The organism is Streptomyces sp. NRRL WC-3605 (assembly GCF_001509795.1).
GTDB lineage: Bacteria > Actinomycetota > Actinomycetes > Streptomycetales > Streptomycetaceae > Streptomyces > Streptomyces viridochromogenes.
The window spans coordinates 57672-115342 of record NZ_LLZN01000035.1; the positions used below are offsets into that span (position 1 = coordinate 57672).

The 57671-nt window shown below is 70.9% G+C and carries 49 protein-coding genes (2 of these 49 cut by a window edge); 35 read left to right on the top strand and 14 right to left on the bottom strand.

Translation table 11 applies throughout. The features are described from left to right. From ADL34_RS05895 to hflX, 3 genes are all read left to right on the top strand, one after another. Positions 1-245, top strand: the final stretch of a protein-coding gene (locus ADL34_RS05895) for a RelA/SpoT family protein (RefSeq protein ID WP_062673337.1). The gene continues 1939 nt to the left of window position 1, outside the view; the window shows 245 of its 2184 coding nt (coding positions 1940-2184); its start codon lies off the left edge, out of view; its stop codon occupies positions 243-245. 96 nt (positions 246-341) lie between these two features. Further along, entirely contained in the window at positions 342-1928 is a 1587-nt protein-coding gene (locus ADL34_RS05900; protein WP_062673300.1) for a M1 family metallopeptidase, read from the top strand. A gap of 188 nt (positions 1929-2116) precedes the next feature. Next, positions 2117-3610, top strand: a complete 1494-nt coding sequence (gene hflX, locus ADL34_RS05905; protein WP_062673298.1) for a GTPase HflX — start codon at positions 2117-2119, stop codon at positions 3608-3610. A gap of 66 nt (positions 3611-3676) precedes the next feature. Here hflX and ADL34_RS05910 read toward each other — a convergent pair whose 3' ends face one another. Next, entirely contained in the window at positions 3677-4900 is a 1224-nt protein-coding gene (locus ADL34_RS05910) for a trypsin-like serine peptidase (protein WP_062673296.1), read from the bottom strand. A gap of 483 nt (positions 4901-5383) precedes the next feature. On the opposite strand from ADL34_RS05910, the gene ADL34_RS05915 reads away from it, so the two are divergent. From ADL34_RS05915 to ADL34_RS05930, 4 genes are all read left to right on the top strand, one after another. Next, complete coding sequence (locus tag ADL34_RS05915) at positions 5384-6859, top strand: diaminobutyrate--2-oxoglutarate transaminase family protein (protein WP_062673294.1); 1476 nt, start codon at positions 5384-5386, stop codon at positions 6857-6859. 93 nt (positions 6860-6952) lie between these two features. After that, a complete protein-coding gene (locus tag ADL34_RS05920) occupies positions 6953-8926 on the top strand; it encodes an IucA/IucC family protein (RefSeq protein WP_079034428.1) in 1974 nt (657 codons plus the stop codon). Positions 8927-8964: 38 nt separating this feature from the next. Next, on the top strand, positions 8965-9720 hold the full coding sequence (locus ADL34_RS05925) for a GNAT family N-acetyltransferase (protein WP_062673293.1): 756 nt from the start codon (positions 8965-8967) through the stop codon (positions 9718-9720). 207 nt (positions 9721-9927) lie between these two features. Then, the gene (locus ADL34_RS05930; RefSeq protein WP_062673291.1) at positions 9928-11961 is read left to right on the top strand and encodes an ATP-dependent DNA helicase; all 2034 of its coding nucleotides are present in this window, start codon (positions 9928-9930) and stop codon (positions 11959-11961) included. A 162-nt stretch (positions 11962-12123) separates the two neighbouring features. On the opposite strand, the gene lexA is transcribed toward ADL34_RS05930, so the two are convergent. Continuing rightward, positions 12124-12903 (bottom strand): transcriptional repressor LexA, encoded by a 780-nt coding sequence (lexA, locus tag ADL34_RS05935; RefSeq protein ID WP_062673289.1) that lies wholly within the window; start codon positions 12901-12903, stop codon positions 12124-12126. 590 nt (positions 12904-13493) lie between these two features. On the opposite strand from lexA, the gene nrdR reads away from it, so the two are divergent. Then, on the top strand, positions 13494-14060 hold the full coding sequence (nrdR, locus tag ADL34_RS05940; RefSeq protein WP_062673287.1) for a transcriptional regulator NrdR: 567 nt from the start codon (positions 13494-13496) through the stop codon (positions 14058-14060). A 163-nt stretch (positions 14061-14223) separates the two neighbouring features. Continuing rightward, positions 14224-17124, top strand: coding sequence for a vitamin B12-dependent ribonucleotide reductase (locus ADL34_RS05945; protein ID WP_062673284.1), 2901 nt, complete (start codon positions 14224-14226; stop codon positions 17122-17124). Between the two features lie 79 nt (positions 17125-17203). On the opposite strand, the gene ADL34_RS05950 is transcribed toward ADL34_RS05945, so the two are convergent. Next, positions 17204-17734 carry a TerD family protein gene (locus ADL34_RS05950; RefSeq protein ID WP_062673283.1) on the bottom strand — a complete coding sequence of 177 codons (531 nt, stop codon included), beginning with the start codon at positions 17732-17734 and terminating at the stop codon, positions 17204-17206. A gap of 155 nt (positions 17735-17889) precedes the next feature. On the opposite strand from ADL34_RS05950, the gene ADL34_RS05955 reads away from it, so the two are divergent. The 3 genes from ADL34_RS05955 to ADL34_RS05965 all read left to right on the top strand — a co-directional run bounded on the left by ADL34_RS05955 (position 17890) and on the right by ADL34_RS05965 (position 20186). After that, complete coding sequence (locus ADL34_RS05955) at positions 17890-18495, top strand: YdbC family protein (protein ID WP_062739771.1); 606 nt, start codon at positions 17890-17892, stop codon at positions 18493-18495. 113 nt (positions 18496-18608) lie between these two features. Next, a complete protein-coding gene (locus ADL34_RS05960) occupies positions 18609-19268 on the top strand; it encodes a histidine phosphatase family protein (protein ID WP_062671479.1) in 660 nt (219 codons plus the stop codon). Between the two features lie 12 nt (positions 19269-19280). Then, positions 19281-20186, top strand: coding sequence for an ADP-ribosylglycohydrolase family protein (locus ADL34_RS05965; protein ID WP_062671477.1), 906 nt, complete (start codon positions 19281-19283; stop codon positions 20184-20186). A gap of 182 nt (positions 20187-20368) precedes the next feature. Here the strand turns inward: ADL34_RS05965 and ADL34_RS05970 are convergent, their stop codons facing one another. Beyond that, entirely contained in the window at positions 20369-21913 is a 1545-nt protein-coding gene (locus ADL34_RS05970; RefSeq protein ID WP_267891516.1) for an MFS transporter, read from the bottom strand. Between the two features lie 339 nt (positions 21914-22252). Between ADL34_RS05970 and ADL34_RS05975 the strand changes: the two genes are divergently transcribed. The 3 genes from ADL34_RS05975 to ADL34_RS05985 all read left to right on the top strand — a co-directional run bounded on the left by ADL34_RS05975 (position 22253) and on the right by ADL34_RS05985 (position 24369). After that, complete coding sequence (locus ADL34_RS05975; RefSeq protein WP_062671473.1) at positions 22253-22876, top strand: TetR/AcrR family transcriptional regulator; 624 nt, start codon at positions 22253-22255, stop codon at positions 22874-22876. A gap of 81 nt (positions 22877-22957) precedes the next feature. After that, a complete protein-coding gene (locus ADL34_RS05980) occupies positions 22958-23659 on the top strand; it encodes a ribonuclease HII (RefSeq protein WP_062671471.1) in 702 nt (233 codons plus the stop codon). A gap of 68 nt (positions 23660-23727) precedes the next feature. Beyond that, complete coding sequence (locus ADL34_RS05985; RefSeq protein WP_079034347.1) at positions 23728-24369, top strand: hypothetical protein; 642 nt, start codon at positions 23728-23730, stop codon at positions 24367-24369. A 258-nt stretch (positions 24370-24627) separates the two neighbouring features. Here the strand turns inward: ADL34_RS05985 and ADL34_RS05990 are convergent, their stop codons facing one another. Then, positions 24628-25263 (bottom strand): hypothetical protein, encoded by a 636-nt coding sequence (locus tag ADL34_RS05990; protein WP_062671467.1) that lies wholly within the window; start codon positions 25261-25263, stop codon positions 24628-24630. 338 nt (positions 25264-25601) lie between these two features. On the opposite strand from ADL34_RS05990, the gene ADL34_RS05995 reads away from it, so the two are divergent. The 12 genes from ADL34_RS05995 (at position 25602) to ADL34_RS06045 (ending at position 41069) form a co-directional block, all read left to right on the top strand. After that, the gene (locus ADL34_RS05995; protein ID WP_062671465.1) at positions 25602-27755 is read left to right on the top strand and encodes a RecQ family ATP-dependent DNA helicase; all 2154 of its coding nucleotides are present in this window, start codon (positions 25602-25604) and stop codon (positions 27753-27755) included. A gap of 100 nt (positions 27756-27855) precedes the next feature. Next, positions 27856-29508 (top strand): DUF4192 domain-containing protein, encoded by a 1653-nt coding sequence (locus ADL34_RS06000; protein ID WP_107115705.1) that lies wholly within the window; start codon positions 27856-27858, stop codon positions 29506-29508. 131 nt (positions 29509-29639) lie between these two features. Next, on the top strand, positions 29640-30398 hold the full coding sequence (locus tag ADL34_RS06005; protein WP_062671463.1) for an NUDIX hydrolase: 759 nt from the start codon (positions 29640-29642) through the stop codon (positions 30396-30398). 151 nt (positions 30399-30549) lie between these two features. Further along, entirely contained in the window at positions 30550-32598 is a 2049-nt protein-coding gene (locus ADL34_RS06010; RefSeq protein WP_062671488.1) for an ATP-binding cassette domain-containing protein, read from the top strand. A 163-nt stretch (positions 32599-32761) separates the two neighbouring features. After that, on the top strand, positions 32762-33649 hold the full coding sequence (locus ADL34_RS06015) for a FadR/GntR family transcriptional regulator (protein WP_079034346.1): 888 nt from the start codon (positions 32762-32764) through the stop codon (positions 33647-33649). 428 nt (positions 33650-34077) lie between these two features. After that, positions 34078-35613: an RNA polymerase sigma factor gene (locus ADL34_RS06020; protein ID WP_062671485.1), complete on the top strand. Its 1536-nt coding sequence runs from the start codon at positions 34078-34080 to the stop codon at positions 35611-35613. 115 nt (positions 35614-35728) lie between these two features. Next, positions 35729-36622, top strand: a complete 894-nt coding sequence (locus ADL34_RS06025) for a tyrosine-type recombinase/integrase (RefSeq protein ID WP_079034345.1) — start codon at positions 35729-35731, stop codon at positions 36620-36622. A 593-nt stretch (positions 36623-37215) separates the two neighbouring features. Further along, positions 37216-37410 (top strand): helix-turn-helix transcriptional regulator, encoded by a 195-nt coding sequence (locus ADL34_RS06030; protein WP_079034343.1) that lies wholly within the window; start codon positions 37216-37218, stop codon positions 37408-37410. A gap of 45 nt (positions 37411-37455) precedes the next feature. Beyond that, on the top strand, positions 37456-37644 hold the full coding sequence (locus tag ADL34_RS36015) for a hypothetical protein (protein ID WP_159038892.1): 189 nt from the start codon (positions 37456-37458) through the stop codon (positions 37642-37644). Between the two features lie 92 nt (positions 37645-37736). Continuing rightward, on the top strand, positions 37737-38981 hold the full coding sequence (locus ADL34_RS06035; protein ID WP_062739772.1) for an AAA family ATPase: 1245 nt from the start codon (positions 37737-37739) through the stop codon (positions 38979-38981). Between the two features lie 309 nt (positions 38982-39290). Further along, positions 39291-39602 carry a hypothetical protein gene (locus ADL34_RS06040; protein ID WP_062671455.1) on the top strand — a complete coding sequence of 104 codons (312 nt, stop codon included), beginning with the start codon at positions 39291-39293 and terminating at the stop codon, positions 39600-39602. A gap of 297 nt (positions 39603-39899) precedes the next feature. Next, entirely contained in the window at positions 39900-41069 is a 1170-nt protein-coding gene (locus tag ADL34_RS06045; RefSeq protein WP_062671453.1) for a phage major capsid protein, read from the top strand. 1277 nt (positions 41070-42346) lie between these two features. On the opposite strand, the gene ADL34_RS06050 is transcribed toward ADL34_RS06045, so the two are convergent. Genes ADL34_RS06050 through ADL34_RS06060 form a run of 3 tightly spaced genes read right to left on the bottom strand, consistent with a single transcriptional unit; the run spans position 42347 to position 43951 of the window. Then, positions 42347-43198 carry a helix-turn-helix domain-containing protein gene (locus ADL34_RS06050; RefSeq protein ID WP_062739773.1) on the bottom strand — a complete coding sequence of 284 codons (852 nt, stop codon included), beginning with the start codon at positions 43196-43198 and terminating at the stop codon, positions 42347-42349. An 11-nt stretch (positions 43199-43209) separates the two neighbouring features. Then, complete coding sequence (locus ADL34_RS06055) at positions 43210-43737, bottom strand: DUF6879 family protein (RefSeq protein ID WP_062671448.1); 528 nt, start codon at positions 43735-43737, stop codon at positions 43210-43212. Continuing rightward, on the bottom strand, positions 43718-43951 hold the full coding sequence (locus tag ADL34_RS06060) for a hypothetical protein (protein WP_062671446.1): 234 nt from the start codon (positions 43949-43951) through the stop codon (positions 43718-43720). Before ADL34_RS06060 ends, ADL34_RS06055 begins: the two co-directional genes overlap by 20 nt. Positions 43952-44130: 179 nt before the next feature. Here ADL34_RS06060 and ADL34_RS06065 point away from each other — a divergent pair, with 179 nt between their 5' ends. The 3 genes from ADL34_RS06065 (at position 44131) to ADL34_RS06075 (ending at position 45441) form a co-directional block, all read left to right on the top strand. Beyond that, entirely contained in the window at positions 44131-44337 is a 207-nt protein-coding gene (locus ADL34_RS06065; protein ID WP_062671445.1) for a hypothetical protein, read from the top strand. A gap of 8 nt (positions 44338-44345) precedes the next feature. Then, positions 44346-44552: a hypothetical protein gene (locus ADL34_RS06070; protein ID WP_234374947.1), complete on the top strand. Its 207-nt coding sequence runs from the start codon at positions 44346-44348 to the stop codon at positions 44550-44552. A 64-nt stretch (positions 44553-44616) separates the two neighbouring features. Beyond that, positions 44617-45441, top strand: a complete 825-nt coding sequence (locus tag ADL34_RS06075; protein ID WP_062671441.1) for a hypothetical protein — start codon at positions 44617-44619, stop codon at positions 45439-45441. Here the strand turns inward: ADL34_RS06075 and ADL34_RS06080 are convergent. Next, positions 45428-45616 carry a hypothetical protein gene (locus ADL34_RS06080; RefSeq protein ID WP_062739774.1) on the bottom strand — a complete coding sequence of 63 codons (189 nt, stop codon included), beginning with the start codon at positions 45614-45616 and terminating at the stop codon, positions 45428-45430. The two genes, ADL34_RS06075 and ADL34_RS06080, sit on opposite strands and share 14 nt — an antisense overlap. A 428-nt stretch (positions 45617-46044) precedes the next feature. Between ADL34_RS06080 and ADL34_RS06085 the strand changes: the two genes are divergently transcribed. Further along, positions 46045-46902 (top strand): serine protease, encoded by an 858-nt coding sequence (locus tag ADL34_RS06085; protein ID WP_062671437.1) that lies wholly within the window; start codon positions 46045-46047, stop codon positions 46900-46902. A gap of 102 nt (positions 46903-47004) precedes the next feature. Here ADL34_RS06085 and ADL34_RS06090 read toward each other — a convergent pair whose 3' ends face one another. Beyond that, on the bottom strand, positions 47005-47235 hold the full coding sequence (locus ADL34_RS06090; RefSeq protein ID WP_062671436.1) for a DUF7455 domain-containing protein: 231 nt from the start codon (positions 47233-47235) through the stop codon (positions 47005-47007). Positions 47236-47679: 444 nt separating this feature from the next. On the opposite strand from ADL34_RS06090, the gene ADL34_RS06095 reads away from it, so the two are divergent. The 3 genes from ADL34_RS06095 to ADL34_RS06105 all read left to right on the top strand — a co-directional run bounded on the left by ADL34_RS06095 (position 47680) and on the right by ADL34_RS06105 (position 52047). Next, positions 47680-49803 (top strand): DNA gyrase/topoisomerase IV subunit B, encoded by a 2124-nt coding sequence (locus tag ADL34_RS06095; RefSeq protein WP_062671434.1) that lies wholly within the window; start codon positions 47680-47682, stop codon positions 49801-49803. Positions 49804-49996: 193 nt separating this feature from the next. Continuing rightward, a complete protein-coding gene (locus ADL34_RS06100) occupies positions 49997-50458 on the top strand; it encodes a DUF485 domain-containing protein (protein ID WP_062671432.1) in 462 nt (153 codons plus the stop codon). Then, entirely contained in the window at positions 50455-52047 is a 1593-nt protein-coding gene (locus tag ADL34_RS06105) for a cation acetate symporter (protein ID WP_062671430.1), read from the top strand. The genes ADL34_RS06100 and ADL34_RS06105 overlap by 4 nt, the downstream gene beginning before the upstream one ends. Positions 52048-52138: 91 nt before the next feature. Here the strand turns inward: ADL34_RS06105 and ADL34_RS06110 are convergent, their stop codons facing one another. The 4 genes from ADL34_RS06110 to ADL34_RS06125 all read right to left on the bottom strand — a co-directional run bounded on the left by ADL34_RS06110 (position 52139) and on the right by ADL34_RS06125 (position 56832). Then, positions 52139-52819 (bottom strand): DUF7342 family protein, encoded by a 681-nt coding sequence (locus tag ADL34_RS06110; RefSeq protein ID WP_062671428.1) that lies wholly within the window; start codon positions 52817-52819, stop codon positions 52139-52141. Further along, complete coding sequence (locus tag ADL34_RS06115; RefSeq protein ID WP_062671427.1) at positions 52816-54486, bottom strand: ATP-binding protein; 1671 nt, start codon at positions 54484-54486, stop codon at positions 52816-52818. The genes ADL34_RS06110 and ADL34_RS06115 overlap by 4 nt, the downstream gene beginning before the upstream one ends. A 74-nt stretch (positions 54487-54560) precedes the next feature. Continuing rightward, positions 54561-55505 (bottom strand): sucrase ferredoxin, encoded by a 945-nt coding sequence (locus tag ADL34_RS06120; RefSeq protein ID WP_062671425.1) that lies wholly within the window; start codon positions 55503-55505, stop codon positions 54561-54563. A 76-nt stretch (positions 55506-55581) separates the two neighbouring features. Further along, on the bottom strand, positions 55582-56832 hold the full coding sequence (locus tag ADL34_RS06125; RefSeq protein ID WP_062671424.1) for a citrate synthase: 1251 nt from the start codon (positions 56830-56832) through the stop codon (positions 55582-55584). 109 nt (positions 56833-56941) lie between these two features. Between ADL34_RS06125 and ADL34_RS06130 the strand changes: the two genes are divergently transcribed. Beyond that, positions 56942-57671, top strand: partial view of a citrate synthase/methylcitrate synthase gene (locus ADL34_RS06130; protein WP_062671422.1) — the 5' portion only. 446 nt of this gene lie beyond the right edge of the window; only the first 730 of its 1176 coding nucleotides appear in the window; its start codon is at positions 56942-56944; its stop codon lies off the right edge, out of view.

Here is a 57671-nt window from a genome sequence, read left to right on the forward strand (position 1 = left end):
TCACCCTGGTCGCCGAATCGTTCGTCCGTCCACATCTGCTGGCGGACCTGACCGAGGCGATGGCGCAGGAGGGCGCGGAGATCGTCTCGGCGACCGTGGAGCCTCCGACCCAGCAGCGCGTCCGCCACACCTACACCGTCGAGCTGCCCGACGCCGGCCGGCTCCCCGGCCTGATGCGCGCCATGCGGGACGTCGCGGGCGTGTACGACGTCAGCCGCGCGCACGCCCCGGCCCAGCGGACCTGAGGAGCGGCGGGCCTGAGGAGACCGCGGGCCACCCGTTCGGGTGGGGCGATCGCGCGCCGTCCACGTCCCGTCGCCGCGCGCTGATAGCCGTGGTCCATGCTGCACTCCTCCCGCAGCGAGGCTCAGCGACCGGCCCCTGGCGCTCCTCGCACCCGTTCCGGACCCCGTCGGCGCCTGAAGGTGCCCGCCCTGCTCATCCCCGTCGTCTCCCTCTGCCTGCTCGCCGCCAGCGCCCCCGCCACCCCGCTCGGCGTCGGCGACCGGCTCTACCCCCACCTGGGCAACCCCGGCTACGACGTGGCCTCGTACGACCTCTCCTTCACCTACTCCGGCGCCAACGACAAGCCCCTCAAGGCCGTCACCACGATCGACGCCTGGACGACCGACGACCTGAAGCGCGTCAACCTGGACTTCGCGCACGGCAAGGTCGACTCGGTCGTCGTCGACGGCGAGCCCGCGACCTTCCGGAGCGCGGGCGAGGACCTCGTGGTCACCCCCGCCGAGGAGGTGCCCGAGGGCAGCTGGATGCGCATCACCGTGCGGCACAGCAGCGACCCCGTGTACGGGCAGAAGCGCGAGGGCGGCTGGGTGCGCACCGCCGACGGCCTCGCCATGGCCAACCAGGCCGACGCCGCGCACGTCGTCTTCCCGTGCAACGACCACCCCTCCGACAAGGCGATCTTCACCATCCGGATCACCGCGCCCACCGGCTACACCGCCGTGGCCAACGGCCTGCGGACCGACGTCGACCGGGCGGGGAAGTCCACCACGTGGACGTACCGCACCCGGCACCCCATGGCCACCGAGCTCGCCCAGGTGTCCATCGGCCGTTCCAAGGTCCTGCACCGCACCGGCCCGCACGGCCTGCCCGTCCGGGACGTCGTGCCCGCCAAGGACGCGAAGCTGCTCGAACCCTGGCTGAAGAAGACCCCGGGCCAGATCGCCTGGCTGGAGGGCAAGGTCGGCCGCTACCCGTTCGAGACGTACGGCCTGCTCATGGCGCACGCCACCACCGGTTTCGAACTGGAGACACAGACGCTCTCCCTGTTCGAACGGGACCTGTTCACCCAGCCCGCCTTCCCGAAGTGGTACGTCGAGTCGATCATGGTGCACGAGCTGGCGCACCAGTGGTTCGGCGACAGCGTCAGCCCGCGGACCTGGTCCGACCTGTGGCTCAGCGAGGGCCATGCCACCTGGTACGAGGCCCTGTACGCGGCCGAGAAGGCGGACCGCCCCATGGAGGCGCGGATGAAGGCCGCCTACGCGGCCTCCGACCGCTGGCGCGCGGCGGGCGGACCGCCCGCGGCCCCGAAGGCACCCGACCCGGGCAAGAAGATCAGCATCTTCCGCCCCAACGTGTACGACGGCGCGGCCCTCGTCCTGTACGCCCTGCGCGAGGAGATCGGCGCCCCCGCGTTCGACCGGCTGGAGCGCGCCTGGGTGAGCCGCAACCGCGACGGTTCCGCCTCGACCGCGGACTTCGTCGCCCTCGCCGAGGACGTCTCCGGACGGCACCTGGACGGCTTCCTGCACGCCTGGCTGTACGGCGAGAAGACCCCGCCGATGCCCGGCCGGCCCGACTGGAAGAGCGCCGACCCCGCCAAGCCGGCGGCCAAGGGCAAGCGGGCTCCCGAACAGCGGGCGGGCGTCCACGCGAAGGCCGGGAAGCCGGGCGTGCGATAAGCCGGTGACGAGACGGCCCGTGCCGTGCGACCATCGTCCGGTCGGCGCGACACGGGCCACGGGAATCTCCCGGGGTACCCGTACGTTGTGACCAGTGACGGAACAGCTCTCCGACGCACCACCGAGCGTGACGTCCAGGCCGCTGCCTCGTCGCCGCACCACGGAATCCCCAACGACGTAAGGACCCAATGACCTCCTCTTCTTCCTTTTCCCAGGACTCGAAGCGCCTCGCGCACACTCACCCCGACGGTCTTCGGGCCGATGCCCTGATGGAAGAGGACGTCGCCTGGAGCCACGAGATCGACGGAGACCGGGACGGCGACCAGTTCGACCGCTCCGACCGCGCGGCCCTGCGGCGCGTCGCGGGCCTCTCCACCGAGCTCGAGGACGTCACCGAGGTCGAGTACCGCCAGCTCCGTCTGGAGCGGGTCGTCCTCGTGGGCGTCTGGACCTCGGGGACCGTGCAGGACGCGGAGAACTCCCTCGCGGAGCTCGCCGCCCTCGCGGAGACCGCGGGCGCCCTCGTGCTCGACGGCGTGATCCAGCGCCGCGACAAGCCCGACGCGGCCACCTACATCGGCTCCGGCAAGGCGCAGGAGCTGCGGGACATCGTGCTGGACACCGGCGCCGACACCGTCATCTGCGATGGTGAACTCAGCCCGGGCCAGCTCATCCACCTCGAGGACGTCGTCAAGGTCAAGGTCATCGACCGTACGGCCCTGATCCTCGACATCTTCGCCCAGCACGCCAAGTCCCGGGAGGGCAAGGCACAGGTCGCGCTCGCGCAGATGCAGTACATGCTGCCGCGGCTGCGCGGCTGGGGTCAGTCGCTGTCCCGGCAGATGGGCGGCGGCAAGGGCGGCGGCCTCGCCACCCGTGGTCCCGGTGAGACCAAGATCGAGACCGACCGGCGGCGGATCCGCGAGAAGATGGCGAAGATGCGCCGGGAGATCGCGGAGATGAAGACCGGCCGCGACATCCAGCGCCAGTCCCGCCGACGCAACAAGGTGCCCTCGGTCGCGATCGCGGGCTACACCAACGCCGGCAAGTCCTCCCTGCTCAACCGCCTCACCGGCGCGGGCGTCCTGGTCGAGAACGCCCTGTTCGCGACCCTGGACCCGACCGTGCGCCGGGCCGAGACCCCGAGCGGGCGGCTGTACACGCTGGCCGACACGGTCGGCTTCGTACGCCACCTGCCGCACCACCTGGTCGAGGCGTTCCGCTCCACGATGGAGGAGGTCGGTGACTCCGACCTGATCCTGCACGTGGTCGACGGCTCGCATCCGAACCCGGAGGAGCAGCTGGCCGCCGTGCGCGAGGTGATCCGGGACGTCGGCGCCACCGGCGTGCCCGAGATCGTCGTGATCAACAAGGCGGACGCGGCCGACCCGCTGACACTCCAGCGGTTGCTGCGGATCGAGAAGCGCTCCATCGCCGTCTCGGCCCGCACCGGCCAGGGCATCGCCGAGCTGCTCGCCCTGATCGACAACGAGCTGCCGCGCCCGTCCGTCGAGGTCGAGGCACTCGTGCCGTACACCCACGGCAAGCTCGTCGCCCGCGCCCACACCGAGGGCGAGGTGATCTCCGAGGAGCACACCCCGGAGGGCACGCTGCTCAAGGTGCGCGTGCACGAGGAGCTGGCGGCGGATCTCGCGCCGTACATGCCGACACCGGCCGGCTGAGCCGTCCGGCACCGGACAGACGGAAGGCCCGCTCCCCTCGGGGAAGCGGGCCCTTTCGCGTGCCGGTCAGCGCCCGGCGAACTTGTCGCTGACCCCGTCGAAGACGGTCTTGGCCTCCTTGCCCAGCCGCGGGCCGGCGAGCCAGCCCGACTCGACCGGGCCGATGGAGGTGTTGGACACCAGCGCCGGCTTGCCGTCGTTGCCGGTGGCGACCCAGCCACCGCCCGACGAGCCGCCCGTCATGGTGCAGCCGATGCGGTACATCGTCGGGTCCGAGGCCCGCAGCGACAGCCGGCCCGGACGGTCCTGGCACTGGTACAGCTTCTGCCCGTCGTACGGAGCGGCGGCCGGGTAGCCGATCGCCTTGATGCTCTTCACCTTCGGCACCGCCGGCGCGGCGAACTCGACCGGCAGGGCCGAACCGACCGTCTCCTCCAGTGACTTGCCGCCCCCGTTCTCCGGCTTCACATGCAGCACGGCGAAGTCGTACGGGGCGCCGTCACCGCCGGTCGCGCCGCCCTGCGCGATCCACTGGTCCGAGGTCTGCGCCCAGTCGGCCCACCAGACGCCGTAGGGAACGACCTCCTCCTTGGGGACCCCCCGCAACTCGGCCTCGGTGCGGCCCGCGTCGTTGTACGACGGCACGAACGCGATGTTCCGGTACCAGCCGCCGCTCTTGCCCGCGTGCACACAGTGGCCCGCCGTCCACACCATGTTGGACTTCCCGGGGTGCGCGGGGTCCTTCACGACGGTCGCCGAGCACACCATCGTGCCCTCGGGGGAGTCGAAGAAGACCTTGCCCGCCTCGGGCACGCTCGCGTGGTAGCGGGGCGCCACGGCCTGCGCGTCCACCGGGTCCGGCGTCGGGTCGGTCACGCCCTGGTCACCGGACAGGTCGTTCTCGTCGACCCCCCGGTCCGGGTCCTCGGCGTCCCGCATACGGTCCGGGTCCCAGAGGTCCTCGATGATCGGATTGACGTAGTCCTTGGCCTCGCGCAGCCAGTCGTCCCGGTCCCAGTTCTTCCAGTCGCCGTCCCGCCACTTGTCGATGTCGATCCCGTGCTCGCGGAGCTTGTCCTTGATGTCGTCCGGGATCGTGATCCTGCCTTCGCCGCCGGCCCCGGCCGCCGCGGACGCGGTCGCGGCGCCCCCGGCATCGGCGTCCCCGGACTCACAGGCGGTGGCCGTGAGGGCCAGGGCGGCGGCGAGCGCCACCACCGGCAGCGGGGGGACACCGCGGCGCGCGCTCCTCTCCCTGCGGGCGGTGAACGACGGCCGTATGGATCGCATGGTGTGACTCCCCCTGAGGTGACGGTACTTGTGCCGCTCTCGCATACGTGCGCCGGCCGCTGTCCGATCAACTCGTCCGGCCAGCGGGCCGATCGTCCGCCACACGGCGTGCGCGTACGGCTCGCGGCTCGGTGGAACGGCACCACACACTATGCGGTCGCTGTGGGCGAGTTCTGACGGAACGGCAACGGTTCAGCCACAGCCCGCGGAGCCGGGCAGGTCACGGCGCCGGGACGGCGTCCGGCCGTCACCGCCGGTCGCCGGTAGCGCCCCTTCGGGGCTACGCCGGACGGAGATTGTGCGGCAACCCGTAACCCGGTGCGTGTCCCGCTCTTTTTAGCGGTGGGGGCCGGCCGTGCGTGCGCGGTCCCCGGTCCCCGGTTCCCCGCAGTTTCGAGTGGACGCTCGCGGGGCTGCGTATGTCGGGACGGGCGAGGACACGTAAGACCCGCTCGCCCCTGGACAGCGGGAGGACAGGGAGCCATGGCCGTAACCGAATCCGTGCGCGGGGGATCACCCGGGACCGAAGACGCGCGCACCGCGCACGAGGGGATCCTGCGACGGCAGTCGGCCCGCGAGTCCGCGGCCCGCACGTACGCCCGCGCCCTGCCGATCGTGCCGGTCCGGGCCAGGGGCATGACCATCGAGGGCGCGGACGGCCGCCGTTACCTCGACTGCCTCTCCGGCGCCGGCACCCTCGCCCTCGGCCACAACCACCCCGTGGTCCTCGAGGCCATCCGCGGCGTCCTGGACTCGGGGGCACCCCTGCACGTCCTCGACCTCGCCACCCCGGTCAAGGACGCCTTCGTCACCGAGCTGTTCCACACGCTGCCGCCCGGACTCGCGGGCCGCGCGCGCGTGCAGTTCTGCGGACCGGCCGGCACCGACGCGGTCGAAGCCGCCTTCACCCTCGTCCGGGCCGCCACCGGACGCCGCGGCATCCTCGCCTTCAGCGGCGCCTACCACGGGATGACCACCGGGGCGCTCGCCGCCTCCGGGGGCGCCCCCGACGTACGGGTCGCGCGCCTGCCGTTCCCGCAGGACTACCGCTGCCCCTTCGGCGTCGGTGGGGAACACGGCGCCGAACTCGCCGCCCGCTGGACCGAGTCCGTCCTCGACGACCCCAAGTCGGGCGTGCCCGACCCGGCCGGGATGATCCTCGAACCCGTCCAGGGAGAGGGCGGCGTGCTGCCCGCGCCGGACGCCTGGCTGCGGCGCATGCGGCGGATCACCGCCGACCGTTCCATCCCGCTGATCGCCGACGAGGTGCAGACCGGCGTCGGACGCACCGGCGCCTTCTGGGCCGTGGAGCACAGCGGTGTCACCCCCGACGTCATGGTCCTGTCCAAGGCCATCGGCGGCAGCCTGCCCCTCGCGGTGATCGTCTACCGCGACGAGCTCGACGCCTGGCAGCCGGGCGCCCACGCCGGCACCTTCCGCGGCAACCAGCTCGCCATGGCCGCCGGCACGGCGACCCTCGCATACGTCCGGGAGAACCGGCTCGCCGAACGGGCCGCCGACCTCGGCGCGCACATGCTGCGTCAGCTGCGCCGGCTCGCGGGGGAGCACGCGTGCGTCGGGGACGTGCGCGGGAGGGGGCTGATGATGGGCGTCGAGGTGGTGGATCCGCAGGCCCCGCCGCTGAGCGGTGACGAGCGCGGCGTCACCCTGGGGGCGACCGCACGCTCGCCGGAGGAGCAGCCCCGGCCCGCCGCTCCCGCTCTCGCCGCCGCCGTCCAGCGGGAGTGCCTGCGCCGTGGGCTGATCGTCGAGCTCGGCGGACGCCACGCCAGCGTCGTACGGCTCCTCCCGCCCCTGACCATCACCGACGAGCAGGCGGCGGCGGTCCTGGACCGGCTCGCCGACGCGATGGACGCCGTGTCCGGCGACCGGGCCCTCGCGGATCGGCGGCCCCCCGGCCCCGGCCGGCAGGGCGACCGGTCCTCGCACGCCGACTGAGGACGCCCGTACCCGGTTCCTCCCGGCACCGCACCTCGCCGTGACAGGCCACCGGCACACCAGCCCCGGCTCGCACGGTAAGCACCCCCGGCGGTGGCCCCCACCACAGGGCCGCCCCAGCCACGTCACGCGGCACGGCTCACCCCCGCCTCCCGCACCACCGCAGTCGCACCACGCGCCCCGGTCCACTCCGAGGCGCCCCCTCGCACTCCAGAGCCACCGCAGAGGACCATCGTGACGACCACCCCCACCACCCTCCCCGACAGCCGGCCCGCCCGAACGCTGGGCCCGGACACCGCCCCGCCGGACCTCCTGGACCACCCCGACCCGCAGCGGGCGGCCGAGGCCGCCACCGTGGAGAACCTGCTGCGCTGCCACGTACGCGAGACCCGGCTGCCGGCGCCGCGGGACGGCGTCCTGCACGTCCCGCTGCCCGCCACCGGCACGGCTCTGCTGGTCCCGGTCCACCACTGGTCGCCGACGGGATGGCACCGCTTCGGCCCGCCCCGCCCGGCCGGCACCCCGGAGGAGGCCCCGCCGCTGGACGCGGTCACCCTCGCCGCCCTGCTCACCCGGGAGACCGCCGCGGCGGCCGACGGCACCGGTGACCTCGTCGGCCGTGTCGCCGACTCCGTCCGCCGCACGGCCCTCTTCCTCCAGGACCGCCGCGCCCACCCGGCCGACGTGGCCGACCGCTTCCTGGCCGCCGAGCAGGCCCTCGTCCTGGGGCACCCCTTCCACCCCACCCCCAAGAGCCGTGAAGGACTGTCCGAGGCCGAGGCGCGCAGGTACTCACCGGAGACGCGCGGCTCCTTCCCGCTCACCTGGCTGGCCGTCGCGCCGGACGTCGTCGCCACCGACTCGGCGTGGACGGAAGCGGGGCGCCCCGTCACCGCCCCCCAGCTCACGGCCCGGCTCGCCGGCCCCGGGCTGCCGCTGCCCGACGGGTACGCGGCGCTGCCGCTGCACCCCTGGCAACTGCGCGAGATCCGCAGGCGCCCCGACACGGCGGCCCTCTTCGACGCCGGTCTGCTCCGCGACCTCGGCACCCACGGGCCCGCCTGGCACCCCACGTCGTCCGTCCGCACGGTCCACCGCACCGGCGCCCCGGCCATGCTCAAGCTCTCCCTCGGCCTGCGCATCACCAACTCCCGTCGCGAGAACCTCCGCAAGGAACTGCACCGGGGTGTCGAGGTGCACCGGCTGCTGCGCGGCGGCCTCGGGACGCGGTGGCAGGCCGCGCACCCTGGCTTCGACATCGTGCGCGACCCGGCCTGGCTCGCCGTCGACGCACCGGACGGCTCACCGGTGCCCGGGCTCGACGTGATGATCCGGCACAACCCCTTCACGCCCTCGGACGACGTGACCTGCGTCGCCGCTCTGGTCTCCCCCCGGCCGCACGGCACGCACGGCCCGCACGGCCCGGCCGGCCCGGACGGACGGCCGGCGCCGTCCCGGCTGGCCGCGATCGTCACCCGTCTCACCGCCCGGACCGGCCGGTCGCGGGACGCGGTGGCCGCCGAGTGGCTCCTGCGGTACCTCGACCAGGTCGTCCGGCCCGTGCTGTGGCTGGACTCCGAGGCGGGCATCGCCCTGGAGGCGCACCAGCAGAACACGCTGGTCCTGCTGGACGCCGACGGCTGGCCGGCCGGCGGCCGGTACCGCGACAACCAGGGTTACTACTTCCGCGCGTCCCGGCGCGCGGAACTCGACGCCCGGCTCCCCGGCATCGGCGCACTCAGCGACACCTTCGTCTCCGACGAGGTCACCGACGAGCGGTTCGCCTACTACCTGGGGATCAACAACATCCTCGGGCTCGTCGGCGCGTTCGGCTCCCAGGGGCTGGCCGACGAACGGCTGCTGCTCGCCGCGCTCCGCCGCTTCCTCGGCGAGGTCGCCTCCGGCCCCGCCCGGCTGCGCACCCCGTTCCCCCGGCGACTGCTCGACTCCCCGGTGCTGCGCTGCAAGGCCAACCTGCTGACCCGGCTGCACGGCCTGGACGAACTCGTCGGCCCGGTCGACACCCAGTCCGTGTACGTCGGCATCCCCAACCCCCTGCACCTCTGACGGCGACGACCCGCCCCACCTCCCGAGAGGACCTCGTCGTGCCCCCCACCGACACGAGCGCCAACGCCGACCCCGTCCCGCCGTCCGACACGGACGCCGAGGACACCCTGGACCTGGAACTCCCCGACGAACTCGTCACCCTCATCGCCTCGGACACGGAGAAGGACGCTGCCGGGGACGCGAGGCCCGGGGCCCGGCCCGGGGAACCGCTCGCCGGGACGTCCGACCTCCTCGACCAGGTGGCCGACTGGGGGCCGGTCAGCACCCCCGCCGGGGTGTTCCACCTGATCCCGGTCCGGATCGAACGCGACCTGACGCTCATCGGTCTCTGGATGAACGATCCGGCCGTCGCGGAGTTCTGGCAGCTCGCCGGGCCCGAGGACGTCACGGAGCGGCATCTGCGGGCCCAGCTCTCGGGCGACGGACGGAGCGTCCCGTGCGTGGGCCTGCTGGACGGCACACCGATGAGCTACTGGGAGATCTACCGGGCCGACCTCGACCCCCTGGCCCGGTACTACCCGTCCCGGCCCCACGACACCGGGATCCACCTCCTCATCGGCGGGCCCGGCGACCGCGGCCGGGGCCTGGGCCGGACGCTGCTGCGCGCGGTGGCGGACCTCGCGCTCGGCAGGCGCCCGGCGTGCGGGCGGGTCGTGGCGGAACCCGACCTGCGCAACACGCCGTCCGTCGCGGCCTTCCTCGGCGCCGGCTTCCGTTTCTCCTCGGAGATCGACCTGCCGGACAAGCGGGCCGCCCTCATGGTCAGGGACCGGAACCTGCGGCATCTGCTGTGACGGACGGGCCGCTCCGGGCCTCGCAGAACCGGTCCTTCTACGGCCGACTCCGACCCCCTTCCGGTCACCGTCGGACCATCGGTGTAAGACCCCTGCCTCATCCGGTCGTGACCGATCCCAGGTGGAGACGAGCCCGGTCCTGATCCCGTCCGTCCCCCCGACCGTGATCGCCCGATTGTCAGTGCCGGGCCGTAGGGTGGTCGCGCTATGACGAAGCCCTCACTCCCCGAACTCCTGCATGCCGCCGTCACCGCCGTCGGCGGCACGGAGCGCCCCGGCCAGGTGACCATGGCCGAATCGGTCGCCGAGGCGATCGACGGCAATTCCCATCTGCTGGTCCAGGCCGGCACCGGCACCGGTAAGTCGCTCGGCTATCTGGTGCCCGCGCTCGCACACGGGGAGCGGGTCGTGGTGGCCACGGCCACCCTGGCCCTGCAGCGGCAGCTCGTTGAGCGGGACCTCCCGCGCACCGTGGACGCGCTGCATCCGCTGCTGCGCCGGCGCCCCGAGTTCGCCATGCTCAAGGGCCGGTCGAACTACCTCTGTCTGCACCGCCTGCACGAGGGCGTCCCGCAGGACGAGGAGGAGGGCCTGTTCGACCAGTTCGAGGCGGCCGCGCCCACCAGCCGGCTCGGGCAGGACCTCCTGCGGCTGCGCGACTGGTCGGACGACACCGAGACCGGTGACCGGGACGACCTGACGCCGGGTGTGTCGGACCGCGCCTGGGCACAGGTGTCGGTGTCGTCGCGGGAGTGCCTGGGCGCGACCAAGTGCGCGTACGGCGCCGAGTGCTTCGCCGAGGCGGCCCGGGAGCGGGCCAAGCTCGCCGAGGTGGTCGTCACCAACCACGCCCTGCTCGCGATCGACGCAATCGAGGGCGCTCCCGTGCTCCCGCAGCACGAGGTGCTGATCGTCGACGAGGCGCACGAGCTCGTCTCCCGGGTCACCGGCGTGGCCACCGGCGAGCTCGCACCGGGACAGGTCAACCGGGCGGTGCGGCGCGCGGCGAAGCTCGTCAACGAGAAGGCAGCCGACCAGCTCCAGACCGCCGCCGAGGGCTTCGAGCGGCTGATGGAGCTGGCGCTGCCGGGACGCCTGGAGGAGATCCCCGAGGACCTCGGCTACGCGCTCATGGCGCTGCGCGACGCCTGCCGCACGGTCATCTCGGCGATCGGCGCCACCCGTGACAAGTCCGTGCAGGACGAGGACGCGGTCCGCAAGCAGGCGCTGGCCTCGGTGGAGTCCGTGCACGACGTGGCGGAGCGGATCACGAACGGCTCCGAGTGGGACGTCGTCTGGTACGAGCGGCACGACCGGTTCGGCGCGTCCCTGCGGGTGGCCCCCATGTCGGTGTCGGGGCTGCTGCGCGAGAAGCTCTTCACCGACCGCTCGGTCGTCCTGACGTCGGCGACACTGAAGCTGGGCGGGGACTTCAACGGCGTCGGCGCCTCCCTCGGACTGGCCCCCGAGGGCACCCAGGGCGACGACGTGCCGGAGTGGAAGGGCGTGGACGTCGGCTCCCCGTTCGACTACCGAAAGCAGGGCATCCTCTACGTCGCCAAGCATCTGGCGCGCCCCGCGCGGGACGGCGACCGCGCGGACATGCTGGACGAGCTGACGGAGCTGATCCAGGCGGCCGGCGGCCGCACGCTGGGGCTGTTCTCCTCGATGCGGGGCGCCCAGCTGGCCGCCGAGGAGCTGCGCTCGCGCATCCCGGAGTTCCCCATCCTCCTCCAGGGCGAGGAGACGCTCGGCGAGCTGATCAAGAACTTCGCGGCCGACCCGAAGACCTGTCTGTTCGGCACGCTGTCGCTCTGGCAGGGCGTCGACGTCCCCGGCCCGAGCTGCCAGCTCGTCGTCATGGACAAGATCCCGTTCCCACGGCCGGACGACCCGCTGATGAGCGCCCGCCAGAAGGCCGTGGAGGACGCCGGGGGCAACGGCTTCATGGCGGTCGCCGCCACCCATGCCGCGCTGCTCATGGCGCAGGGTGCCGGCCGTCTCGTACGGGCCACCGGGGACCGCGGGGTCGTCGCGGTCCTGGACCCGAGGCTGGCGACCGCGCGCTATGGCAGCTATCTCAAGGCGTCCCTGCCCGACTTCTGGTACACGACGGACCGTAATCAGGTCCGCAGGTCGCTGTCGGCGATCGACGCGTCCGCGCGGCAGACGGAGGCGGCCGGGGAAGCCGGGGAGGCCGGGGCCGACGCGGGGGCGATGGAGGCCGACGCGACGGAGTGATCCGCGCCGGGGCCCCAGAGAGCCGGGGCCCCCAGAGAGCCGGGGCCCAGAGAGCCGGGGTCCGGGTCCGGGGTCCGGACAGCACAGGGCCCCGGAACCGGCGCAGAGGTTCCGGGGCCCGGTCAGGGGGGCCGCCGCTGTCGGCTGTGCCCGCCGCGGCCGTCACACGCGCCGCAGCACCGCCACCACCTTGCCCAGGATGGTCGCGTCGTCACCGGGGATCGGCTCGTACGCGGCGTTGTGCGGGAGAAGCCAGACGTGTCCGTCCTCGCGCTTGAAGCGCTTGACGGTGGCCTCGCCGTCCAGCATGGCGGCCACGATGTCGCCGTTCTCGGCGACCGGCTGGCGGCGGACCGTGACCCAGTCGCCGTCGCAGATCGCGGCCTCGATCATCGAGTCGCCGACGACCTTGAGGACGAACAGCTCGCCGTCGCCGACCAACTGCCGGGGGAGGGGGAAGACGTCCTCCACGGACTCCTCGGCGAGGATCGGGCCACCGGCGGCGATCCGCCCGACCAGGGGGACGTAGGAGGCGGCGGGCTTGCCGGCGGTGTCGGTGGGCTGCACCGAGGCGGCCTGGTCGGAGCCGCGGACCTCGTACGCGCGCGGGCGGTGCGGGTCGCGGCGGAGGAAGCCCTTGCGCTCGAGCGCCATCAGCTGGTGGGCGACCGAGGACGTGCTCGACAGGCCGACCGCCTGGCCGATCTCCCGCATCGATGGCGGGTAGCCCCGCCGCTGCACGGAATCCCTGATGACCTCGATCACTCGGCGCTGGCGGTCCGTGAGTCCCGAGCTGTCGGCCCGGATGCCTGGAGGTCGGCCCGGGAGCGAGCGCTTCTGCGCCTCGGGATTCACGGTTTCGTTCATCGCATGCACCGGCTCGAGTCGGCCCTGGGAGCGGTCCTGGGCAGTGATGGTGGCACTGTCTGCGGTGGTGGTCACGTCGGCCCCTCTCGATGGTCTCCCTGCTGCACAACGGTAGTTGCTTTCGAAAGGTTGCGCCAAACACACGTTCGAGTGAAAAATCGCGGATCGTCTTACGTGATCACAACGTGGGGTGTATGGCAGGCAACTTTTCCCGGCGGGCGAAGGGGCCCCTTGTTGTACTCTTCACCGCCGGGGCCACGGCCTCGTAGGTGGTTGCCCCAGTCTGCCATCCGGGACCGTCCGTCTCGTGGATCGACTCCCATCTGCGCGGGAGTCCCACCTCCCCTCCGTGCGGCGCTCACGCTATCTCCGTATGTCCCGGGGCGATACGGCCGTGCACCCGAAGGTGCGGCGTGAAGACCCCGCGCAGGGGCATACGGCATGAGCCGTGACCCCCTCGCGCGCCCGCGTCCGGCACGACACGCGCTACGGCGCGGATGTATGGCCCAACCCCCACATCTAGTGGTTGGATTGCGGCAGCGACCCAGAAGTTGTGGCGACCCCGGTCTTCGGACGCTCGGAGATCGCCTATGCTGGGGGCTGCTTCGCGGGGCTCATGTGGCCCGGCGAGGCTGTTGAGTCTGCTGTGAGGAGGGTTCGGAGTCATGCACTGCCCCTTCTGCAGGCACCCCGACAGCCGCGTGGTCGACAGCCGTACCACCGACGACGGCACGTCGATCCGCAGGCGCCGTCAGTGTCCCGACTGCTCCCGTCGTTTCACGACCGTGGAGACGTGCTCACTGATGGTGATCAAGCGGTCCGGAGTCACCGAACCGTTCAGCCGTACCAAGGTCATCAACGGTGTGCGCAAGGCATGCCAGGGACGGCCTGTCACCGAGGACGCCCTCGCCCAGCTCGGCCAGCGGGTCGAGGAGGCGGTGCGGGCCACCGGGAGCGCCGAGCTGACCACCCACGACGTGGGCCTGGCCATACTCGGCCCGCTGCAGGAGCTCGACCTCGTCGCCTATCTGCGGTTCGCCTCCGTCTACCGGGCGTTCGACTCGCTCGAGGACTTCGAGGCCGCGATCGCGGAACTGAGGGAGACGACCGGGCGCGACGCCACGGACGACAACGGCGCCGGCGAGGCGCGCGCGGACACGGGGGGCCAGGAGGACGACGGCGGGACCGCGGGGGCCGTACCGGTTCCCGTGCCCGCCGAGGCCGCCGACTGAGGGCCGGCCGGACCGGCGTCGAGAGACCGGATCCGGCCGGGGAGGCGGCGAAGAAAGACGTGCTGCGGGCGGCGATCAGAGGGTGCCCGCAGCGAGGACAGAACACGTGCCACGGGGAACATCGGGGCACTTCAGGGCGTTTTCGCCCGTACAGGGAGGCGGCATGACAGAGACGGCGAGCGGTCCGGCACGGAGTTCCCGTGCCAAGGGCGGCAAGACGGCCAAGGGACTGCGCATCGAGCGCATCCACACCACCCCCGGCGTACACCCGTACGACGAGGTGGCCTGGGAGCGCCGTGACGTCGTCATGACCAACTGGCGCGACGGCTCGGTCAACTTCGAGCAGCGCGGCGTCGAGTTCCCCGACTTCTGGTCGGTGAACGCGGTCAACATCGTCACCAGCAAGTACTTCCGGGGCGCCGTCGGCACCCCGCAGCGCGAGGTGAGCCTGAAGCAGCTCATCGACCGCATCGTGAAGACGTACCGGAAGGCCGGCGAGGACCACAGGTACTTCGCGTCGCCCGCCGACGCCGAGATCTTCGAGCACGAGCTCGCCTACGCCCTGCTCCACCAGATCTTCAGCTTCAACAGCCCCGTGTGGTTCAACGTGGGCACGCCGCAGCCCCAGCAGGTCTCCGCCTGCTTCATCCTGTCCGTCGACGACTCCATGGAGTCGATCCTCGACTGGTACAAGGAAGAGGGCATGATCTTCAAAGGCGGCTCCGGCGCCGGCCTGAACCTCTCCCGCATCCGCTCCTCCAAGGAGCTGCTGTCCTCCGGCGGCAACGCCTCGGGTCCGGTCTCCTTCATGCGCGGTGCCGACGCCTCCGCGGGCACCATCAAGTCGGGCGGCGCCACCCGCCGCGCCGCCAAGATGGTCATCCTCGACGTCGACCACCCCGACATCGAGGACTTCATCGAGACCAAGGTGAAGGAGGAGGAGAAGATCCGCGCCCTGCGCGACGCGGGCTTCGACATGGACCTGGGCGGCGACGACATCACGTCCGTCCAGTACCAGAACGCCAACAACTCGGTCCGCGTGAACGACGAGTTCATGAAGGCGGTCGAGCAGGGCGGGAAGTTCGGCCTGCGCGCCCGGATGACGGGCGAGGTCATCGAGGAGGTCGACGCCAAGTCGCTCTTCCGCAAGATGGCCGAGGCCGCCTGGGCCTGCGCCGACCCCGGCATCCAGTACGACGACACGATCAACCACTGGCACACGTGCCCGGAGTCCGGCCGGATCAACGGCTCGAACCCGTGCAGCGAGTACATGCACCTGGACAACACGTCCTGCAACCTCGCCTCGCTGAACCTGATGAAGTTCCTCAAGGACGACGGCAAGGGCCACCAGTCCTTCGAGATCGAGCGCTTCGCCAAGGTCGTCGAGCTCGTCATCACCGCGATGGACATCTCCATCTGCTTCGCGGACTTCCCGACGCAGAAGATCGGTGAGAACACGCGCGCGTTCCGCCAGCTCGGCATCGGCTACGCCAACCTCGGCGCCCTGCTGATGGCGACCGGCCACGCCTACGACTCCGACGGCGGCCGCGCCCTCGCCGGTGCCATCACCTCCCTGATGACCGGCACCTCGTACAAGCGCTCCGCCGAGCTCGCCGCGGTCGTCGGCCCGTACGACGGCTACGCCCGCAACGCCCAGCCGCACCTGCGCGTCATGAAGCAGCACGCCGACGCCAACACCGCGGCCGTCCGCATGGACGACCTGGACACGCCGATCTGGGCCGCCGCCACGGAGGCCTGGCAGGACGTGCAGCGCCTCGGCGAGAAGAACGGCTTCCGCAACGCGCAGGCGTCCGTCATCGCCCCGACCGGCACCATCGGTCTCGCGATGTCCTGCGACACCACCGGTCTTGAGCCCGACCTCGCGCTGGTCAAGTTCAAGAAGCTGGTCGGCGGCGGCTCGATGCAGATCGTCAACGGCACCGTCCCGCAGGCCCTGCGCCGCCTGGGCTACCAGGAGGAGCAGATCGAGGCGATCGTCGCCCACATCGCCGAGCACGGCAACGTGATCGACGCCCCCGGCCTCAAGCACGAGCACTACGAGGTGTTCGACTGCGCCATGGGCGAGCGTTCCATCTCCGCGATGGGCCACGTCCGCATGATGGCCGCGATCCAGCCCTGGATCTCCGGCGCCCTCTCCAAGACCGTCAACCTGCCGGAGACGGCGACGGTCGAGGACGTCGAGGAGGTCTACTTCGAGGCCTGGAAGATGGGCGTCAAGGCGCTCGCCATCTACCGCGACAACTGCAAGGTCGGCCAGCCCCTCTCCGCGAAGACCAAGGAGAAGGAGAAGACCGAGATCACGGAGAAGGCCGAGGCCACCATCCGTGAGACGGTCGAGAAGGTCGTCGAGTACCGCCCGGTCCGCAAGCGCCTGCCCAAGGGCCGTCCCGGGATCACGACGTCCTTCACCGTCGGCGGCGCCGAGGGCTACATGACCGCCAACTCCTACCCGGACGACGGTCTCGGCGAGGTCTTCCTGAAGATGTCCAAGCAGGGCTCGACCCTCGCCGGCATGATGGACGCCTTCTCCATCGCGGTCTCCGTCGGCCTCCAGTACGGCGTGCCGCTGGAGACGTACGTCTCGAAGTTCACCAACATGCGCTTCGAGCCGGCCGGTATGACGGACGACCCGGACGTGCGGATGGCGCAGTCGATCGTCGACTACATCTTCCGCCGCCTGGCGCTGGACTTCCTGCCCTTCGAGACGCGCTCCGCGCTCGGCATCCACTCCGCCGAGGAGCGTCAGCGTCACCTGGAGACCGGCTCGTACGAGCAGGCCATCGACGACGACGAGGTCGACGTCGAGGGGCTGGCCCAGTCGGCGCCGCGCGCCCAGGAGCTGAAGGCCGTGGCCACGCCGAAGGCCGAGGTCGAGGCGGCCAAGCCCGCCCCGAAGCAGGCTCACACCAGCGCCGAGCTGGTGGAGATGCAGCTGGGCATCCAGGCCGACGCCCCGCTGTGCTTCTCCTGCGGCACGAAGATGCAGCGGGCCGGTTCCTGCTACATCTGCGAGGGCTGCGGCTCGACCAGCGGTTGCAGCTGACCCGCTGACGAGTGACGCGTGAGAGAGGGGCGCCGGCACGATGCCGGCGCCCCTCTCCCGTGTCCGTCCGCCGCCCGCCTCAGGCGCGGCGGTGCCCCATCGTCTGGGCGAAGGTCGCCGGGTCGTCCTCGAAGCCGTGCACGCCGGGACGGAAGTCCCACGTCGTCGAGCCCTCACGGACGAACTCCGCGACCGTCGCCGCCGTCGCGCCGAGGGCCCCGCCGAAGTCGTCCTCGGCCAGGACCGTGTAGCCCTCGCGGATGCGCAGGGCCGGCTTGACGACACTCACGAAGGTCCGCTGCGCCGGGTGCTGCTGGATGATCACGCCGACCACCACGCGCGCGTACCGGGCGTCGAGCCGGTCGAGCTCCACGGTCAGCACCTCGTCCCAGCCGAAGCCCTGGCCGTCCTTGCTGTCGCGGTTCAGATGGATCGTGCCGTCGGGGGAGCGGCTGTCGAAGTGGACCACGTACGCGGGATCGCCGTAGGGATCGCTCGCCGGGTAGGTGGCGGCCACTATGTCCAGGTCGGTGGGCGGCTGCCCGGCCGGACTCGGATCCCATTTGACCGAGATCTCGACCTTCCGGAAGCTCTTGCTGATGGCGTTCACCAGGTTTCCCCTTCCCCGTACCGCGAATGCGTCGACCCGAACTGCCCTGCGGACACGGCCGGTTGTCCATCCTGCCACGCGAAGCGGAGCCAGTGCCGCCAAGCACTCCCGCCGACCGTGACCGGCGCCACGTCCCCTGGCCTTACGATGGCGCGGTGCTGGTCAAGTGGATTCGCTGCACCGTGGTGGACCGCCGCGGTTTCGAGCGGGGGCAGCGGAAATGGGCGGGGCTTCCGGGGGAGCCGGGGTTCAGGGGGCAGGGCGGTGGGTGGAGCCGGGGGCGGCAGGGAGTGGCGCACGTCTTCTCGTTCTGGGAGAGCCGTTCCTTCTACGACTCCTTCATGGCCCGGTCCCACGACCGGCTGGCCGCGACCCAGTCGGGCACCTTCAAGGACGCGCAGGTCAAGCTCTTCGACTACCGCTTCGACGTGAAGACCGGCTTCGAGCCGCGCTTCACCGACGCGGACCTCGTCCGGGTGGCGCACTGCCGGGTCCACGAGGAACGGGCCGAGCACTTCATGCTCATGCAGGAGAAGGTCTGGAACCCCGCGATGGCGGGCTCGCCGGGCATGATCCGCGGGCTGTTCGGGGAGGCGCCGGGACCGGAGTTCCTCGTGCTGTCCATGTGGCGGTCGGCGGCCGAGCACGGAAAGTACCGCACCGAACGGGTGGAGCGGCTGGCCCTGCGGGCCCAGACGGAGGCCGACGTGGCCGCCCTCACCGGTGACATCGTGGAACTGGAACCCACCTGGACGGTCTGACGGCACCCCGCCCACGCGTTCCCACGCGACCGTGGGGCGGGAAATGTGTGACCTACGCCGTATGGAGCCCTCAGGAGTGCTCGATCAGCCGTCAGCCGATCTAGGGTTTTGGCATGGTACGACCACGGCGCATCGTCCTTGTCCGGCACGGCGAGTCAACCGGCAATGTTGATGACACCGTGTACCAGCGTGAACCCGACCACGCTCTCGCCCTGACCGAGCGGGGGTGGCAGCAGGCGGAGGAGACCGGCAAACGGCTCCGCGAGGTCTTCGGCCGCGAACGCGTCAGCGTGTACGTCTCCCCCTACCGGCGCACGCACGAGACGCTGCGTGCCTTCCACCTCGACCCCGGCCTCATACGCGTCCGCGAGGAGCCCCGCCTGCGGGAACAGGACTGGGGGAACTGGCAGGACTGCGACGACGTCCGCCTCCAGAAGGCGTACCGGGACGCCTACGGCCACTTCTTCTACCGCTTCGCGCAGGGCGAGTCCGGCGCCGACGTCTACGACCGGGTCGGCGGCTTCCTGGAGAGTCTCTTCCGCAGCTTCGAGGCCCCCGACCATCCGCCGAACGTGCTGCTCGTGACCCATGGGCTGGCCATGCGCCTCTTCTGCATGCGCTGGTTCCACTGGACGGTCGCGGAATTCGAATCCCTGTCCAATCCGGGGAACGCGGAGATGCGGATGCTCGTTCTCGGGGACGACGGCAAGTACACCTTGGACAGGCCGTTCGACCGCTGGCGTGACCCGGAGCCGTACGGGATCACCGGATAGAGTGGCAGGGCGATGACCGCTGATTTCTCCTCCGACGAGCGCCTGGAGCGCGCCCTCGCCAGCCTGCGCGGACTGGCGGTCGGGGACGCGCTGGGTTCGCAGTTCTTCGTCCCGGTGAACTACCCGCTCCTCAAGCGCCGTGAGCTGCCCCCGGGCCCCTGGCAGTGGACGGACGACACGGAGATGGCGGGTTCCGTGGTGGCCGTGCTGAGCGTCCACCACCGCATCGACCAGGACGCCCTCGCCCGCTCCTTCGCCGAGCACCACGACTTCGACCGGGGCTACGGCCCCGCCGTCAACCGGCTGCTGCGCCTGGTCAGGGAGGGCGGCGACTGGCGTGAGCTGTCGGCCGCCCTGTTCAACGGGCAGGGCTCGTGGGGGAACGGGGCGGCGATGCGGATCGCCCCCCTCGGCGCCTGGTACGCCGACGATCCCGAGCAGGCCACGCACCAGGCCGAGATCTCGGCCTACCCCACGCACCAGCACCGCGAGGCGGTCGTCGGGGCCATGGCGGTCGCCGCCGCGGCGGCCCTGGCGGCCGCTCCGGGCGGACCGCCCAGCCCCGGGAAGCTCCTGGACGACGTCGTCGCCCTCGTCCCGAAGAGCGCGGTCGCCGCGGGCCTGCGCCGCGCCCGGGACATGCTCGACTACGGCGACGCGGCCACCGTCGCGGCCGTCCTGGGCTGCGGCCGGCGGACCACCGCCCATGACACGGTGCCGTTCGCGCTCTGGTCGGCCGCGCGCGCCCTCGGTGACTACGAGGAGGCGTTCTGGACGACCGCCCAGGTCGGCGGCGACATGGACACGACCTGCGCCATCGTGGGCGGAGTGATCGGCTCCGGCAAGGCGGGGCCGGTACCGGCCGAGTGGCTGCGGCGGACCGAGGCGCTCCCGGAGTGGGTGCACGCCTCGGTGTAGTGAGCGGCTCGGTGTAGTGGGTGCGGCTCGGGGTAGTGAGCGCGGCTCGGTGTGGCGGGTACGGCTCTTTCAGCCGGGCGTACGGAAGACCGGCCCGGGGTCCTGGTGGACCGGAGCCGGCCGTCCGCTGTCCGGTGAGGAGCGTGTGCGTCACCCCGTCGCAGGGGCCCGTCGCCCGTCCGTCACCCCGCCAGGGGGCCCGCCGTCCCGGAGAGGGCGTCCAGGTCGCTCTTGCGGACCCGCACCACGATCGCGGCGACGATGAACGCCAGGACGGCCATGGCGGCGGCCGGGATGAACGCCGTGGAGATGCCGTGGGACAGGACCTCGTGGCTCCAGGGCGCCGGCAGCTGACCGGACTCGGCGAACGCGGCCTTCTGCTCCGGTGTGGCCTGGGCCATGAACGACGCGACCTGGTCGGTCGCCTCGTCGCGGCTGGCGGTGCCGAAGACGGTCGTCAGGATGGACAGGCCGAGCGCGCCGCCCACCTGCTGCATGGTGTTGAGCAGCGCGGAGGCCGCCCCCGCCTCGCGCGGGGCGACCCCGGACACGGCGGTCACGGTGAGGGTGACGAAGTTGAGGCCCATACCGAGTCCGAAGAGCAGCATCGGGCCGAGCACCCCGCTGACGTACGAGCTGCCCGAGTCGACCAGGGACTGCCAGCCCAGCCCGATGGCCGCGAGGGTGGTGCCGGCCATCAGGAACGGCTTGGGTCCGAGCACCGGCAGCAGCCGCTGCGAGACCCCGGCGCCCACGGCGATGACCGCGGTCACGGGCAAGAAGGCCAGTCCGGCGCGGATGGGGGAGTAGCCCAGCACGTTCTGCACGAACAGCACGATGTAGAAGAACATGCCGAACATCGCCGCCGCGAGACTGATCATGATCAGGTAGGCGCCCGAGCGGTTCCGGTCGGCGAACATGCGCAGCGGAGTGATCGGCTCCTTGGCGCGGCGCTCGACGTACAGGAAGGCGGCGAGGAGCACCACGGCCGCGCCGAACGCGCCGAGCGTGAGGGAGTCCCGCCAGCCGTCGGACGCGGCGCGGATGAAGCCGTAGACCAGCGCGACCATGCCGAGCGTGGAGGTGAGCGCGCCGGTGAGGTCGAAGCGGCCGGGGTGGCGTTCGGACTCGTTGATGTAGCGGGGCGCCATGGCGGCGATGAGGACGCCGATGGGCACGTTCACGAAGAGCACCCAGCGCCAGTCGAGCCAGTCGGTGAGCAGTCCGCCGGCCAGCAGTCCGATGGCGCCGCCGCCGGCGGAGACGGCGGCGAAGATGCCGAACGCCCGGTTGCGTTCGGGGCCTTCGGGGAACGTCGTGGTGATCAGCGCGAGCGATGTGGGTGAGGCGATGGCGCCGCCCATGCCCTGCAGGACGCGCGCGGCCAGCAACTGCCACGGCTCCTGGGCGAGTCCGCCGAGCAGCGAGGCGAAGGTGAACAGCAGGATGCCGGTGATGAAGACCCGGCGGCGCCCGAGGATGTCCCCGGCCCGGCCTCCGAGGAGCAGCAGGCCGCCGAAGGTGAGCGTGTAGGCGCTGACGACCCATGTCAGGTCGGTCGTGGAGAAGTTGAGCGCGTTCTGGATGTCGGGCAGGGCGATGTTGACGATGGTGGCGTCGAGGACCACCATCAGCTGGCATGCGGCGATGACCGCGAGGGCGATGCCCGGATGGGACGGGCGGGATACCGGGCCCGGTGGAGCGGGCGCGGGTGAATGGGCCTGTATCTGATCGTGCGTCACGAGAACGTCCCCCAAAGACGAAGTAGTGAACGTGTGCGTTCACTAGTCGGGACGATAGCGAGCCCCGCTTAGTGAACGCAAGCGTTCTTTAATGGGGCCGTCCAGACTCTCGGTCGCCGTGCTGGTCAGGGGTGTGCTCGTCGGCCGGATCCGTCCGGTTCGGCCTCGCCGGTTCCGGCCGTTCCGGTGCCTGGGGCATCGAAAGAGCGGCCTCCGCCTGACATGCTGGTGGAGGGCGTGGTCGCGCGGCGCGTCCCCCCTCGGTCGCCGCGTGACGCTCGCGCCTCCCCGTACCCGCTTCGCTCGTTCGTTGGAGACGCTCAGATGGTTACCTCGCGCTGGACGGCCGCCCCCGCTCGGCCGGCTTCCCCGCGCCGGCGTGGCGCGGTGCTCGAACGGGCGATCCTGGACGCCGCGTTGGAGCAGCTCAGCACCGTCGGCTGGAAGGGTCTGACGATGGAGGGCGTCGCCGCCTCCGCCCAGACCGGGAAGGCCGCCGTCTATCGGCGCTGGCCCTCCAAGGAGGACCTCGTCGCCGACGCGCTGCGGGCCGGCCTGCCGCCGCTGGAGTCCGCTCCCGACGTCGGATCCGTGCGCGGGGACCTGCTCGCGCTGTGCCGGCTGGCACGCGACGCGATGTTCTCACGCCCCGGTCACGCGCTGCGCGCGGTCATTCACGAATGTGAAGACATCCAGGCCGAGCGCTTCCACACCGTGATCTTCGAGGGGCTTGTCGAGCCGACGATCAGGCTGCTGCGCGAGGTCGTAGTCCGGGGGATCGAGCGGGGAGAGGTGCGCGAGGACGCGGCGAACGGGTACGTCTACGACGCCATCCCGGCAATGCTGATGTACCGGTCGAAGATGTGCGGCAGCGAATGGGGTGACCGTGATCTGGAGGAGATGATCGACCAGTTCATGGTCCCGCTGCTGCGCAGGACGGACTCCTGATCGGGCGCTCGTCCGGGCGGGGGCCGGCAGTGGTGAACCGGGTGTCGGAGCCGGTTCCGGGCGGCGTAGGCTAAGGGCGCCATGCCGTACGAACCGCCTACCCACACCGTCGAGCGCTCCCTCCGAGCCACGACCGGAGCGAAGATCATTGCCGGTGTCGACGAGGTCGGGCGCGGTGCCTGGGCCGGTCCTGTCACCGTCTGTGCCGCGATCACCGGTCTGCGCAGGCCCCCGGAGGGGCTCACGGACTCCAAGCTGCTCACCGTCAGACGCCGCACCGAACTCGCGGAGACGCTGCGGAGCTGGGTGACGTCCTACGCCCTCGGGCACGCGTCCCCGGAGGAGATCGACGAGCGGGGGATGACGGCCGCGCTGCGCCTCGCCGCCGTGCGCGCCCTGGAGGCGCTGCCGGTCCGGCCCGACGCGGTCATCCTCGACGGCAAGCACGACTACCTCGGCACCCCCTGGCGGGTCCGTACGGTGATCAAGGGTGACCAGTCGTGCGTGGCGGTGGCCGCGGCCTCCGTGATCGCCAAGGTCCAGCGCGACAAAATGATGGCCGAACTGGGTATCGACCATGCAGACTTCGGTTTCGCGGACAACGCCGGGTATCCGTCGCCCGTGCACAAGGCCGCGCTGGCGGAGCGGGGACCCACCCCGTACCACCGGCTGTCGTGGGCGTATCTTGATGCGCTGCCCCGGTGGCGGCACCTCAAGAAGGTCCGCACGTGGGTGGAAGAAAGCGTTCCGGCGATCGAGGGTCAGCTCGGCTTCGATTTCTGACCTTTCCGCTCGCACTTGTGTGCCACCCGCTGGCGCCAACCGGACCAGCGTTTGATAAAAATCAGCTCATGCCTCTCATTCCCGAGGAGCCTCAGATTCACGAGAGTGCCCAGGGTCCCCGCGCCACTCCGGCCAGCGGCCGCACCGCGCCGACCCCTCGCCCCGTCCCCGGCCCCCGCCCCGCGGCTCCGCCGCGTCCCGGCCGCCCCGGGCCCCTGCGGCCCACGCCGCCGGCACAACGCACCCCGCGTGACGTGGGCGCCGTCAAGCCCGGCCCGTCGGCTCCTGCCGCTGCCGCCGTCTCGGCTCCGGCCCCGGCCGCCCCGCAGATCCAGCTGATCCCGGCCTCGCCCGAGGGTGCGCTCGACGCCGCCGAGGAAGCCGTCGACCTGCTCCTCGACTCGGGGCGTGCCCCCGGGGAGGTGCTGGTGATCACGACCGGTGAACAGCATCCGTGGGCCGCCCACGAGCTGTCGTTCGGCGAGGCCGCCTACTGGGCGCAGCACGACGCGGGAGACGACGTCTTCTACGCCGACGCCTCCATGGCCGGCCGTGCGGCGTCGCGCCAGGTCGTCGTCGTCGCGCTGAACGGCGGGACCGACGAGGTGGCCGCAACGACGTTGCCGTTGGCCCTCGGCCGGGCCGGTGCCCTGCTGATCGTCTGCGGCGACCCGCAGCGCATCAACTCGGTGCTGGGCGCGGGCGTCTGAGACGTCACCGGCTCCGTCGGCGGCCCGCACCCGGGCCGGGCGCCGCGTGACACGCGCGCGCGTGCGACGCAGGTGTGCCCCCGGGCGGGCCGGCCTCCCCGCGTACGCCGGACTGTCCACGGGGCCGGATGCCGGGGCGGTCCTCGGTCCCCGCTGTGCGCGTGGGCGTTCGGATGCCGGGGTGTACTCGATCGGGCTCACGGCGCCCGGTGGTGGCGAGGACCACGCACCGGGGCCGTCGGCTGTCTCGGGATCCGCTCAGCGGGCCGCCGCGCGCCGCAGGACTTCCGACGCCGCGCCGCCGGTACGGGGCATGGGCAGCGGGGACTCGGACGTGGCGAACGGCTCCGGCGTCGAGTCGGTGTTCGGGCGGCGGCCGCCCCGGCCCTCCCCGAGGACCTGCCAGCCGTCACGGGTCAGCGTGATGTATGCCCCGCAGCGCAGGCCGTGCAGCGTGCAGGCGTCCCTCAGCCCCCACATCCAGGCGCCGTCCTCCTCCGTCCAACGCCCGTCGCCCTCGCGGCAGTACAGCAGGACCGCGGTGCGCACCGGGGTGCGGCGCCGCAGGTCGTGCGGGATGACGCGACGGAGCTGGGACAGCAGGGCGTTGCGCATCATCCAGCCGTCGGCGGGTGCCGAGCGGCGGACGAACGACGCGCTCGCCCGCAGCCGTTCGTCCGGATCGAGGACGGCCACGATCGCGGTCGACGGCTTGGGGCGATGCCGGGAGTGGAGCCCGCTGACGACCTCGCGGGGATTGCGCAGCAGCGGGATGCCCGCTGCGGTCCATTCGGCGGGTTCGAGCATGCGGGCCAGAGAGTTGGCGGATGCGGCGGGCAGGTCGGCTGACGTCGACGTGGATGCCGCGGAGGACGGAGCGAATCCGAAGGTCACGGTCCTCCCTTCGGCTACGCGCCCACACTGAGGGCGAGGTCGGATTCGGGGGAGCGCGCACCGCAGCAGAGCCCTACCGGACCACGGACGAGCCGTGCGGGGAGCGGACTTCAATTCTTCCTGGCGAACCTGGTTGCGGCAACGAGCAATTGGCGTCGCCGACCGATATCTGATGGCTCGAGAGTTATATCCCTACCCAGATATGCCCCGCGTGACGCATCCGCGGGCGCTCGGGAGACGGTCGGCGGGGACCCGGGACCGCGCCGGAAACCGCACGTGAGAGGGCTGTCACCTGCTGTGAGTGGCTGACCTGCCCGGTCATCGGGTTGCATGGAGACATGGACGACCAGGAGCTGCACACCGAAGCCGATGCCATCCTCGCCGAGCTCGTGGGCGATCCCGGGGCACGCCTGCGGGAGGACCAGTGGCAGGCGGTGGCGGCGCTGGTGCGCGAGCGCCGGCGGGCCCTGGTGGTCCAGCGGACCGGTTGGGGGAAGTCGGCGGTGTACTTCGTCGCGACGGCGCTGCTGCGCCGGCGGGGCGCGGGGCCGACGGTGATCGTCTCGCCGCTGCTCGCGCTGATGCGCAACCAGGTCGAGTCGGCGGCGCGGGCCGGTATCCGCGCGCGGACCATCAACTCGGCCAACCCCGAGGAGTGGGAGACCATCCACGGCGAGATCGAGCGCGGCGAGACCGATGTGCTCCTCGTCAGCCCCGAGCGCCTCAACTCCGTGGACTTCCGCGACCAGATGCTGCCCAAGCTGGCGGCCACGACCGGTCTGCTCGTGGTCGACGAGGCGCACTGCATCTCCGACTGGGGCCATGACTTCCGCCCCGACTACCGGCGGCTGCGGGCCATGCTCGCCGAGCTGTCACCCGGTGTGCCCGTGCTGGCCACGACGGCGACGGCCAACGCGCGCGTGACCGCAGACGTGGCGGAGCAGCTGGGCACCGGCGCGGGAGAGGCCCTGGTGCTGCGCGGACCGCTGGAGCGGGAGAGCCTGCGGCTGGGCGTGGTCCGGCTGCCGGACGCCGCGCACCGCCTCGCCTGGCTCGCGGAGCACTTCGACGAGCTGCCGGGCTCGGGCATCGTCTACACGCTCACGGTCGCCGCGGCCGAGGAGGCCACCGCGTTCCTGCGGCAGCGGGGATTTCCTGTCGCGTCCTACACGGGCCGCACCGAGAACGCCGACCGGCTGCAGGCCGAGAACGACCTCCTGGCGAACCGGGTCAAGGCTCTGATCGCGACCTCCGCCCTCGGCATGGGCTTCGACAAGCCCGACCTGGGCTTCGTGGTGCACCTCGGTTCGCCCTCCTCGCCCATCGCCTACTACCAGCAGGTCGGACGGGCCGGCCGTGGCGTCGAGCACGCCGACGTCCTGCTGCTGCCGGGGCAGGAGGACGAGGCGATCTGGCGCTACTTCGCGGACACCGCCTTCCCGCCCGAGGCGCAGGTCCGCCAGACCCTCGCCGCGCTCGCGGACGCGGGACGCCCGCTGTCCGTGCCGGCGCTGGAGGCGACGGTCGACCTGCGCCGCAGCAGGCTGGAGACGATGCTCAAGGTGCTGGACGTCGACGGCGCGGTGAAGCGGGTCAAGGGCGGCTGGACGGCGACCGGCGCCGCGTGGGTGTACGACGCCGAACGCTACGCGCGCGTGGCGCGTCAGAGGGCGGCGGAGCAGCAGGCGATGCGCGACTACGTCGGCACGTCCCGGTGCCGGATGGAGTTCCTGCGCGAGCAGCTGGACGACGAGGGGGCCGCCCCGTGCGGCCGCTGCGACAACTGCGCCGGTCCCTGGGCCGACGCCTCCGTCTCGCCGGATACGCTGAACGGCGCGGCCAAGGAACTGGACCGGCCCGGCGTGGAGATCGAACCGCGCCGGATGTGGCCGACCGGGATGCCCGCGCTGGGCGTCGAACTCAAGGGCCGCATCCCCGCCGGTGAGCAGTGCTCGACAGGACGTGCTCTGGGGCGGCTCTCGGACATCGGCTGGGGCAACCGGCTGCGCCCGCTGCTCGCCGAGAACGCGCCCGACGGCCCGGTCCCGGACGACGTGCTGAAGGCCGTCGTGGCCGTCCTCGCCGACTGGGCGCGCTCCCCGGGCGGCTGGGCCCCGGACGTCCCCGATGCCGTGGAGCGACCCGTGGGCGTCGTCGCCGTGCCGTCGCTGACCCGGCCCGAGCTGGTGGGCTCCCTCGCGCGCGGGGTCGCGTCGATCGGCCGGCTGCCGTTCCTGGGCGCGTTGACGTACGCCGGGGAGGACGGCGCGCACCTGGCCCGGCGCAGCAACTCCGCCCAGCGCCTCAAGGGGCTGTCCGAGGCGTTCATGGTCTCCGGGGACCTGGCCGACGCGCTGGCCGGTACGCCGGGTCCCGTGCTGCTGGTGGACGACTGCACCGACACCGGCTGGACGCTGGCGGTCGCCGCGCGGCTGCTGCGCAGGGCGGGCAGCGGGGAGGTGCTTCCGCTGGTGCTGGCGGCTACGGGGTGATGAGAGCCCCGGTGGGGGTGACGGACGCTGTTGTCGTGTCCCTGGTCGGACTTATCCACAGGCTCAACCGGAGTTTTGCGTTCCGCGAGATCGTCGGCGCATGACGAACCACAGCGGAACGACCGGAACCCCCGACAACGACGACACCGTGGGCGGCGAGCGGCAGCGCGCCCGGCGGGCCACCGACCTCGACCGCGTCCCTGCGGTGCGGGAGCGCCCTCTGCCCGAGCACCAGGTCACCCTGCGCACCCCCGAGGAGCTGGCCGACGCCCTGCCGTATCTGCTGGGGTACCGCCCGGAGGACAGCATCGTGCTGGTCGCGCTGCACGACGCGGACGGCCGGGGCCGGTTCGGCGGCCGTGCCCGCCTCGGCATCCCCGCGAGCGCCGACGACTGGGACTCCGCCGCGGGGCAGCTGGCCCAGGGCCTCGTGACCGGCAGCGAGCGCAGGGGCGCCAAGCCGGAGCAGATGGTCGCCTTCCTCTGCCAGGAACCGGCGCCGGGCGGGACGGGACGGCAGGTCATGGAGCGGCTTCGCCCCCTGGCCCAGAAGACGCGCCTCGCCTGCGGCGGCCTGGACGTCCCCGTCGTCGAGGCGCTGTGCATCTCCGACGGCCGCTTCTGGTCCTACTGCTGCGACCGTGAGGAGTGCTGCCCGCCCGAGGGCCGGCCCATGGGCCTCCCGGGCACCTCCGTCCTGGCGGCGGCCGCCGCCTACGCCGGGGTCCAGGTCCGCGGCTCCCTCCGTCAGCTGAGGGCGCGCCTCCAGCCCCTGGAGACCGGGGCGGCGCTGGAGCAGGAGGTCGCCCTCGACACCGTGGCCCTGGAGCTGGTCCCCAGGGTCCTCGACCAGGCCAGGCGGGCCGGCGTCGCGACCGAGACCCTGGAGCTGGCCGGGCGGATGCTGCGCCGGTTCGCCGAGGGCCCGGTCCTGCCCGAAGCGCTCGTCGCGGACCTCCGCGACGACGAACTGCTCACACACGAGGAGGCGGCGCGGCTCATTCTGGGCCTCCAGGACCGGGCGACCCGGGACCGCGTGGCCGAGTGGATGGAGGGCGGCGAAGCCGCTCCCGCGCTCCGGCTGTGGAGGGCGCTCGCGCGGCGCTGCGTGCGGCCGTACCACGAGCACGCGGCCGCGCCTCTGACGCTGGCCGGCTGGGTCGCGTGGTCGAGCGGCGACGACCTGGAGGCCCGGGAAGCCTTCGCCATGGCCCTCGCGGCCGACCCCGACTACCTCTTCGCCCGCCTCCTGCACCAGGCCTGCAACGAAGGGCTGGACCCGGAGTCCATCCGCCGCTGCCTCCGGGCGGAACGCACCGGGCGGAGCCGGAGGAGCGCGGAGGCGGCGGAGCCGTCGGGGGCGGCATCGGCCGAGGCGGCATCGGCGGAGGTGCCGGGGGAGCCGTCAGGGAAGGCGCCGGCGGAGCCGTCGGGGGAGATGCCGGACGAGCCGGAGGCACCGGACGAGGAGGAGGCACCGGACGATTCGGAGACACCGGACGATTCGGAGGCGCGCCGCCTCGCGCGCTCCCGCCACCCCTCGGCCGCCCGCCGGGACGGCTCCCGCGCGACGAAGAGTCCCGGACGGGAGCGACGGGCCGGGGTCCCCCGCCCGCGTACGGCCGCCGGCACGCACCCCGGGTCCACTCGCCCGGGAACCACTTCGCCCGACGCCTCGAACGGGACGGCAGACCGGGCCCGGAAGAAGAAGCCGGTACGGGGGGAGCGCGGCCCGTCCGGACGGAGGGTGTGACGGGGGCGGGGGTACGGGCGCGTGAGGAGGCGTGTGCGAAACCCGGTGTGACACCGGTCCGCGGCCGGATTGCGATCACCTCGCCCATAGAAGGGAGTGTTTATCGTCAGGCAGACGACTATGATCGCCGCATGCCCTACGACCCGTCAGCCTTTCCGCCCTTCGCCGTCACCGTGGACCTGGTCGTGCTGACCGTGCGCCGTCACGCCTTGTGCGCACTGGCGGTCCGCAGGGGGGAGCCCCCGTTCCAGGGGCGCTGGGCGCTTCCCGGCGGGTTCGTGCGGGCCGACGAGGACTTGGCCCAGGCAGCGGCACGCGAGTTGGCCGAGGAGACCGGTCTCCAGGCCCACGATCCGGGCGCCCCGGCCCAGGACTACGGGGCCCACCTGGAACAGCTCGCGACCTACGGCGACCCCGATCGGGACCCCCGGATGCGGGTCGTCAGCGTGGCCCACCTGGCGCTCGCCCCCGACCTGCCCGCCCCCACGGCGGGCGGCGACGCGAGCAACGCGCGATGGGCCCCCGTCGACGAACTGCTGCAGCAGGGCGGCTACGGCCGGGACGGCGAGCCCGTCGCGCCGCTCGCCTTCGACCACGCGCGGATCCTCTCCGACGGAGTGGAACGAGCCCGGTCCAAGATCGAGTACTCGTCGCTGGCCACGGCGTTCTGCCCCGCCGAATTCACCGTGGGCGAGCTGCGCCGTGTGTACGAGGCGGTGTGGGGAGTGGCGCTCGACCCGCGCAACTTCCATCGCAAGGTGACGGGAACACCCGGGTTCCTGGTCCCGACCGGCGGCACCACCACGCGCCAAGGCGGGCGCCCCGCGCAGCTGTTCCGCGCCGGCGGGGCGACGCTGCTCAATCCCCCGATGCTGCGCCCCGAGGTCTGACGCGGGCGTCCGCACGGCGGGCACCACGGCGTTCCGGCGCGGACGTACTGGAGGGCGGGGAGCCGGGTCCGGCCCGGTCGTGTGGAAGGGGTCCCGGCAGCGGGCCTTGCCCTACCCGAAAAAACGGACATAGCGCGCTATCTTGCTGCGGGTGATCCAGGCCATCGGATTGACCAGCGACCCTCGCAAGGACCTTCCCCCCGCCGTCGACGACGTCTCGTTCGAGGCGAGTGCGGGACGTGTCACCGCGTTGCTCGGAGGCCCGGGCTCGGGCAAGACCACGGTCCTCAGACTCATGCTCGAACTCCAACGGGGCCGTGGCGTCACGTACTTCAGGGGCCGCCCCCTGCACCGCATCGCCCACCCCTCGCGCGAGGTGGGCGTGGTCCTCGGGGACGTGCCGGGACATCCGTCCCGCACGGTCCGCGGTCATCTGCGGATGCTCTGCGCGGCGGCAGGCGTCCCCGCCCGGCGCGCCGACGAGGTGCTGGAGGTGGTCGGCCTCGTCAGCCTCCGCGACGAACGGCTCTCCACACTCTCGCGCGGCATGGACCGCCGTCTGGGGCTGGCCTGCGCCCTGCTGACCGATCCGCACACCCTCGTGCTCGACAACCCCGCGGGCGGTCTCTCGACGCGTGAGAAGCGCTGGCTGCACGGCATGCTGCGCGCGCACGTAGCCCAGGGCGGCACCGTCCTGCTCACCACCGCGGACCCCAAGGAGGCCGCCCGCACCGCCGACCGGGTCGTCACCCTGGAGCGGGGCCGCGTCGTCGCCGACCAGGAGGCCGCCGACTTCGCCCGCACCCGGCTGCGCCCCCGGGTCGCCGTCCGCACCCCCCACGCCCCCCGCCTCGCCACCCTGCTCACCAAGGAGGCCCGCACCTCGCACCGCTCGGTCGAGGTCGTGCGCGAGAGCGGCAACCGGCTGTCCGTGTACGGCAGTACGTGCGCCGACGTGGGGGAGACGGCGTTCCGGCACGGCATCCCGGTGCACCAACTCGCCGACGAGATCGGTGACATGGGACCGGCCGCCGTGGCCGACCGATCGGCGGCCGACCGGTCCGCGGGCGAGGCGGCGCGGGCCGATGTGGCACCGCAGCGCAAGGCGGCCGCCACACGCTCCGCCGGATCCCGCGGCCAGACGGCGACCCGTGCCCGCGGCGGCGGCCCGACCGGCGCCGAGTCCTCCTCCGCCGGGGCGCCGGCGACCGCGTCCCAACCGGCGCGCAAGCGCCGTGAGCGGGCCGCAGCGGCACAGGAGGCCGCCGCCCGCACCCCGCAGGCGCGATCGGGCAACGAACAGAGGACCGAACCCGAGGCCGAGGTGGCCGAGCGCGGCGCCCCCAGGCAGCGAGCCGCCGAGGCGCGCTCCGCCGGTCCTGGCCCCGACGCGCTTCCCGAGCTCCCGCCCCCCATCTCCGTCCGCCCCGCCCCGAGCCCCCTCCGCCCCCTGCGCTACGAGCTGCGGCGCGCCGCCGGGGTCGGCACCGGGTTCGTCACCTGCGGGGTCGTGCTCCTGGTCTCCGCCGTCACCGCCGTCGTACTTGCGCGGATCGGTCACACCCCCCGGCCCCGGCTGATGGCCGGGTGGCCCCAGCAGCTGCCGCTTCCGCCCGCGGCGCTCGGGGCCGGGCTGCTCGGCGCGCTCGCCTTCGGCGACGAGTTCCGCCATCCCGCGCTCGCCACCGACCGCGGCACCGTCCCGCGCCGGCTGGGGCTGCTGGCCGCGAAGCTCTTCGTCACCACCGCCACCGCCCTGCTGCTCGCGGTGCTCACCCTGGGCTGCGACATCGAGATGCTCTATCTCGTCTACGGCCGGGAGCTCGCGGAGGTGCCCTCGGACTGGCTTTCGCTGAGCGCCAGTTGGTTCGGGCTCGTCGTGGGGTGCGCGTGGGCCGGGGTCCTCGCGGCCGGGCTGTTCCGGTCCACCACGGCGGGGCTCGCGGCGGTGGTCGCCGTGCCGGTGGCCGTCGTACCCGTCGTACAGAAGGTCGTGGAGGGACCGTCCGTGCGGACCGCGGCCGGGTTTCCGCTGCGGATGCGGGAGCTGCTGCTCAACCAGTGGCCGTTCGGCGGGGAGCGGTACGTGGAGGCCGCGGCGCGCCTGGTCGCCCAACCCGTGGGTGGTGCGCTGACGTTGTCCCTCGCCGCTCTGCTCGGCGCTTTTCTCTTCACGACCCTACGCGGCAAGGTCCGATGACGACTCTTCCCGCCCTTTTCTGAAGGGCGTTGAGCGCAACTCCCCAGGGATAGCTCATTTCTTTCCGATAAGGCGTCAATTGCGACGGGGTGAGCGATCACCCTTTCGTGTGCTTTTCACCAAAGACCTCAAGGGAGTTGGAAACGACGCCGAAAAAGGATGCGTGAGTACCCTTGCGCACACCATGATGACCGCCGCCCGCGCCGCCGACTCCGGACTCGTCGGCCCGGGCGAACTCGACCGCTACCCGTACGCCGAGGCATCCGTCGCCGACCGCGTCGGAGCCTCCCCCTGGGAGAGCGCGGATCCCGAACTCGGCCGCGTCGGCCGCCGTGCGGCGGGCAGCCGCGGACGCGGGCTGCACGGCCAACTCGTTCAACAGCTCGGACAGATGATCGTCTCCGGAGACCTGGGCGCCGACCGTCCGCTCGTGCCCGAGGAGATCGGCCAGCGCTTCGAGGTCTCCCGGACCGTCGTGCGGGAGTCGCTCCGCGTCCTGGAGGCGAAGGGCCTGGTCAGCGCCCGTCCGAACGTCGGCACGCGGGTGCGCCCCGTCAGTGACTGGAACCTCCTCGACCCGGACATCATCGAGTGGCGGGCCTTCGGGCCGCAGCGCGACGACCAGCGCCGGGAGCTGAGCGAGCTGCGCTGGACGATCGAGCCGCTCGCCGCCCGTCTTGCCGCCGGGCACGGGCGCGACGACGTCCAGCAGCGCCTCGCCGACATGGTCGAGATCATGGGGCACGCGATGGGCCAGGGCGACGTCCTGACCTTCTCCCGCGCCGACTCCGAGTTCCACTCGCTGCTCATCCAGATGGCGGGCAACCGCATGCTCGAGCACCTCTCCGGCATCGTCTCGGCCGCTCTCCAGGTCTCCGGCGGCCCGGTGACCGGCTGTGACCGGCCGAACGAGGCGTCGCTCGCCCAGCACGGCAGGATCGCCGACGCCCTCGCGGCCGGCGACGGCGCGGCCGCCGAGGCGGCCATGCGCCAGCTGCTCACCGTCCACCCCGAGGTGGAGCGCGTGGTGCCCGCACCCCGCGAGCACTGACTCCACCCCCCGGGTGCCGCGCCCGGGCGATGCCTCCCCCTCCTGGGCATCCCCCGTCCGCGCACCCTTCCCCGTCGGACCCGCAGGATCCACGACGGATCCTGCGGGTCCGACGGCGCGAAAGGGGGACTCGACAGTCATGACGTGTCGGATCGGGCCCCAGGCTGACCTCTTATGTCGCTCTATGTCTGTTTTTGGTCGGTTACGGGATGTGACTCGGGCCACGCAGAATGGGCGTAACGCTCGGGGAAACAGCGCGATGACCTAAGAGGTGACAGCCGAGGAAGGGAATACGGACGCCGTTCGAGGCGCTGTGTATCTTCCCGGCCCCCGCCCGCACCGTCGGTCCAATCCCCAGGCCGGTGGTCGGCTCCTGTCCGCACCGGACGGGGCCGGAAGCCGCTTTCCAACGTTCCGAGAGGTTGTTCGTGTCGGCCAGCACATCCCGTACGCTCCCGCCGGAGATCGCCGAGTCCGTCTCTGTCATGGCTCTCATCGAGCGGGGAAAGGCTGAGGGGCAGATCGCCGGCGACGATGTGCGTCGGGCCTTCGAAGCTGACCAGATTCCGGCCACTCAGTGGAAGAACGTACTGCGCAGCCTCAACCAGATCCTCGAGGAAGAGGGTGTGACGCTGATGGTCAGTGCCGCGGAGCCCAAGCGCACCCGAAAGAGCGTCGCAGCGAAGAGTCCGGCCAAGCGCACCGCCACCAAGACGGTCGCGGCGAAGACGGTGACCGCCAAGAAGGCCACCGCCACCGCCACGCCCGCGGCGCCCTCCGCGGAACCCGCCGTCGAGGAGGAGGCCCCGGCGAAGAAGGCGGCCGCAAAGAAGACGACGGCCAAGAAGGCCGCGGCGAAGAAGACGACCGCCGCCACCAAGAAGACGGCGGCCAAGAAGACCTCCGGCAAGAAGGACGACGCCGAGCTCGCCGAGGACGAGGTCATCGAGGAGGCGAAGCCCGGCGAGGAGCCCGAGGGCACCGAGAACGCCGGTTTCGTGCTCTCCGACGAGGACGAGGACGACGCGCCCGCGCAGCAGGTCGCCGCGGCCGGCGCCACCGCCGACCCCGTCAAGGACTACCTGAAGCAGATCGGCAAGGTCCCCCTGCTCAACGCCGAGCAGGAGGTCGAACTCGCCAAGCGCATCGAGGCGGGCCTGTTCGCCGAGGACAAGCTGGCCAACGCCGACAAGCTGGCCCCCAAGCTCAAGCGCGAGCTGGAGATCATCGCCGAGGACGGCCGCCGCGCCAAGAACCACCTTCTGGAGGCCAACCTCCGTCTGGTGGTCTCCCTGGCCAAGCGCTACACCGGCCGCGGCATGCTCTTCCTGGACCTGATCCAGGAAGGCAACCTCGGTCTGATCCGCGCGGTCGAGAAGTTCGACTACACCAAGGGCTACAAGTTCTCCACCTACGCCACCTGGTGGATCCGTCAGGCGATCACCCGCGCCATGGCCGACCAGGCCCGCACCATCCGTATCCCGGTGCACATGGTCGAGGTCATCAACAAGCTCGCGCGCGTGCAGCGCCAGATGCTCCAGGACCTGGGCCGCGAGCCCACCCCGGAGGAGCTGGCCAAGGAGCTCGACATGACCCCGGAGAAGGTCATCGAGGTCCAGAAGTACGGCCGCGAGCCCATCTCGCTGCACACCCCGCTGGGCGAGGACGGCGACAGCGAGTTCGGTGACCTCATCGAGGACTCCGAGGCCGTCGTCCCGGCCGACGCGGTCAGCTTCACGCTCCTGCAGGAGCAGCTGCACTCCGTGCTCGACACCCTGTCCGAGCGTGAGGCCGGCGTCGTCTCCATGCGCTTCGGTCTCACCGACGGGCAGCCGAAGACCCTCGACGAGATCGGCAAGGTCTACGGCGTGACGCGTGAGCGCATCCGCCAGATCGAGTCGAAGACGATGTCGAAGCTGCGGCACCCGTCGCGCTCGCAGGTCCTGCGCGACTACCTCGACTAGTCGACAGCACTGATCAAGGCCCTGGCCTGCGCTTCTCGCGTAGGTCGGGGCCTTTGTCGTCGGGCACAGCGCTCCCGGTCAAGGTATCGACACACGGAACGTAAGGTCTGGCGGCATGAACATCACGGACATAGCGGCATATCTCGATTCATGGTTGCTGCACCTGTCTGCCGAACGGAAGAGCGCCCAGACGCTCAAGACGTACGGCGACGGGGTGCGCGCATTCATCCGGTGGGCTGAGGGCGAGGAGCGGGTCCCGTCGCTCGACCGGCCGACTGTGAACGCGTTCGTGGCGGCGCTGCTTGACGCCGGTGCGTCAGCGTCCACAGCCCGTAGCCGACAACTCGCGGTACGTCGCTTCTCGGTGTGGCTAGCCGAGGAGGGTGAGATCGCGGCCGACGCCCTGTCGACGCTCAAGCCGCCGAAGCTGGATCACAAGGTCATCCCCGAGCTGGACGACGCCCAGCTTCGGGCTCTGGTCAAGGTCTGCTCGGGCAACGACTTCCGGGCACGTCGTGATGAAGCGATCATCCGCCTCATGGCGGAAACGGGTCTGCGGGCGGGTGAGGTCGTCGGCATGACGACCGCCGACGTGGACCTGAAGGCCGGTGTGGCGATCGTCCAGCGGGGCAAGGGTGGCAGGGGTCGGCCGGTGCCGTTCGGGCCGCAGACGGGCCGTGCGATCGACCGATACCTCCGGGCTCGCCGAGGCCATCGCATGGCCGAGCTGGACGCCCTGTGGCTCGGAGACCGCCAGCGAGGATTCAGCTACCAGGCGCTCTACAGCGCGCTCAGGGGCCGCGCGGAGGCGGCCGGTATCGAAGGGTTCCACCCGCACGTTCTGCGGCACACGGCGGCCGGTAGGTGGCTCGCTGCGGGCGGTTCCGAGGGTGGCCTGATGGCCGTGGCGGGGTGGAGCCGCCGGGACATGATCGACCGGTACACCAGGGCGACCAGCCAGCGCAGAGCCGCCGACGAAGCGAGAAGGCTGTCCCTCGGCGACTGGTGAGGCTGTCGGTGGCCCCCTCGTACGGTGTGCTCCTCCCCAAGAGAGAGGGCCGCCCGTGACTCCAGAGCAACGCCGTACGAAAGCCCGCGCCGCCGCCTACGCCAGATGGGCGAGAGAAGACGACCCGTCAGCGGCAACCTCGGCGGCCCGGGAAGCCTTCCTGAAGCGCTTCGAGGATCAGGTGGACCCGACGGGCCGGCTGGCCCCGCAAGAGAGGGCTAGGCGGGCACGAGCGGCCCGCAAGGCGTACTTCCAAGCCCTCGCGCTCAAGTCGTCCATGGCGCGGCGCGCGGCGTAACGCAGACTCCCCAAGAGGCCGTCCGGTGCGCCCGGGCGGTCTCTTTCGTGCCCCCAGCATCTCCATCGGCACCGACTTCCGAGAACACGAGAGGCTTCGTCCTCAAGATCGAGCAGTTTGACGTTGATCTGCGAGCCTTCGCAGGCGAGGGGCGGTGGCCTACGGGCTGTCGCCCCTTCTTCGCGTCCCGTACGGGCTGTTTCTGGGTTTCAGGTGTCGGGGTCGGAAGGGACGGTTGGGCCAGCCAACCGGAACCACCGGCGAGCGACACCGAAAGGCCAGAGCCATGGAGAAAATGATCTCCCCGAAGGAACTCGCCACCTTCCTGGGCGTCCCCGTCCAGACCGTCTACGAGTGGAACCACAGCGGGGCCGGGCCGCGCTACTCCCGCTTCGGCAAGCACGTCCGATACGCCCGCGCCGACGTTGAGGCGTGGCTGAACGCCCACACCGTCGATCGCAGTGACCGCCGTCGTGCCCAAGCCGCCTGAGTCGCTGGTCGACAACGAACCCGACGACACAGAAAGCGAGGCGGCATGAAATCCGTGATCGTCCCAACTGACGTAGCCGTGGCCTTCCTTGTCCGTGAAGGGGCGAGCAAGGAACAGGCCCGACGCTGGATCTACAACCGGAGCAAGTCCGGCCTGCTCACCAATCACGGCAAACGGGGAAATGGGCAAGCCCGCTGGGACCTGGCCGAAATCGACGCCCTGATCAGGAAATGAAACGACCCCCGGGAAGGGAAACCGGGGGCCGCAACGCCAACCGTTCGGACCCGCGAAGCGGTCGGCTACTCAACCAGAAAGAGGTAGCGACAATGCTACAGGAAACCCCCGACAGCGAAACCCCGCCGTGCGGGTCCGGCGCGCGCGTTCGATTCGATCAGCCGTTGCCCTGCGGCCCTGACGAACTGATATCGGATGACGACCTGGAACGTCTCATTGAGGCGGACCGGCGACGGAATGAGATCCGCCAGTACGCAGAATATGAACTGTTCAAGCGTGAAGCCAAGCGCATGGCCGACGCGCTGGAGCATGAAAGCGATATAGCGGCCCTGGATGCCCGCTCACGCAGCCTGACGGAATTTCTCGCGGAGAAGCCTGCCGGGGGGCCGCGTTACGACATCGCCGAACTTCTGCCTATCGAAGGCAATTTCACGCTGCTCGCAGCCAAGAAGACGGGTAAGACGACAACGACCGTCGAACTGGTCCGGGCTGTTGCCGACGGTGAACCCTTCCTCGGGCGCTTCGAAATCACGGACGGACCGGGCAATGTTGCCGTCTGGGACTACGAAATGAGCGAAGACCAGCTCAGGGAGTGGATACGTGACGCAGGCGTACGGAACACCGGAAATGTGCACGTGCTGAGCCTGCGCGGCCTGTATGCATCGCTCCGCACCCCCGCTACCCGAGAATGGGCGGTCAAGTGGCTCCGCGATCGTCAGATACGCGTATGGGTCCTCGATCCCGCCCACCGCGCAATGACCGGATTCACGACACAAGGCGACCCCAATGACGCCGTCCTCGAATTCACCGAGACGCTGGAGCGTATCAAGCGTGAAGCGGGGGTGCGGAATCTCGGATTGCCCATCCACACCGGAATCAGGGGCGACCACGCCCGTGGAGCCTCCCGGTGGGGCGACTGGCCCGATGCAATCTGGACGCTCAAGAAGGACGAGTCCGGGCGGCGGACGCTGCAAGCAGAAGGCCGAGACGTGAATTTCCAGCCGGCCGACCTGAAAATGGACCCGAATACGCGAAGGCTGTCAGTTCCGGCGTTCGCCAACGCGTCCAGTGCCTATCAGGGTCCGAGCGACGTAGACAAGCTCTGCATGTGGCTTGCGAGCAATCCCGGAAAGCATCCATCGAAACGCAGCGTGGCGCTCGCCCTAGGCGTAAGCCAAGAAAAGGCTGCATCAATCATGGAACTGGCCGAGGACGCCGAACGGATCGTCATCCAGCCCGGCCCCCGGCGGTCACATCGCGCATGGCTCCCAGAGCACTGGGAAGCGGAGCAGAAGGCCCGGCAGGAAGACGCCCAGGGGCGTCAGATGGAGCTATAAGGAGGGCGACTGCTCGGCCGACTGCTTCCGGAGTGCTTCCGAAGCAGTCACCGAGCACTCGAAACGCCCAGGTCACACCGCTTCCGAAGCAGTCGAAAGCACTCACTGCTCTTATCTCTATAGGGGAAGCACTCAGCCAGAAGCACTCGATTCGGCCGTAAGGGGTGAGCCTCTGGACGCCCCCAGCAAGGCCGCTCACCCACCCTCCAGGCATAACGGAGTCAGGTCGGCACTGCGAAGCCGTCAGAACGCCGCACAGCCCCCTCCTGGGCGTCCCGAGCTGGACGCCCCACCCGAAAGGAAGACGCCATGACCACGATCCCCGACTTCCCTCCCGTCCCCGGCCCCGGCGAACTCGTTCTCGCCGCGTTCAACCGCTACCCGCTCGCCGAAGACGACTGGTCGCGTTTCAGGAGAGGCGTAGACGCGTACACCAAGAATTGGCGTCAGGTACTGAAAGCCCGCGAAGAGGCTGGGGGTGACGTCTATATCTCCCCGGTATGGGAAAAGCCACTGTCTGAGCAATTCGCACACGAAGCGCGCCGGCTGCGGGAAATAGGGTCGCCTGAGTGGAGGCTCTGGGAGGCGCAGGCGCGCGAATTCGAGCTGAATGAAATGTGACCCGTATCACCATCCCCTTTTCTCGCTCTATTCGCCAATTCCGGGATACCGTGATAGGCGAGGCACGGGAACTCCTCATGGTGACGTACGCCCCCTCTCCCCCTCCGGGTTTCCTCTCGTTTCCCCGGCAACGGAGACCGACCAGGGGGCGTACGTTCTCCCGTCGGCTGGACGGCCGACATCGCACAGTTCCCCCACTCAACTCCCTCTGTAGCTGGGCGGCTACGCCGCAGCCGACGACTGGGCGGTCCTCGGATTGCGAATCAACATCACGCACTCCAGAAAAGGACCACTGTCATGGAATTCCCCGCACTTCAGGCCGTACAGCAGGAACTCTCGCAGCTCCTCGCCGAAGCGAGCGACGGAAACGGCGGCCACGACCTGGCCAAGATCCGCAGCATCAGCGGCACCAATGCCGAGAAGCTGAAGCACATCAAGGCCCTCAGCTCCAAGATCGCCGAACTCAAGGCGATGGGTGAGGCGTCCGGCCGTCTGTCCGGCGACGGCGCACAGGCGTTCAAGACCGGCGTCACCGGCTCTCACAAGGCCGCGACCGCCAGCACCGCTCAGGGAGCCCGCCAGTGGGCGCAGGACGCCGCCCAGGCCCTCACCAAGGCCGCCGAGAAGCACGGCGTCAAGGCGCTCACGTCCGGCAGCGTGGACGCCCCCACGATGGTCCGTACGGGCCTGTTCGCCATGCCGTCCAACCCGGCCCGGCTCCTCGACCTCATCGTGGACGTTCAGTCCGTCCCCGGCAACGAGTTCGAGTACCTCCAGCAGACCGTGCGCACGGACAACGCCGCCGCCGTCGTGGACGCCGCCACCAAGCCCACGTCGATCTACACCGTGAAGTCCGTTCAGGACCGCGTGAGGGTGTACGCGCACCTGTCGGAACCGGTCCCGCTGCGACTGTTCGCCGACCACAAGGACCTCCGGCCGTTCCTCGAAAGCGAGATGACGCGCGGCGTCCTGGACGCCCTCGAAGCGGACATCGTCAGCGGCGCCGTGGCCAGTGAGAACGTCGTCGGCATCCTCAACACCACGGGGATCGGAGCGACCGCGTACACCACCAGCGTGCCGGTCACCCTCCGGAAGGCCCTCACGGCCATGCAGACGGCCCACGAGGCCCCGACGGCGTGGGCGCTCAACCCGGCCGACGCGGAAGCCCTGGATCTGCTCCTGACGGCCGACGGCGAGTACGTCGGTTCCAGCGCCGACGGGCAGTTCGCCTACAGCAACATCTTCGGCCAGATCCCCCGCGTGATCACCACCTCGGTTCCCGCCGGAACGGCGATCCTCGCCGACTGGACGCAGTGCCGCCTCTACGTCCGCGAGGGGACGAGGATCGACGTGGACTCGTCCGGGGTCCTGTTCGACACGAACCGGGCCAAGTTCAGGGCTGAGGGCCGCTTCGGCTTCGCGGTGAACCGCCCCTCGGCGTTCCGGACGGTGGACCTGACGGCGTAACGCCCACGACCCGGCCAACTCTCCTCAATCGGGGGGAGTTGGCCCCAGCCGGCCCGCAGGATGGAATGGCGAACTGCCATGAAAACTGTGGGTGTTACCCAAGCCGACCTCCAACTGGGCTACGCGTGCATGGACCGGGACCACTTCGCGGCCCTGTATCCGGGCTCAACCCCACACAGGGCGCTGGAAGCCGAGGTGGAGCTGAGGAAGCGTCTGCTGCCTCGCCTGCCTACCCGTGCAGAGCTGGACGCCTGCCGACGTGCAGCACGTACAGCCTGAGAGACGCCCCACCACCCATGCCCGCGTGGGAGGTGGGGCCCCCGGCCCCGACCCCGGTGAGGTGGGTGCCGCGCCCCTGGTGCCGTGCCCCTCGCCGCTGTGCCTGCGCCTTGCCCGCACACTCACTGCAACCACACAGCCAAGCACACGAAAGCTCGAAGGCAAGCAAGCACCAAGGGAAAAGGCAAGGAACTGCGGAAATCGTGAGGTTTGCGGAAAAGGTAGCTTCGCAAGCATGAACACAATCTTCAACAGCGAAATTGCGACCGAAACTCATCGCCCCAGCAATCCCTCGGCTGGCAGACCCTCTAGGTACCTGCACCCAAGGAATCCCCTTGGAGTCCCATTCATCTCGGACTCGCCTCGCCTCCAAGCACCCCATTACCGCACCGGCAGCACTGCAACTGCCGGGAATCACCACCCCTGTAACCCTGTGCCGGTCGGGACGGAAAGGTTCATGCCCCCGATATCACCAACGACAGGGAATGCATGATTATGCAGCCGGTTATGCATAGGAGGGGGGTACCTCATCCGCATATTATGCAGGCCCGGACGACCCCCGCCCCTGTGAATCGTTTCCCTCCCTATTCGTCAGCCTGACGAAAACGAAGGAAAATTGCAGTTCAGAGGCGTGATCAACTTGAGTCGGCGAGGCCGAGGGCCCGACCACTCCTCGGCGGCCCCGACGGGCTGCATATTCGCCGCATATTCATGCGGTGATGCATATTCGCTGCATACTGGAGGTGTCATTATGCGATGCGCGGAGTGTCGGAAGCCCTTCGCTGGGCGAAAGGGTCAGAAATTCTGCCGTGAGCCGGAATGCGTGCGGGCGAGGCGTGCCAGGATCTACCGCGAGTGGTACGCCGATGCTCGCGCCAACGGAATGCCTCCCCGGAAAACGGGCGTCGTTCCGTGCGCGGGTTGCGGAAAGCCCTGCCTGGGCGGAAAGGGTAGCCTCCCCGAAGGGCAGCGTCGTTGCCGTGAATGCCGATCGAAAGCTACTCAAGCGCCGAATTAAGGGCTCGCATGATGCATTCCCGCGCCGCCGATCCGTGAACGGCAGAGCGGGACAATTCTGCGAACGCCCGTAGGTACGTGTGCACTTCGCCCGGTGCCGTGATGTTGACCTCTGCCGTCAGGGTTTCCACGGCCACCTGGGCGTCATCGAACGCGTAGAAGGCTTCGAGCGGCCAGACGGTACGCCGGGCCGCGAACGGGATGATCCCTAGGGACACGTTCGGCCGGGACATGATCTCTTGCAGGTACCGAAGCTGTGCGGCCAGCTCGGGGCCGTCGCAGACCCGGTAGTACAGAACGGCTTCTTCGAGCAGCAGCCCGAACCGGTGGTTGCCCTCGTGGACGACGCGGGACCGGTTGAGGCGTGCTTGTACAGCGTCGGCCACGTCGTCAGGGGTGCCCTGGAAGGCCGTGATGGACCGCAGAAGCCCTGTCGCGTAGTCGGCGGTCTGGAGCATCCCCGGCACGACGTTGGAGGCGTACACGCGGAAGTGGGCGGTTCGCTCGTACAGGGGGACGGTCTTCTCGTGAACCCTCCGCATGCCGTCCCGGTGGATCTGCCGCCAGTGGACGTACATGGACTCGGCGGTACGGGACGCGGCGATCAGATCGGCCGCCCGGTCTGCCACTCCGCAGGCTTGGCACCAGGCCCGAATGTCGTCATCGGAGGGAGCTGTCTTGGCCCGTGCGATGCGGGAGGCTTTCGACTTGTGCCACCCGCACAGCACGGCCAGTTCATGCCCTGTCAGCCCTGCGTCCCGACGTATGCCATCCAGTTGGGCAGCGATGGCCGCACGGGCAGCCTGGGCGGTGGACAGCGGTGATGTGGGCATGAACTTGCTTCTCAGACGGTGTACTTGTCGTGCGGCGTGGCCAGGTCCCAGACGGCCTCGAAGGCGTCGGCGCAGAAGCCGGCGGTTGCCTGATCTTCGGTCTGGTCGGTGTGGACCCAGCGTCCGTCCCCGTCGAACACGTTGAACTGGACGAGCCTGCCGTCGAACAGCCAGAAGTCGTTTCCGGGCAGAGCGAGCCTGGACGCCAACCGGCGGGGCAGCCAGCGGATTTCCTCGCCTGCGGCGATGTTGGTGAAGGTGAACGAGTGCTCGTACCGGATGTACTCGCTGGGCGGTTCGCTCACGATTCGAGCCCGGCGCAACCGGACGCCCTTGGCGGTGATTTCCTGGACCACGTCGAGCCAGGGCCGCCACCACGACTCTCGGTCGTCGTCCGGGTCGAGCCGGTGACCCTGCCGCCATGCCGCAAAGCGTTCGTCCTCGTTCGGGATGGCGTACACGTCGCGCATCTCCAGATGAACGGCAGACCGCTCAACCGACCGGATCAGGTCGGTGAAGTTACTCAGGCTCTGCGCCATCAAGTGCCTCCCTCAGCAGCGGAATCATGCGCTGCGGCAGCCGTACCACGCTCTCGTGTGCCGGAAGCGGGCTGTCCTGGACGGTCCGGGCTGTCGTGTCGGCGTCGGCCGTCACGCCCTGAATGACGAGATCCTGCGTTTCCTCGTCCACCCACACCGCCGGGCAGCCGTGATCTCCGGACTCCGGGTCTTTCCCTACGAACCGTAGGCTCATGGCCCCTCCTCAAGTCCATCCGGGTTGCAGTCGGTTGCACGCAGCCTCACGGCGTCCAGTCTGGGCGTCAAGGCTGCTCAGGGCCGACGTGCAACCGCGTGCAACTTCGTGGACCGGTGGCCTCCCCTCTCCCTACCGTCGGGGAACCGTTGCCACAACTCCTCGGGGAGAGAACGCGGATGCCGACACACAAGACCACCCAGGAACCGCCCATCGACCTCCCCGTGGGCTTCAACGCCTGGTTGCTGGACTGCGCACCGGTTCCGGGCTGCGCGACGTGCCGGACCGAGTGGCGGAGCCTCAAAGCCGCCGAGGGGGCCGGGGACATCGGCCAGGCCGCCAAGCACGCCACGAAGATCCGCGACCACTCCGGGGGCCACCAGTGACGATGGACATGCAGACCTACCGGGACGGCCGGAAGGCGGCCACGGACGCGGCGGAGGCCATCCGGGCCGCCCTGGTCGAACTCGGGCTACCGGAACGCGTATGGAGCAGCGTGCGCCCGATGGTGACCCACAGCGGTAAGCCGTACGTGCACCTGGGCATGATGCGTGCCGACGCCGTCGAGAAGATCGCCGAAGCCATCCGAGCCGGCGAATAGGGCCCGCGCCCAACTCCTCCGCGATGAAGCCCGATTGTCAGTACCTGGTGCGACAATCAGTCGTATGCCTGATGCGCTGCGCTCCCTGGACGACATGCTGACCAATCCGAACGGCATGTCAGATGATGAGGTTCAACGCCTTCGTTGCGAGAAGGTGCTCGGCACAACTGCGGTCCTCCTCCATCAGGATGGAGACGCCAAGGCCGCTGAGCTGGCCATCATGCTCGCTGAGGTTGTGACGCTGGAGCTGGAGTACAGCGAAACGGACTGGGGCGTGGAGTACTACGAGGCGTACCTGGAAGTGGAGCCTCATCTTGTCCCGCAGTTCACTCAGGACGATCTCGGCCGGATCGAGGGATCGATGCGGGCTGCGACGCGCAAGGACAAGTTCACGATCAAGGAACTCTACGTGCGCCCGATCCTCCCAAGTGTGGGAGCGGACTGGCGGCAGCAACTCAAGGCGGCTAACGGGCCGCATCCCACGAACCAGGCTCGACGTGTGCGTGTAGAGCCGCAGCACCCGGTAGAGGACGGGCTCCACTTCACGAATGTGTGGGAGCACAACGTGTACCAGGTCCTGAAAGAGCATCAGGCCCGACTGCCGGAGCACGAAACCATCGGGATCGTGCCCCTTGCGGCGGTGCGAGTGCCCCGGCACACCTTCGAACCCGACTTCTTGATCACCTACAAGGGCCGCGCGGGGGTGATCGAAGTGGACGGCCCCCACCACGAGGGCCCCAAGCGAGCCTCCAATGATCACAGCCGAACTGATCTGCTGATCAACGCCGGGGTCGAGTGGGTCGCTCGTCTGGACGTGCGCGACACGACGCAGAAGGCAGAGGTCGAGAGGTTCGTCAGCAACTTCCTGGCACGCCTCACCCGGCGGTAGCCGTTCGCTCGCGTGCTTCCTGGGCGTTGATGACGCGCCGCATGAGGGCGTCCGCCCAGGTGCGCCGCTCGCTTCCTTCGGGGGCCTGCCACTTCATGGAGGGCAGGATGTCGGCCAGGGTGGCCAGGTCGTCTTGATCCATTTCGGCAATGGATACGGAGAGGTCGAGTGCCATTTTGATCACCCTCTTGGTTGGGCTTTGCCTCTCGACGCTACGCCTCCACACCCCCTCTGACCAGGGGTTTTGACGCAAACCTCGCGGGTAGCTTGTGCCCGTCGCAAGGGCTGTCCGGGGCTTGCGTGACCGGGACGGGAACGGGACCGTCGGATGTCTGGCGGTACTGAGGTTTGACCGGCCGACGCGACCAGTAGTAGAAGGTAGTGCAGGGCACAGCGCTCGATGCTGGCCAGTGTTTTCGCAGGTGGGCACACCGCTCAGCGGCTCATACTGCGCGACTACCTCGACTGAGCCGCCCGACGTACCAGGAAGGCCCGGCACCCCTCGGGGGGGGCCGGGCCTTCCTGGCGTGCGCGCGCGGGTGCGGGCCCGGACCGGCTGAATCACTCTGGGTGTGCCATGACCACCCGAGAGTGAGGAGCGTCATGCGTCGTACCTTTGTCCGGGCGCTGGCCCGGCCGCTGGTTCTGGCGGCCGCGGCGGCCGTCATACCGCTGGTCACGGCCGCCCCGGCGGCCGCCGACCGTGTCGTCGTCGGCGGGTTCCCCGTCGATGTGTCCCAGAGTCCCTGGACGGTGGCGCTGTCCAGCCGTGACCGGTTCGGGGGTACCCGGGCGGGGCAGTTCTGCGTGGGCGTCGCCGTGGGGCGCTCCACCGTGCTCACGGCGGCCCACTGCCTCAGCTCGGAGGTCCTGGGCTCCCCGCCGGACCAGGTGAGCGACCTCCGAGTGATAGCGGGGCGCACAGATCTGACGTCCACGCGAGGCAAGGAGATCCCCGTCAGCGACGCCTGGGTGAACCCGGACTACGACGGCGACACCAACGACGGCGACTTCGCCGTGGTCTCGCTCGCCGAGGCGCTGCCCGCCACCTCGGTCATCAGGATGGCGGGTGCCGGCGACCCCGCCTACGTTCCGGGGACCCCGGCCCTGGTCTACGGCTGGGGGGATGTCACGGGGGCGGGGGACTATCCGCGGGGGCTGCGGGCCGCTCGGGTGCGGGTGCTGCCGGACGCGCTGTGCGAGGAGGCGTATCCGGGCGGTGGTGAGGGGCGGTACCTGGCGGACAGCATGGTGTGCGCCGGGGAGCGCGAAGGAGGCCGGGACGCCTGCCAGGGGGACAGCGGAGGGCCCCTGGTCGCGCAGGGGAAGCTGATCGGACTGGTCTCCTGGGGCAACGGCTGCGGCCGTGCGGGGAGCCCCGGTGTCTACACGCGGGTGTCCGACGTCATCCGGGCCGCGGGCTGGCGCTCCGCGACGCGGGAGGGTGCGGGAAGCGGCTGAGCGCCGCTGAGAAGAGCACGGGCGGTCCCCCCTGAGGTTTCCACAGGGGGGACCGCCCGTCTGTCGGCCTGTGCCGATGCTGGCTCGTCGTGATGCGAGGTGTCAGCGCTCTTCGTCGTTCGCCGTTCCGGGAGCAGCCGTGAGACGCTCCGTCTCATCCTGTATCTCGGCGGCGATCTTCTTGAGTTCCGGCTCGAACTTGCGACCGTGGTGGGCGCAGAAGAGCAGTTCTCCGCCGCTGAGCAGGACGACGCGCACGTACGCCTGGGCGCCGCAACGGTCGCAGCGGTCAGCGGCCGTCAGGGGGCTCGCGGGGGTCAGAACAGTAGTCACGTCGCCTCTTCTCTAGCTCGACGAGCTGTCGTACCAGGGTCAACATCCAACCAGCCCCAAAACGTTCCCGCTCGTGGCTTCTCCCAGAGAGAAATTTTCTCGGGGGTGGTGGGCTGCTGCCGGTGTGGCGGCGAATGTGCCGTATTGCGTGCTGTCGTGCTTACGGTTTCGCGCTCTCGGTCATGGTCGGTCCTCCCCGGCCGGGTTGCCGGTTTGTTCAGGAGGACGTGCCCGGAGCCTAAATGGTTCATGCCCGTAAGGGAACGTGATATGTGCTTCACTCCCCAGAGGGATCGAACATCCATACGAGTCTGGACTAGGGTGACTTCCGACGAGGGTGGCGTTACAACGGCTCTACCAGGCCTCGGTACCCTCTGAGCGGCAACCGAAGCCACGCCCGTACCCACAAGGGCGCCCAGTGAAATTCAGCGAGGAGCGAACCGCGTGACCGCCGATACGTCCGTGCCGTCCACAGCGCTGCTGGCAGGAGCAGACCGGGACGGTTCCAACTACACCGCGCGGCACCTGCTCGTCCTCGAGGGCCTCGAAGCCGTGCGCAAGCGCCCCGGCATGTACATCGGGTCGACCGACAGCCGCGGTCTGATGCACTGCCTCTGGGAGATCATCGACAACTCCGTGGACGAGGCCCTCGGCGGCTACTGCGACCACATCGAGGTGATCCTCCACGACGACGGCTCCGTCGAGGTGCGCGACAACGGCCGGGGCATCCCGGTCGACGTCGAGCCCAAGACCGGCCTCTCCGGTGTCGAGGTCGTCATGACCAAGCTGCACGCCGGCGGAAAGTTCGGCGGCGGCTCGTACGCCGCCTCCGGCGGTCTGCACGGCGTCGGCGCCTCCGTGGTGAACGCCCTGTCCGCCCGGCTCGACGTCGAGGTCGACCGCGGCGGCCACACCCACGCGATCAGCTTCCGGCGCGGGGTGCCCGGTGCCTTCGCCGCCGACGGCCCGACGGCGAAGTTCGAGGCCAAGAGCGGCCTGCGCAAGACGAAGAAGATCCCCAAGACGCGTGAGGGCACGCGCGTGCGGTACTGGGCCGACCGCCAGATCTTCCTCAAGGACGCCAAGCTCGATCTGGAGACGCTGCACCAGCGGGCCCGCCAGACCGCCTTCCTGGTGCCCGGCCTGACCATCGTCGTCCGGGACGAGGTCGGTCTCGGCGCGGGCGGCAGCAAGGGTGAGGAGTCCTTCCGCTTCGACGGCGGCATCAGCGAGTTCTGCGAGTACCTGGCCTCTGACAAGCCGGTCTGCGACGTCCTCCGCTTCACCGGACAGGGCACCTTCAGGGAGACCGTCCCGGTCCTAGACGAACACGGCCAGATGACCCCCACCCAGGTCACCCGCGAGCTGGGCGTCGACGTCGCCATGCGCTGGGGCACCGGCTACGACACGACCCTGAAGTCGTTCGTGAACATCATCGCCACCCCCAAGGGCGGCACACATGTCGCGGGCTTCGAGACCGCCGTCGCCGGCACCATGAACGAGGTGCTGCGCGCCAAGAAGATGCTCCGCGTCGCCGAGGACGACATCGTCAAGGACGACGCCCTGGAGGGCCTCACCGCGGTCGTCACCGTCCGTCTCGCCGAGCCGCAGTTCGAGGGGCAGACCAAGGAGGTCCTCGGCACCTCGGCGGCCCGCCGGATCGTGAACGCCGTGATCGCCAAGGAGCTCAAGGCGTTCCTGACGTCCACCAAGCGGGACGCGGCGGCACAGGCGCGCGTGGTCCTCGAGAAGGCCGTCGCCGCCGCCCGGACCCGTATCGCGGCCCGCCAGCACAAGGACGCACAGCGCCGCAAGACGGCCCTGGAGTCCTCCTCGCTCCCCGCGAAGCTCGCGGACTGCCGCAGCGACGACGTCGACCGCAGCGAGCTCTTCATCGTCGAGGGCGACTCCGCGCTGGGCACCGCCAAGCTCGCCCGGAACTCCGAGTTCCAGGCGCTCCTGCCCATCCGCGGCAAGATCCTCAACGTCCAGAAGTCGTCCGTGACGGACATGCTCAAGAACGCCGAGTGCGGAGCGATCATCCAGGTCATAGGGGCGGGATCGGGCCGGACCTTCGACATCGACGCGGCCCGCTACGGCAAGATCATCATGATGACCGACGCCGACGTCGACGGCTCCCACATCCGCACGCTGCTGCTGACGCTCTTCCAGCGGTACATGCGCCCGATGATCGAGGCGGGCCGGGTCTTCGCCGCGGTGCCCCCGCTGCACCGGATCGAGCTCGTCCAGCCCAAGAAGGGCCAGGACAAGTACGTGTACACGTACTCGGACCGCGAGCTGCGCGACAAGCTCATGGAGTTCGAGAGCAAGGGCGTGCGCTACAAGGACTCCATCCAGCGCTACAAGGGCCTCGGCGAGATGGACGCCGACCAGCTCGCGGAGACGACCATGGACCCGCGCCACCGCACCCTGCGGCGGATCAGCCTCACCGACCTCGAGGCGGCCGAGCGGGTCTTCGACCTCCTGATGGGCAACGACGTGGCGCCGCGCAAGGAGTTCATCTCCAGCTCGGCGGCGACGCTCGACCGGTCGCGCATCGACACCTGAGCCGTACGGCGGTACGGAGGACCGGCCGGGGCCCGAGCCCCGGCCGGTTCCGCCGTTCCGGGGCCCTTCCCGCGGTCGACGCGACTCCTGCGGTGCCCGGCTGGTATGCGGTTTTGCCTGCTGAATCACCTGATGGGGTGAAACGCTCCGAGAAGCCCGGTCGGCGGTCTTTCCGTTCTGTCCATGCTTGGGCATGTGCTCAAGCGAAGGTCGTCCCCGCGACGCCAGAACCCCGCGGTACGACGATCCCTGGTACGACGCCCTCGCCTCCGGATGGGGCGAGTCGGACGTCATGGAGGTCCCTGACGCCGCCCCGCCGGCCGCCGCCGACGTGTACCTCGAGGTGCAGCGCAGCGCCGCCTTCCAGGAAGTGCGCAGCCGCTACCGGAGGTTCGTGCTGCCGGCCGCCGCCGGGTTCCTGTCCTGGTACTTCGCCTACGTCGTGACCGCCACCACCGCACCCGACCTGATGGCCCGGCCCGTGGCCGGCGCCGTGAACGTCGCGATGCTCGCGGGCCTCGGGCAGTTCCTCACCACGTTCCTGCTCACCTGGGCCTACACCCGCCACGCGCGCCTGCGCCGCGACCGGGCCGCGCTCGAACTGCGCTGGGACACCCAGGAGCTGACGCGGGGCACCAAGGGGGGCGTGGCATGACGCAGGATCACCGGGCCCTGGCGTTGCTGCTGTTCAGCGCGTTCGTCGCCGTCACACTGGCGATCACGACCTGGGCGGGCCGCAACCGCCGCGGTTCGGCCGAGGAGTTCTACGCCGGCGGCCGGCTCTTCTCGCCGATGGAGAATGGTTTTGCCATCGCGGGCGACTACATGTCCGCCGCCTCCTTCCTCGGCATCTCCGGGCTCATCGCCCTGTACGGCTACGACGGAATGCTGTACTCGGTGGGATTCCTCGTGGCCTGGCTGGTCGTCCTCTTCCTGGTCGCGGAACTCGTGCGCAACTGCGGGCGCTTCACCCTCGCCGACGTCGTCGCGGCACGGATGAGGGAACGCCCCGTCCGCATCGCCGTGGGAACGTCCTCCGTCACCGTGTCCGTCCTGTACCTGGTGGCGCAGATGGTGGGCGCGGGCACGCTCGTCGCGCTGCTGCTCGGGGGCGACGGCGGGGCGGCGCAGGCCTGGACCGTCATCGGCGTCGGCGCGCTCATGGTGATCTACGTGTCCTTCGGAGGGATGCGGGCCACCACCTGGATCCAGATCGTCAAGTCGGTCCTGCTGCTCGGCGGCACCATCGCGCTGAAGGTGCTCGTCCTGCTCCGCTTCCACGGCGACATCGACCGGCTGCTGCTCAGCGCCGCCGGACACAGCGGCCACGGACAGGCGTTCCTGGCGCCAGGCCTCCGGTACGGCGGGGACTGGACGTCCCGGTTCGACTTCATCAGCCTCGGCCTCGCCCTGGTCCTCGGCACCGCCGGGCTGCCGCACATCCTGTCCCGCTTCTACACCGTGCCCACCGCGCGCGCCGCGCGCCGCTCGGTGGTCTGGGCGATCGGCCTCATCGGCGGCTTCTACCTGATGACCATCGTCCTCGGCTTCGGCGCGGCCGCGATCGTGGGGACCGCGGAGGTGCGCGCCTCGAACGCCGCCGGCAACACGGCCGTACCGCTGCTCGCCCTCGACCTCGGCGGCGGCGCCGACTCGACAGGGGGTGCCGTGCTGTTCGCCGTCGTGGCGGCCGTCGCCTTCGCCACGATCCTGGCCGTCGTCGCCGGCATCACCCTCGCCTCCTCGGCCTCGGTCGCCCACGACCTGTACGCGTCCCTGCGACGCCGGCGCGGCAAGGCCCGCAGCGAGGTCACCGTGGCCCGCCTCGCCGCCGTCGGCATCGGTGTCGTCGCGATCGGCCTCGGGCTGCTGGCACGCGATCTGAACGTCGCCTTCCTCGTGGGCCTCGCCTTCGCCGTCGCCGCCTCCGCGAACCTGCCCGTGCTCCTGTACTCGCTGTTCTGGCGCGACTTCACCACCCGGGGCGCCGTCTGGTCCGTGTACGGCGGCCTGGTCCCCGCCATGGTGCTCGTCGCCCTGTCACCCGTGGTGTCGGGCGGCCCGCAGTCGCTGTTCCCCGGCGTCGACTTCCAGTACTTCCCGCTGGACAACCCCGGCATCGTCTCGATCCCGCTGGGCTTCGTCGCCGGCTGGCTGGGCACGGTCACCTCGCCCGAGGCCCCCGACGAGGCCAAGCACGCCGAGACGGAGGTCCGCTCGCTGACCGGGGCGGGCGCGGTCTAGGGGGTGCAGGGGGTGCCGTGAGAGTTCGGGGGCGTTCCGTCCGTATGAGAGGGCGGCACGGCTCCTTCCCCCGCCCCCACGGGGCCGTGCCTCAGGCGCGGGTCGCCCACACATACCGGTGCTCAGGGCGGCCCGCGTCCCCGTACTTCAGGGTCAGGCGGGCCCGCCCGGTGCGCTCCAGGAGCTTGAGATAGCGCTGGGCGGTCTGCCGGCTCACCCCGGTCCGTTCGGCGATCTCCTGGGCCGACAGCGGCCCCGAGGCGTTCATCAGGGCCCGGCGCACCGACTCGGCGGTGGTGGGGGAGTGCCCCTTGGGCAGGTTCGGCTCCGAGGGTGCCGACAGGGCGCCGAAGATGCGGTCCACCTCGGCCTGCTCCGCCTCACCGCCGCCGTCGAGGGTGCGGCGCAGCTCCGCGTACGCCTCCAGCTTCACGCGCAGCCCCGCGAAGGCGAACGGCTTCACCAGGTACTGGAGCGCCCCGAGCCGCATCGCCGCCTGCACGGTCGTCACGTCCCGCGCCGCCGTCACCATGATCACGTCGGTCTGGTGGCCGCGCCGGCGCATCTCCCGGACCACCGCCAGGCCCGTGTCGTCCGGCAGGTAGTGATCCATGAGGACCAGGTCGAGGTGCGGCAGTTCCGTCACCTGCCGCAGCGCATCGGTAGCCGTGTGCGCCTCGCCGGCCACATGGAAGCCCGGCACCTTCTCGACGTAGGCGGCGTTGACGCGCGCCACTCGCGTGTCGTCGTCCACGACCAGGACCTCGATCATCGCGACTCCTCCTCGGCGCCGATGCGCACGTCACCCTGTGCAGTGAGGGCGGGTTCCGGCCCGGCGAGCGCCTCGGGCAGGACGACCGTGAACTCGGCGCCGCCCCCGGCGGCCTCGCCCACCCGGGCCGTCCCGCCCTGCCGTTCGGCCAGGCGCCGCACCAGCGACAGCCCGATCCCGCGCTCACGATGAGCCGGGCGCTGCTTGGTCGACCACCCCTCGGTGAAGATCAACTCACGCTGTTCCACCGGGATTCCCGGCCCGGTGTCGCGAACCGTCAGGGTCGCCGCCCGCCCCTCGGCGCGCAGTTCGACCTCCACGCGCGCGTGCGCGGTCCCGGCGACGGCGTCCAGGGCGTTGTCCACGAGGTTCCCCACGACGGTCACCAGCCCCTGGGGATCGACCAGCCGGTCAGGGAGCCCTGTGCGCTCCGACAGGCGCAGCGCGACGCCGCGTTCGGCCGCCACGGTCGCCTTGCCGACCAGCAGGGCCGCCAGCAGCGGATCCTGGATCTTCCCGGCGACCTCCTCGGCGGTCGCCCGGTGATCACCGACGACCTCGCCGACGAACTCCACGGCGTCGTCGTACATCTCCAGCTCCAGGAGCCCGAGGAGCGTGTGCATGCGGTTGGCGTGCTCGTGGTCCTGGGCGCGCAGCGCGTCGATCAGGCCGCGGGTCGAGTCGAGCTCCCGTCCGAGCTGCTCCAGCTCGGTGCGGTCGCGCAGGGTGGCGACGGCACCGCCGTCGTCCGTGGGCATGCGGTTGGCGACGAGGACGCGCTGTCCGCGCACGGTGAGCAGGTCGGTGCCGGTGACCCGCCCGGCCAGCACGTCGGCGGTACGGCCCGCGCCGAGCGCCTCGTCGAGGGAGTGGCCGACGGCCTCGTCCCCGAGGCCGAGCAGCCGCCGCGCCTCGTCGTTGAGGAGGCGGATACGCCCCGTGCGGTCCAGCGCGACGACGCCCTCCCGGATGCCGTGCAGTATCGCCTCGCGCTCTGCCAGCAGCGCCGAGATGTCGGAGAAAGCCAGGTCACGGGTCTGCCGCTGGAGCCGCCGGGAGATCAGCCAGGCCGCCAGCGCCCCCACCGCCAGGGCACCGCCCGCGTACGCGAACAGCCCCGGGATGGCGTGCAGCAGCCTGGCCCGCACATTGTCGTAGGGGATGCCCACCGAGACCGCGCCGACGATGCGGCCGTCGCTGTCGCGCAACGGCACCTTCCCGCGTGCGGTGCGCCCCAGCGTGCCGTCGTCGATCTGCATGACCTCGTGGCCCGCCAGCGCCCGGCCCGGGTCGGTCGAGACGAGCCGCCCGATCTCGCGCGCGGTCGGATGCGACCAGCGCACACCCCGCCGGTCCATCACGACGACGTACTCGGCCTGTGTCGCCGCGCGGATCCGCTCCGCCTCCCGCTGCACCGGGCCGCCGGCCGTCGCCGGAGTCCGGACCAGGTCCTCGGCGATCTGCGGCTGGGCGGCCGTGGTCTGGGCGATGGACAGCGCACGGCGCATGGCCTGGTCGTCCAGCTGGTCGCTGAGCGGCGCCAGGAACAGCCCGGTCGCCAGCACCGCCACGCCCGCCGCGATCGCCACCTGCATCAGCAGCACCTGCGCGAACATGCGCCGGGGCAGACCCAGACGCAGGCGACGGGTGGTGGAGGTGGGGCTCATGCCCCTGACCGTACGCGGGGGTGCGGCGCGGGCCGTAGGGGGATGTGGCGGGGATCTCGTGCAGGGTGCCGGGGTCAGCTCGCGAGGGCCGTGGCCGCCTTGAGCTCCCGCACGGCGAGGACGTCCATGCGCGCGGGCGAGCCCAGCACCGAGGTGCCGCACTTCTCGGGGCGCGGCGGCTGCGCGGCACCCTGGGCCACGTCGACCCGCCAGCGCCGCCCGTCCACATGGGCCACGGTCACCGCCCAGCGCGGAACGGCACCCTCCGTCCGTACGACGCTCAGCGCCTCGGCGGCGGTCTCACCGGTCGTCCTGCGCACCGCGAGCTCGGCGGCCTGGCCGGGCCGCTCCCAGGCCGAGTTGCCCCGGCAGCCGTCGCCGACGATCCGGCCCTCCCGGACCCCGTCCAGGACCCGGCGCACGACGTCCGCCTCCGCCCGCCCGTAGGCGTAGCCGTACGGCAGCACGAGCAGCGTCGGCGAGAAGCGGTGGCCGCCCAGGTGCGTGACCTCCCAGACGCCGTCCACCCCGGAGGCGGCCAGTTCGGCGGCGAGCGGCCGGCCCAGCAGAGCGCAGCAGCGGTCGCGCTTGCCGTTGGTGCACACCAGCGCCAGCGGTTGCCCGGAGTGGGCCCGGCCGTCGAGCGCGGTGTCGAAGGTGCGGTGGTCACCCCGGCCGAGGGCCGCGAGATCCACGTCGAGCAGCTGGCGCGGGTCGCGGACGGTGGCGGTGCGCAGCCATACGCCACCGGGCACGGTGTGGGCGGCGTAGACCCGGCGTTCGGAGGGGAGCCCGATGTCGGCGTGCCGGCCGGGCCGGCGGATCAGCGCGACGCGTACACCCGTGCCCTGCGCGGCGGCCTCCAGCGCGCGGCCCAGCGCGGGATCCAGGTGGCTCTGGGTGAGTGCCTTGGCACCCCACGGGCCGGGCTGCTCGAGCAGCAGCCAGGTCGTCGCGGTCGCCGCGGTCCCCGCGACGGGCTCGTCGAGGTCCTGCGAGACGGTCGTGCACGTACTCACAGAGGTGAGCCTAACCTGGGTCGGCCCGGGCGGCTCTCCCAGGCCCCTACGACACGGCGGCCCCCCTGGACCCCGCCTACCCGGGCAGCGGTTGCGGCGGCTTGGGACCGGTGTACTGCCCCGTCGGCCGCATTCGGAGCGGGCGTTCGCCGTACTCCTCCAGGGCGTGGGCGATCCAGCCCGCCGTCCGGCCCACCGCGAAGATCGTCTCGCCCGCCGTCGAGGGCATCGCGTAGGACGCCGTGAACACCGCGAGCGCCAGATCGACGTTGGCGTGCAGAGAGGTGTGGCGGGCGGCCGTCGCGACGATGTCGTGGGCGGCGGCGAGGGCGGGTCCGCAGCGCGGCAGGCCCGCGAGCAGCGTGAACAGCAGACGCGCGCGGGGGTCCTCGCCGGGGTAGAGCCGGTGCCCGAGTCCCGGGATGCGCCGGCCGGCCCGGAGTTCCTCCGCGATGACGGGTCCTGCGTCACCGCGGTCGAGCACCTCCACGAGGAGGCGGTGGGCGAGGCCGCTGGCCGCGCCGTGCAGCGGGCCCTCGAGCACGCCGAGACCCGCGGAGACGGCCGCGTAGGCGTGCGCGCGGGCCGACGCGGCGACCCGCACGGCGAGGGTCGAGGCGGCCAGGTCGTGATCGACGAGCAGGGCGAGTGCCGTGTCCAGCACACGCAGCGTGGCCTCGTCGGCGGGGCGCCCGCTGAGCCTGCCCCACAGGCGGCGGGCCAGCGGGCCCTCGTCGCGGTCGGCCGGGTCCGCCGGGCCGAGGGCCGCGACGAGCGTCGGGATCAGGGTGCGCGCGGTGGCGAGCACGGCCTCCTCGGACAGATCGAAGCGCAGCGGATCGGCGGCCGCGGCGGCGACCGCGGCGACCCGCAGGCGGTCGACGGGGCCGGCATGTTCGGGAAGGGCTGCGGCGGCGCGGCGAGCGGCGGCGACGGAGGCCGCGGGCGCGGTGAAGGTCACGCCGGGGCGCAGCCGGCCCGTCCACAGCCACTCGGCGACCTCCTCGTAGGAGTGCCGTGCCGCCAGCTCGGTCGCGTCCACGCCGCGGAAGTAGTAGCGGTCGGAGTCGATGAAAGTGAGGGACGTCCGCACCGACAGGTCGGCGCCGGAACCCGAACCGGCCGTGCTCTCCCGTCTGTTGCGCCGGGCGAGCGTCTCGACCTCCTTCGCGTCGAAGGTGCTGCCCCGTCCGCCGGGCAGGCGGCGGCTGCTGAGGTGACCGCGGCTGACGTACGCGTACACGGTCTCGGGCTTCACGCCGAGCAGTTCGGCGGCCTCCCGGGTGGACAGGCGCCGCCCTTCCGGGCCGGGTTCTTGATCGCGCATGAGGTCACCGTATCCAGACGGCTGTACATGGATCTCTGCATTGACTCAATCAATATTGACAGGCAAACAGTCAAGCATGGACAGTCAAATCAAGTCCAGGGAGGCATCCATGTCCGTCAACAAGTCAGCAGCCACACTCGTCGACGTCCCGCGCGGGCTCGCGGGAGTCGTCGTGACCGACACCGAGGTCGGCGACGTCCGGGGGCGCGAGGGCTTCTACCACTACCGCCAGTACTCCGCTGTCGAGCTGGCGCGGACCCGTCCGTTCGAGGACGTGTGGCACCTCCTCGTCCACGGCGAGCTGCCGGACGCCGAGCGGGCCGCCGCCTTCCGCGCCGAGACCGTCGCACTGAGGCGGCTCCCGGACGAGGTGCGGGTGGTCCTGCCGGCGCTCGCCGCGGGCAGCGGGGGCTCCGGCCCGCTGGCCGGACTGCGCACCGCGTTGTCCCTGCTGGGCGCGTCGAAGGGCTTCAAGCCCGTGTACGACCTCGACACCGGGCAGCGCCGCCGGGACACGCTGGCCGCCGCGGCGGCCGTACCCACGCTGCTGGCCGCGCTGCACCGGCTCGGGAACGGACTCGACCCCGTGGAGCCGCGTGACGACCTGTCCTACGCGGCGAACTACCTGTACATGGTGACGGGGGAGGAGCCCGGGCCGGAGCGGGCACGGGCCGTCGAGCAATACTTGATCTCGACCATTGACCATGGATTCAATGCGTCAACCTTCACGGCACGGGTCATCGCCTCCACGGGGGCGGATGTCGCGGCCTGCCTGGTGGGGGCCGTGGGCGCGCTGTCCGGGCCGCTGCACGGGGGTGCTCCCAGCCGGGCGCTGGACA

Excerpts from the sequence above, each read along its gene's own strand:
- ADL34_RS05900 (WP_062673300.1), top strand. The coding sequence starts at position 342 with ATGCTGCACTCCTCCCGCAGCGAGGCTCAGCGACCGGCCCCTGGCGCT.
- hflX (WP_062673298.1), top strand. The coding sequence starts at position 2,117 with ATGACCTCCTCTTCTTCCTTTTCCCAGGACTCGAAGCGCCTCGCGCAC.
- ADL34_RS05910 (WP_062673296.1), bottom strand. The coding sequence starts at position 4,900 with ATGCGATCCATACGGCCGTCGTTCACCGCCCGCAGGGAGAGGAGCGCG.
- ADL34_RS05915 (WP_062673294.1), top strand. The coding sequence starts at position 5,384 with ATGGCCGTAACCGAATCCGTGCGCGGGGGATCACCCGGGACCGAAGAC.
- ADL34_RS05930 (WP_062673291.1), top strand. The coding sequence starts at position 9,928 with ATGACGAAGCCCTCACTCCCCGAACTCCTGCATGCCGCCGTCACCGCC.
- nrdR (WP_062673287.1), top strand. The coding sequence starts at position 13,494 with ATGCACTGCCCCTTCTGCAGGCACCCCGACAGCCGCGTGGTCGACAGC.
- ADL34_RS05945 (WP_062673284.1), top strand. The coding sequence starts at position 14,224 with ATGACAGAGACGGCGAGCGGTCCGGCACGGAGTTCCCGTGCCAAGGGC.
- ADL34_RS05960 (WP_062671479.1), top strand. The coding sequence starts at position 18,609 with ATGGTACGACCACGGCGCATCGTCCTTGTCCGGCACGGCGAGTCAACC.
- ADL34_RS05965 (WP_062671477.1), top strand. The coding sequence starts at position 19,281 with ATGACCGCTGATTTCTCCTCCGACGAGCGCCTGGAGCGCGCCCTCGCC.
- ADL34_RS05975 (WP_062671473.1), top strand. The coding sequence starts at position 22,253 with ATGGTTACCTCGCGCTGGACGGCCGCCCCCGCTCGGCCGGCTTCCCCG.
- ADL34_RS05980 (WP_062671471.1), top strand. The coding sequence starts at position 22,958 with ATGCCGTACGAACCGCCTACCCACACCGTCGAGCGCTCCCTCCGAGCC.
- ADL34_RS05985 (WP_079034347.1), top strand. The coding sequence starts at position 23,728 with ATGCCTCTCATTCCCGAGGAGCCTCAGATTCACGAGAGTGCCCAGGGT.
- ADL34_RS05995 (WP_062671465.1), top strand. The coding sequence starts at position 25,602 with ATGGACGACCAGGAGCTGCACACCGAAGCCGATGCCATCCTCGCCGAG.
- ADL34_RS06000 (WP_107115705.1), top strand. The coding sequence starts at position 27,856 with ATGACGAACCACAGCGGAACGACCGGAACCCCCGACAACGACGACACC.
- ADL34_RS06005 (WP_062671463.1), top strand. The coding sequence starts at position 29,640 with ATGCCCTACGACCCGTCAGCCTTTCCGCCCTTCGCCGTCACCGTGGAC.
- ADL34_RS06025 (WP_079034345.1), top strand. The coding sequence starts at position 35,729 with ATGAACATCACGGACATAGCGGCATATCTCGATTCATGGTTGCTGCAC.
- ADL34_RS06030 (WP_079034343.1), top strand. The coding sequence starts at position 37,216 with ATGATCTCCCCGAAGGAACTCGCCACCTTCCTGGGCGTCCCCGTCCAG.
- ADL34_RS36015 (WP_159038892.1), top strand. The coding sequence starts at position 37,456 with ATGAAATCCGTGATCGTCCCAACTGACGTAGCCGTGGCCTTCCTTGTC.
- ADL34_RS06035 (WP_062739772.1), top strand. The coding sequence starts at position 37,737 with ATGCTACAGGAAACCCCCGACAGCGAAACCCCGCCGTGCGGGTCCGGC.
- ADL34_RS06040 (WP_062671455.1), top strand. The coding sequence starts at position 39,291 with ATGACCACGATCCCCGACTTCCCTCCCGTCCCCGGCCCCGGCGAACTC.
- ADL34_RS06045 (WP_062671453.1), top strand. The coding sequence starts at position 39,900 with ATGGAATTCCCCGCACTTCAGGCCGTACAGCAGGAACTCTCGCAGCTC.
- ADL34_RS06050 (WP_062739773.1), bottom strand. The coding sequence starts at position 43,198 with ATGCCCACATCACCGCTGTCCACCGCCCAGGCTGCCCGTGCGGCCATC.
- ADL34_RS06055 (WP_062671448.1), bottom strand. The coding sequence starts at position 43,737 with ATGGCGCAGAGCCTGAGTAACTTCACCGACCTGATCCGGTCGGTTGAG.
- ADL34_RS06060 (WP_062671446.1), bottom strand. The coding sequence starts at position 43,951 with ATGAGCCTACGGTTCGTAGGGAAAGACCCGGAGTCCGGAGATCACGGC.
- ADL34_RS06065 (WP_062671445.1), top strand. The coding sequence starts at position 44,131 with ATGCCGACACACAAGACCACCCAGGAACCGCCCATCGACCTCCCCGTG.
- ADL34_RS06070 (WP_234374947.1), top strand. The coding sequence starts at position 44,346 with ATGCAGACCTACCGGGACGGCCGGAAGGCGGCCACGGACGCGGCGGAG.
- ADL34_RS06075 (WP_062671441.1), top strand. The coding sequence starts at position 44,617 with ATGCCTGATGCGCTGCGCTCCCTGGACGACATGCTGACCAATCCGAAC.
- ADL34_RS06080 (WP_062739774.1), bottom strand. The coding sequence starts at position 45,616 with ATGGCACTCGACCTCTCCGTATCCATTGCCGAAATGGATCAAGACGAC.
- ADL34_RS06085 (WP_062671437.1), top strand. The coding sequence starts at position 46,045 with ATGCGTCGTACCTTTGTCCGGGCGCTGGCCCGGCCGCTGGTTCTGGCG.
- ADL34_RS06100 (WP_062671432.1), top strand. The coding sequence starts at position 49,997 with ATGTGCTCAAGCGAAGGTCGTCCCCGCGACGCCAGAACCCCGCGGTAC.
- ADL34_RS06105 (WP_062671430.1), top strand. The coding sequence starts at position 50,455 with ATGACGCAGGATCACCGGGCCCTGGCGTTGCTGCTGTTCAGCGCGTTC.
- ADL34_RS06110 (WP_062671428.1), bottom strand. The coding sequence starts at position 52,819 with ATGATCGAGGTCCTGGTCGTGGACGACGACACGCGAGTGGCGCGCGTC.
- ADL34_RS06115 (WP_062671427.1), bottom strand. The coding sequence starts at position 54,486 with ATGAGCCCCACCTCCACCACCCGTCGCCTGCGTCTGGGTCTGCCCCGG.
- ADL34_RS06125 (WP_062671424.1), bottom strand. The coding sequence starts at position 56,832 with ATGCGCGATCAAGAACCCGGCCCGGAAGGGCGGCGCCTGTCCACCCGG.